This is a genomic window from Pseudoalteromonas sp. NZS71 (assembly GCF_015864715.1).
Taxonomy (GTDB): Bacteria; Pseudomonadota; Gammaproteobacteria; order Enterobacterales; family Alteromonadaceae; genus Pseudoalteromonas; species Pseudoalteromonas arctica.
Map to the genome: position 1 here is coordinate 57,672 of NZ_JADYWS010000017.1, position 54,320 is coordinate 111,991.

General features: G+C 38.6%; 45 protein-coding genes, 3 tRNA genes and 1 pseudogene (1 of these 49 only partly in view). 29 read left to right on the forward strand and 20 right to left on the reverse strand.

Annotated features, from left to right (window positions below; translation table 11 throughout):
* Both I6E85_RS12470 and I6E85_RS12475 read left to right on the forward strand, forming a co-directional pair.
* Positions 1-115, forward strand: the 3' portion of a protein-coding gene (locus I6E85_RS12470; RefSeq protein ID WP_024590762.1) for a SapC family protein. The gene continues 626 nt to the left of window position 1, outside the view; the window shows 115 of its 741 coding nt (coding positions 627-741); its start codon lies beyond the left edge, outside the window; its stop codon occupies positions 113-115.
* Positions 108-827: a DUF6445 family protein gene (locus I6E85_RS12475; RefSeq protein ID WP_024590763.1), complete on the forward strand. Its 720-nt coding sequence runs from the start codon at positions 108-110 to the stop codon at positions 825-827. Before I6E85_RS12470 ends, I6E85_RS12475 begins: the two co-directional genes overlap by 8 nt.
* Before the next feature lie 8 nt (positions 828-835).
* Here I6E85_RS12475 and I6E85_RS12480 read toward each other — a convergent pair whose 3' ends face one another.
* The gene (locus I6E85_RS12480) at positions 836-1,330 is read right to left on the reverse strand and encodes a dual specificity protein phosphatase family protein (RefSeq protein WP_197236979.1); all 495 of its coding nucleotides are present in this window, start codon (positions 1,328-1,330) and stop codon (positions 836-838) included.
* A gap of 128 nt (positions 1,331-1,458) precedes the next feature.
* Here I6E85_RS12480 and I6E85_RS12485 point away from each other — a divergent pair, with 128 nt between their 5' ends.
* The 3 genes from I6E85_RS12485 (at position 1,459) to I6E85_RS12495 (ending at position 5,639) form a co-directional block, all read left to right on the forward strand.
* The gene (locus I6E85_RS12485; RefSeq protein ID WP_231621055.1) at positions 1,459-3,621 is read left to right on the forward strand and encodes an exonuclease domain-containing protein; all 2,163 of its coding nucleotides are present in this window, start codon (positions 1,459-1,461) and stop codon (positions 3,619-3,621) included.
* Between the two features lie 136 nt (positions 3,622-3,757).
* Entirely contained in the window at positions 3,758-4,624 is an 867-nt protein-coding gene (locus I6E85_RS12490) for a hypothetical protein (RefSeq protein WP_197236980.1), read from the forward strand.
* 61 nt (positions 4,625-4,685) lie between these two features.
* Entirely contained in the window at positions 4,686-5,639 is a 954-nt protein-coding gene (locus I6E85_RS12495) for a surface lipoprotein assembly modifier (protein ID WP_197236981.1), read from the forward strand.
* Here the strand turns inward: I6E85_RS12495 and I6E85_RS12500 are convergent.
* Positions 5,623-6,969, reverse strand: coding sequence for a S8 family serine peptidase (locus tag I6E85_RS12500; protein ID WP_197236982.1), 1,347 nt, complete (start codon positions 6,967-6,969; stop codon positions 5,623-5,625). The genes I6E85_RS12495 and I6E85_RS12500 overlap by 17 nt on opposite strands.
* A gap of 131 nt (positions 6,970-7,100) precedes the next feature.
* Here I6E85_RS12500 and I6E85_RS12505 point away from each other — a divergent pair, with 131 nt between their 5' ends.
* From I6E85_RS12505 to I6E85_RS12515, 3 genes are read left to right on the forward strand one after another with little or no spacing between them, the layout of a single operon-like run.
* Positions 7,101-7,592 carry an RNA polymerase sigma factor gene (locus tag I6E85_RS12505; RefSeq protein WP_024590768.1) on the forward strand — a complete coding sequence of 164 codons (492 nt, stop codon included), beginning with the start codon at positions 7,101-7,103 and terminating at the stop codon, positions 7,590-7,592.
* Positions 7,589-8,329: a hypothetical protein gene (locus I6E85_RS12510; protein ID WP_024590769.1), complete on the forward strand. Its 741-nt coding sequence runs from the start codon at positions 7,589-7,591 to the stop codon at positions 8,327-8,329. The genes I6E85_RS12505 and I6E85_RS12510 overlap by 4 nt, the downstream gene beginning before the upstream one ends.
* A gap of 25 nt (positions 8,330-8,354) precedes the next feature.
* Positions 8,355-8,867: a hypothetical protein gene (locus tag I6E85_RS12515; protein WP_024590770.1), complete on the forward strand. Its 513-nt coding sequence runs from the start codon at positions 8,355-8,357 to the stop codon at positions 8,865-8,867.
* Positions 8,868-8,897: 30 nt separating this feature from the next.
* Here the strand turns inward: I6E85_RS12515 and I6E85_RS12520 are convergent, their stop codons facing one another.
* Complete coding sequence (locus I6E85_RS12520; protein ID WP_024590771.1) at positions 8,898-9,782, reverse strand: DMT family transporter; 885 nt, start codon at positions 9,780-9,782, stop codon at positions 8,898-8,900.
* 105 nt (positions 9,783-9,887) lie between these two features.
* On the opposite strand from I6E85_RS12520, the gene I6E85_RS12525 reads away from it, so the two are divergent.
* Complete coding sequence (locus tag I6E85_RS12525; protein WP_007584047.1) at positions 9,888-10,409, forward strand: sel1 repeat family protein; 522 nt, start codon at positions 9,888-9,890, stop codon at positions 10,407-10,409.
* A 2-nt stretch (positions 10,410-10,411) separates the two neighbouring features.
* On the opposite strand, the gene I6E85_RS12530 is transcribed toward I6E85_RS12525, so the two are convergent.
* The 6 genes from I6E85_RS12530 to dinG are packed head-to-tail and all read right to left on the reverse strand — an operon-like array spanning position 10,412 to position 15,249.
* A complete protein-coding gene (locus I6E85_RS12530) occupies positions 10,412-10,564 on the reverse strand; it encodes a DUF2496 domain-containing protein (protein ID WP_007584045.1) in 153 nt (50 codons plus the stop codon).
* Positions 10,548-10,829, reverse strand: a complete 282-nt coding sequence (locus I6E85_RS12535; RefSeq protein ID WP_024590772.1) for a late competence development ComFB family protein — start codon at positions 10,827-10,829, stop codon at positions 10,548-10,550. The genes I6E85_RS12530 and I6E85_RS12535 overlap by 17 nt, the downstream gene beginning before the upstream one ends.
* A gap of 51 nt (positions 10,830-10,880) precedes the next feature.
* Positions 10,881-11,774: a histone deacetylase gene (locus tag I6E85_RS12540; protein WP_024590773.1), complete on the reverse strand. Its 894-nt coding sequence runs from the start codon at positions 11,772-11,774 to the stop codon at positions 10,881-10,883.
* 13 nt (positions 11,775-11,787) lie between these two features.
* Positions 11,788-12,396: a primosomal replication protein gene (locus I6E85_RS12545; protein ID WP_007584039.1), complete on the reverse strand. Its 609-nt coding sequence runs from the start codon at positions 12,394-12,396 to the stop codon at positions 11,788-11,790.
* Position 12,397: 1 nt separating this feature from the next.
* A complete protein-coding gene (locus tag I6E85_RS12550; protein WP_024590774.1) occupies positions 12,398-13,174 on the reverse strand; it encodes a TSUP family transporter in 777 nt (258 codons plus the stop codon).
* A complete protein-coding gene (gene dinG, locus I6E85_RS12555; protein WP_024590775.1) occupies positions 13,174-15,249 on the reverse strand; it encodes an ATP-dependent DNA helicase DinG in 2,076 nt (691 codons plus the stop codon). Before dinG ends, I6E85_RS12550 begins: the two co-directional genes overlap by 1 nt.
* Before the next feature lie 193 nt (positions 15,250-15,442).
* On the opposite strand from dinG, the gene I6E85_RS12560 reads away from it, so the two are divergent.
* Positions 15,443-17,785 carry a DNA polymerase II gene (locus I6E85_RS12560; protein WP_197236983.1) on the forward strand — a complete coding sequence of 781 codons (2,343 nt, stop codon included), beginning with the start codon at positions 15,443-15,445 and terminating at the stop codon, positions 17,783-17,785.
* 243 nt (positions 17,786-18,028) lie between these two features.
* A complete protein-coding gene (locus I6E85_RS12565) occupies positions 18,029-20,896 on the forward strand; it encodes a TonB-dependent receptor (protein WP_024590777.1) in 2,868 nt (955 codons plus the stop codon).
* 227 nt (positions 20,897-21,123) lie between these two features.
* Here I6E85_RS12565 and I6E85_RS12570 read toward each other — a convergent pair.
* Positions 21,124-21,401, reverse strand: a pseudogene (locus I6E85_RS12570) (integrase core domain-containing protein); the annotation flags it as partial.
* Positions 21,402-23,281: 1,880 nt separating this feature from the next.
* Here I6E85_RS12570 and I6E85_RS12575 point away from each other — a divergent pair.
* The 4 genes from I6E85_RS12575 (at position 23,282) to I6E85_RS12590 (ending at position 32,691) form a co-directional block, all read left to right on the forward strand.
* Entirely contained in the window at positions 23,282-26,167 is a 2,886-nt protein-coding gene (locus tag I6E85_RS12575; protein WP_024590778.1) for a TonB-dependent siderophore receptor, read from the forward strand.
* Positions 26,168-27,351: 1,184 nt separating this feature from the next.
* A complete protein-coding gene (locus I6E85_RS12580; RefSeq protein ID WP_024590779.1) occupies positions 27,352-29,979 on the forward strand; it encodes a TonB-dependent receptor in 2,628 nt (875 codons plus the stop codon).
* 533 nt (positions 29,980-30,512) lie between these two features.
* Positions 30,513-30,815, forward strand: coding sequence for an H-NS family nucleoid-associated regulatory protein (locus I6E85_RS12585; RefSeq protein ID WP_007586043.1), 303 nt, complete (start codon positions 30,513-30,515; stop codon positions 30,813-30,815).
* Positions 30,816-30,939: 124 nt separating this feature from the next.
* Positions 30,940-32,691 carry a DEAD/DEAH box helicase gene (locus I6E85_RS12590; protein ID WP_024590780.1) on the forward strand — a complete coding sequence of 584 codons (1,752 nt, stop codon included), beginning with the start codon at positions 30,940-30,942 and terminating at the stop codon, positions 32,689-32,691.
* 35 nt (positions 32,692-32,726) lie between these two features.
* Here I6E85_RS12590 and I6E85_RS12595 read toward each other — a convergent pair whose 3' ends face one another.
* Entirely contained in the window at positions 32,727-33,062 is a 336-nt protein-coding gene (locus I6E85_RS12595; protein WP_197236984.1) for a ribonuclease E inhibitor RraB, read from the reverse strand.
* Between the two features lie 214 nt (positions 33,063-33,276).
* Between I6E85_RS12595 and I6E85_RS12600 the strand changes: the two genes are divergently transcribed.
* Genes I6E85_RS12600 through I6E85_RS12610 form a run of 3 tightly spaced genes read left to right on the forward strand, consistent with a single transcriptional unit; the run spans position 33,277 to position 39,613 of the window.
* Positions 33,277-35,004 (forward strand): autotransporter assembly complex family protein, encoded by a 1,728-nt coding sequence (locus I6E85_RS12600; protein WP_024590781.1) that lies wholly within the window; start codon positions 33,277-33,279, stop codon positions 35,002-35,004.
* Positions 35,004-38,693 carry a translocation/assembly module TamB domain-containing protein gene (locus I6E85_RS12605; RefSeq protein ID WP_197236985.1) on the forward strand — a complete coding sequence of 1,230 codons (3,690 nt, stop codon included), beginning with the start codon at positions 35,004-35,006 and terminating at the stop codon, positions 38,691-38,693. Before I6E85_RS12600 ends, I6E85_RS12605 begins: the two co-directional genes overlap by 1 nt.
* A gap of 32 nt (positions 38,694-38,725) precedes the next feature.
* Entirely contained in the window at positions 38,726-39,613 is an 888-nt protein-coding gene (locus tag I6E85_RS12610) for a peptidylprolyl isomerase (protein ID WP_197236986.1), read from the forward strand.
* Between the two features lie 325 nt (positions 39,614-39,938).
* Here the strand turns inward: I6E85_RS12610 and queF are convergent, their stop codons facing one another.
* Positions 39,939-40,784, reverse strand: a complete 846-nt coding sequence (gene queF / locus I6E85_RS12615; RefSeq protein WP_024590784.1) for an NADPH-dependent 7-cyano-7-deazaguanine reductase QueF — start codon at positions 40,782-40,784, stop codon at positions 39,939-39,941.
* Between the two features lie 59 nt (positions 40,785-40,843).
* Here queF and syd point away from each other — a divergent pair, with 59 nt between their 5' ends.
* Positions 40,844-41,383, forward strand: coding sequence for a SecY-interacting protein (gene syd, locus I6E85_RS12620; RefSeq protein ID WP_197236987.1), 540 nt, complete (start codon positions 40,844-40,846; stop codon positions 41,381-41,383).
* Between the two features lie 329 nt (positions 41,384-41,712).
* Here the strand turns inward: syd and I6E85_RS12625 are convergent, their stop codons facing one another.
* From I6E85_RS12625 to I6E85_RS12635, 3 genes are all read right to left on the reverse strand, one after another.
* Positions 41,713-42,486 carry a Zn-ribbon-containing protein gene (locus tag I6E85_RS12625; protein ID WP_002958242.1) on the reverse strand — a complete coding sequence of 258 codons (774 nt, stop codon included), beginning with the start codon at positions 42,484-42,486 and terminating at the stop codon, positions 41,713-41,715.
* A gap of 13 nt (positions 42,487-42,499) precedes the next feature.
* The gene (locus I6E85_RS12630) at positions 42,500-42,766 is read right to left on the reverse strand and encodes a hypothetical protein (protein WP_010553684.1); all 267 of its coding nucleotides are present in this window, start codon (positions 42,764-42,766) and stop codon (positions 42,500-42,502) included.
* A gap of 96 nt (positions 42,767-42,862) precedes the next feature.
* Positions 42,863-43,099: a DUF2789 domain-containing protein gene (locus I6E85_RS12635; RefSeq protein ID WP_002958240.1), complete on the reverse strand. Its 237-nt coding sequence runs from the start codon at positions 43,097-43,099 to the stop codon at positions 42,863-42,865.
* A 153-nt stretch (positions 43,100-43,252) separates the two neighbouring features.
* On the opposite strand from I6E85_RS12635, the gene I6E85_RS12640 reads away from it, so the two are divergent.
* Positions 43,253-43,906 (forward strand): GNAT family N-acetyltransferase, encoded by a 654-nt coding sequence (locus I6E85_RS12640; protein ID WP_008169301.1) that lies wholly within the window; start codon positions 43,253-43,255, stop codon positions 43,904-43,906.
* Positions 43,907-44,757: 851 nt separating this feature from the next.
* Here I6E85_RS12640 and I6E85_RS12645 read toward each other — a convergent pair.
* Both I6E85_RS12645 and I6E85_RS12650 read right to left on the reverse strand, forming a co-directional pair.
* On the reverse strand, positions 44,758-45,057 hold the full coding sequence (locus I6E85_RS12645) for a DUF3301 domain-containing protein (protein WP_007378202.1): 300 nt from the start codon (positions 45,055-45,057) through the stop codon (positions 44,758-44,760).
* Positions 45,058-46,086, reverse strand: coding sequence for a DUF3549 family protein (locus tag I6E85_RS12650; RefSeq protein ID WP_197236988.1), 1,029 nt, complete (start codon positions 46,084-46,086; stop codon positions 45,058-45,060). It abuts the gene before it with no gap.
* A 104-nt stretch (positions 46,087-46,190) separates the two neighbouring features.
* Here I6E85_RS12650 and I6E85_RS12655 point away from each other — a divergent pair, with 104 nt between their 5' ends.
* From I6E85_RS12655 to I6E85_RS12665, 3 genes are read left to right on the forward strand one after another with little or no spacing between them, the layout of a single operon-like run.
* Positions 46,191-46,511: a YqcC family protein gene (locus I6E85_RS12655; RefSeq protein WP_024590787.1), complete on the forward strand. Its 321-nt coding sequence runs from the start codon at positions 46,191-46,193 to the stop codon at positions 46,509-46,511.
* The gene (truC, locus tag I6E85_RS12660; RefSeq protein WP_002963028.1) at positions 46,504-47,268 is read left to right on the forward strand and encodes a tRNA pseudouridine(65) synthase TruC; all 765 of its coding nucleotides are present in this window, start codon (positions 46,504-46,506) and stop codon (positions 47,266-47,268) included. Before I6E85_RS12655 ends, truC begins: the two co-directional genes overlap by 8 nt.
* Complete coding sequence (locus I6E85_RS12665; protein ID WP_024590788.1) at positions 47,268-47,717, forward strand: flavodoxin; 450 nt, start codon at positions 47,268-47,270, stop codon at positions 47,715-47,717. Before truC ends, I6E85_RS12665 begins: the two co-directional genes overlap by 1 nt.
* Positions 47,718-47,794: 77 nt before the next feature.
* Here I6E85_RS12665 and I6E85_RS12670 read toward each other — a convergent pair whose 3' ends face one another.
* Positions 47,795-49,375, reverse strand: a complete 1,581-nt coding sequence (locus tag I6E85_RS12670) for a LysM peptidoglycan-binding domain-containing protein (protein WP_007586008.1) — start codon at positions 49,373-49,375, stop codon at positions 47,795-47,797.
* A 155-nt stretch (positions 49,376-49,530) separates the two neighbouring features.
* On the reverse strand, positions 49,531-50,304 hold the full coding sequence (gene gloB / locus I6E85_RS12675) for a hydroxyacylglutathione hydrolase (protein WP_024590789.1): 774 nt from the start codon (positions 50,302-50,304) through the stop codon (positions 49,531-49,533).
* Between the two features lie 53 nt (positions 50,305-50,357).
* On the opposite strand from gloB, the gene I6E85_RS12680 reads away from it, so the two are divergent.
* A complete protein-coding gene (locus I6E85_RS12680) occupies positions 50,358-51,143 on the forward strand; it encodes a class I SAM-dependent methyltransferase (RefSeq protein ID WP_024590790.1) in 786 nt (261 codons plus the stop codon).
* 154 nt (positions 51,144-51,297) lie between these two features.
* On the opposite strand, the gene rnhA is transcribed toward I6E85_RS12680, so the two are convergent.
* Positions 51,298-51,762 carry a ribonuclease HI gene (gene rnhA, locus I6E85_RS12685; RefSeq protein WP_007378210.1) on the reverse strand — a complete coding sequence of 155 codons (465 nt, stop codon included), beginning with the start codon at positions 51,760-51,762 and terminating at the stop codon, positions 51,298-51,300.
* 68 nt (positions 51,763-51,830) lie between these two features.
* Here rnhA and dnaQ point away from each other — a divergent pair, with 68 nt between their 5' ends.
* The 5 genes from dnaQ (at position 51,831) to I6E85_RS12710 (ending at position 54,320) form a co-directional block, all read left to right on the forward strand.
* Complete coding sequence (gene dnaQ / locus I6E85_RS12690; RefSeq protein WP_007586004.1) at positions 51,831-52,544, forward strand: DNA polymerase III subunit epsilon; 714 nt, start codon at positions 51,831-51,833, stop codon at positions 52,542-52,544.
* A 9-nt stretch (positions 52,545-52,553) separates the two neighbouring features.
* A complete protein-coding gene (locus I6E85_RS12695; RefSeq protein ID WP_197236989.1) occupies positions 52,554-53,924 on the forward strand; it encodes a TIGR03503 family protein in 1,371 nt (456 codons plus the stop codon).
* A 97-nt stretch (positions 53,925-54,021) separates the two neighbouring features.
* Positions 54,022-54,098, forward strand: a tRNA-Asp gene (locus I6E85_RS12700).
* Between the two features lie 27 nt (positions 54,099-54,125).
* Positions 54,126-54,202 (forward strand) — tRNA-Asp (locus I6E85_RS12705).
* A 41-nt stretch (positions 54,203-54,243) separates the two neighbouring features.
* Positions 54,244-54,320, forward strand: a tRNA-Asp gene (locus I6E85_RS12710).

Below are 54,320 nucleotides of genomic sequence, written 5' to 3' on the forward strand. Positions count from 1 at the left end.
GCTTTTACATCAAAGCGCTTTATTACCCGCTATTTATACTGTTATAACCTCACTTGGCCAAATATACCCATTGATAGAGCGTAAAAATGCAGTGCTTAATTTAGCCGATGATTGATTTTAAACTAAACGAAAATACGGCGTTACACATACATACTGTAGGGGAAGAGAAAACCCCAATTATTGTTATTGATGATTTTGTAAATAATGTAGATGCGCTTATTAATTTTGCTGTGTTTTCTCAAAGTGCTAGAGAATCGTTTTGCGCACAAGAAAGTGATTTTTACCCAGGAGTAAGAAAAGCAGCACCGCTTAGTTATATCGAGCGGTTAAAAGCGCTTGCGCCAATTATTAATTCGCACTTTGATATGGCGGATAAAAGCGAGTTTGATGTAATTCTTTCTGCTTTTTCAATTGCATGCACTGAGCCTGATAAGCTCAGGCCAATACAAATGCTCCCTCATTTTGATACACCTAATATGAATCAACTTGCTATGGTGCACTTTTTATGTGATGAAACTCATGGTGGCACTTCATTTTATAAGCATAAATCCTTAGGGTATGAACGTATAACAAAAGAGCGGCTTATGCTTTATAGGCAAGCTATTAAGCAACAAGCCATGGCGCAAAAGCTTCATAAAAATCCACAATATATAAATGGAAGTACAACTTTGTTTGAGCAAGTTTACAGAGTAGAGGCAAAGCTAAATCGCGCAGTTATATACCCAAGTAACTTATTGCATTCCGGTAATATAAACGCGTCTAATGGTTATGCCTGCGACCCAGTTAATGGGCGTTTAACTATCAGTAGCTTTGCTGTTTTACGCTAGCTTTTTTATTACCGACTAAAACTCTCAAAGTACTCTTTTTGCAATTCTATAGTAAGCGCTTTAGGGCGAATGCATTGTACTAGGCTGTATACTTCTTCTTTTGTGTAACCTGCCGAATTTAAAATAAGCGCAGCGACCAACCCTGTGCGGCCTGTACCGCCTTTGCAATGTATGGCAATGGTTTGTTTGTGTTGTATGGCCTGTAATATATCGGTTTTGTGGGTGTTCCAGCTTGATGTAAAAGGTTGCTTGGGTGCTTCGTCGTCATTTATAGGTAAATGAAACCAGGTTATATCGTGCTTATTGCACTCGCTATTAATTGTTTCTACGTTGTTTTTTTCAAGCTCCTTTTGCGGCATAAGTGAAAGCAGCATGTGAGTGCCAGCCGCCTTTAATGTAGCGATTGAATCAGCTAGGTTTTGTGTTTTTGTGCCTGGGCAGGGCGTAAAAATAATATTTGCGCCGTTATTGAGTGATAAAACATCGTGCGGATGCGCGCTCATGGTAAGTCCTTTATTTTTAATGAATTTGCTTTAATAAGCTCACTATAACGTGTTTTAGTTACAAGTTTAAGATTGAATAATAAGCATAAATACTAGATACTGTTTTTATATACAGTTATGGCGATATTATGAAAAAAGAATTACCAGCAAAATACTATTTAGCGCATTTTAGAGAGCTTATTGAGTTTGTAACTAGTAAATGTATGCATTTACTTGAGCCTAAACATAGTGAATTTATTAGTAAAATTAACCAGCTAGATGAACAAAGCCAGTGCATGTTGGCGCGTGTGTACTCGCGAAAGCCTTATTTGGTGCAGGCGCAATCGCTTAATTATGAAGAAATAACATCACCGCATCAGGCTATTTATACGCTTAAAAAAGCCGATATTTTATTTGAGCCAAACGAGCAGCATTATTCGCAGCTTTTAGCGCACTTAACCAAACCTTCTTTGGTTGAGTTGCTAAGTAATTACGACGAGCAAATAAGCTTTAAAAAGAGCGCCGGTAAAGGCGCGCTGGTGGATATTGCGCGTGAGTTTTTTAAAGCATGCCCACAAGAGCTTGCGCCACTTTATAGCCAGTATGTAATTAATAACCGCAGTGATTACTACGAGTATTTTGAGTTTTTATTTGCAGGCAAACTAAGCAGCGGCGATGTAAATCATCAAAATCGTTTTGTAATGCGAGACTTAGGCTTAACCGCTACACGCGAAGGGCACAGTGAGAGCTTGTCACGCTTTGAAACACTTGAAGAAGCGCAATCAAACTATTTACTAAACCGTTACCGGTTAGCATTTAAAAACATTACAGATGAGAGCGACTATGCTGCTTTAGCGTCGCAGGTTTTAGTGCAAGCTACACATGGTGCCATTGCCGTTGTATTAAAAAATAAATTATTAGTTAGGCTTTATAGGCAGCTAAAAACAGTTGATAGCGAACTTGCTTTTAGTTTGCTTGAAGGGTGCGTGGATGATAGCGAAGCACAAGAAATTCAAATAAGAGAGCAATACAGGCTTGGCAATAAAGAGTGGGTAAAAGCTCGATTAGAAGCCATTATCGAAAATCCACTTACTGATGATTTACTTTATTTTGCTGACGATTTTTTAATGCGTAAGTTTAATAAAAAAACACGTTCGCGTTTAAGTGCCATGCTTGCCGACACCCAATGCGTGCTAGAAATAGATGAGCTGTACCGAGGTGAAGTAGAGCAGGGCGTAAACGATTATTATACTCGCCAAGGTATGGCTGTATTTAATACCGAAAACACGCTTTGGCAAAGTTTGTTTGGTTTAGTATTTTGGCATGAGTTATTTGTGGAGTCGCCTTATCCGCCATGCAATGAGTTTGATATTTATCCGCAAGTATTAAGGCTTGGTAATTTTTATGAAGCGCAGCAAACACAGATAAATGAGCGCTTAGCACAGTGCCAAACGCCGCAAGCATTACTTAATTTGGTATGCAAAAATGCAGCGCAATACTTTGATCAGCCCAATGGCTTATTTAGATGGCGCAGCAATTTATTAGAGCCACTAGAAGCGCTTATTTTAAACAGCCCACTTGAGGCATTAATTACTCATTTAACGGCTATGAGCAAACATTATTTACAGCTAAAAGACGGCTACCCCGACTTAATGGTTATCAATAATGGCCAAGTACATTTTGAAGAGGTAAAAGCCCCGGGCGACAAACTTAGGCGCAACCAATTAACTACTATTGATAATTTAAAAAATGTGGGCTTTACAGTACACATTGCTGCGGTTAAATGGTTTGTAGATCCACACCGTATTTACAGTGTGGTCGATATAGAAACCACGGGCGGCTTAAAAGGCGGTAACCGTATTACCGAAATTGGCCTTGTAAAAGTACAGCACGGAAAAGTAATTGATACCTGGACAAGCTTAGTTAACCCCGAGCGCCATATACCCGGATTTATAACGTCACTAACTGGTATTAGCGACAGCATGGTTTATAACGCGCCCGTATTTGCAGAGGTTGTAAAGCCACTAATTGATAAACTAGCAGGCAGTATTTTTGTAGCCCATAACGTTAATTTTGACTACGGCTTTATTAAAAAAGAATGCGAGATGGCAGGGCACTTTTTTAAAATGCCAAAAATGTGCACCGTGGTTGAGTCGCGCAAAGCGTTTAAAGGCTTAAAGTCGTATTCGCTTGGTAACCTTAGTACGCATTTTAATTTAAATTTAACCAGCCATCACCGCGCATTGGCCGATGCAACTGCCACTGCCGAGCTGTTATTGCTGATCCAAAATAGTGAAACGCTAACGCCGTAGGGTATTAGCTTACCTTTAAGTATTTGAAATTTAGTTAATAAGTGGTTTTATTGTAATTTTTTAATTTATTTTTGGAATAAAGTGTTTTTGTAAATCGTCTTCTTTATGTCAATCCGACAAACTAGAGGACAAAACAATGACTAAATTAAATAAAATTGTAAGCGTAATGATGTTAAGCGGTGTGTGTACTTTTACAGGTGCAGTGCACGCCGCTGATATTGAAATATCTCAGTCAACGTCGGCGCAGCAACAAACATCTACATCTATTGCGCTTTCACAAAACGGTTTAACAGCCAGTGGTAGCAATGATACAAACGCATCTAGCAATACACAAGTAACGGCTGATGACTCGCAAAATACAGATTCAACGGCAAATAATACACAAACTCCATCGCAAGAAAGCAGCGAGGCCGCAGAGCCTGCAAATTCATTAGTGGCCTCTGGCAGCTCATCTTTAAATAACGTATTAAATGCATCGGCATCGTCTTTAAATGCCACAGGCAATACCACAGTCAATACAGCACTTGATGTAACAGCGCAGTTAACCTCATCGGCGGGTAATTTAACGACTGCAGTGAGCCAGTCGTCATTACTTGGACTTACCTCTGATCAAGCCGCTCAGCCCGATACTACCGATACACCAACAAGTGCCTCTTTACTTTCAAACGTGGGCAGCGCTACCGATTCAGTAACTCAAGCTGATGCAGCGAGTGCGCTTACAAACCAATTAGCAATTACTAATACGGCTGCAAACTCAGTGAGCTCTGCACTGCAAGTAGGTGATGCAATTAATACCAGTAATGAAGTTGTAAGCAGTGTTCAGCAATCTTTAATTGCCAGCGTGCAAGATAGTACGGTTAGCAGTTTACAAAGTACGGTACAGCAAAGTGTTAGCGGGCAGGTGAGTGCAGCGGTCACTGATCAAATTAGTAACGATGTAGCACTTAGCACTGCAAGTGAAGTAGTAACCAACATTACTAACGATTTAGACCTAGGCCTTTAATACGCGCGTGTTTGCACAAATGCCGAATAGGGAAACCTATTCGGCCTGTTGGAGAATAAATATGAAAGCAGTTATAACCGCCACATTGTGTGTTTTTAGTGCCCAAGCGGTGCTTGCACAAACCAACCACGTTAAAACACCTGAGCAAAATAAACCCTTTAAAAGTAGCTTTGAGCTAAATGCAGATGCAGAAGTTGGGGTATTAAGCAATTCAGCGCTCTCTGTTCAGGAGCTTGACGATATTTCGTCGCAAAGCGACAGCGGCATAAAAACCGCAGCCGGTGTTAATGCAAAATGGCAATTAACCAAAGGCGCTAAATTAACTTCAAGCTACCGGTTTGAACAGCAAGACTACGATGAGTTTGATCAATACGATTTAGACCTTCATCAATATGGTTTAGATGGCAGCTACAGCTTTAATAGCCATGAGGTAGGGGTTCGTTACGATGGCACAAAAGCAAATGTAGATGGCGAACCATTTTTACATTTTAATCAAGCCAGCGCTTACTATGGCCATTTTTTAAACCCGCATACGTATTTACGTATGAGCATAAAAAACAAAGCTAAACGTTTTGCTACTGCAAAAGCACGTAATGCTGATGGCGTAGATGCCGATGTAGCGCTTTATCATTTTATAAATAATGGGCAAACCATGCTAATGGCAGCGCTAAGTGCCGATAAAGAAAACGCCGACGACAACCAGTACGACTTTAACGGCTACGGCTTTACTACTAAAGTTACGCACAAATTTACGGCCTTTAATGTGGCTAACAAAGTGGGGGCTGGCTGGCGTTATCAAAATAAAGATTACGATGAGCAAACAACGGATGATTTTTTTGAGCAAATACCGTCGCGAGATGAGCACCGAAATGTAGTTAATGCGTTTTATAACGTAGCTGTGTTTGAGCACGTAACACTAATAGCCGAGGCTGAATATGGCGATTACCAATCAAAGCTTAGTAGCAATACCTATACTCAGTCGGTTTTATCGGCGTCAGTTAAAGTGCACTTTTAGGTGGGTAAATGGCGCCATAACCAAAGGTGGCGTCTTTGCCTTGCTCGCCTAAATCGACGGCCAGCGAAGTAAGCTCGTTAAGTGCTTTAGTTTTATTATTACCATGCTTTAACAATAAACAACTTAATGCCGCGCTTACATGCGGCGCCGCCATTGACGTACCCGACTCCCTACCAAATTTTCCATTACTTTGGCTTGTAACAACATTTACACCAAGGGTTGTAAAGTCTATGTAATCGCCTTTATTTGACCATCTATAAATGTGGTTTTTTGAATCAATAGCACTTACCGCTATCACGCTTTTATATGCACCTGGGTATAACGGCTGCGACGCCGGGCCTTGATTACCCGCAGCAGCTACAATTAAACCATTTTGTTTTATTGCTGCAGTAATACTTGCTTCTAAAATTGCGTTATTTGGCCCCGTTAGGCTCATATTTATTACGGGTATTTTATTGCTGACTAGCCAGTTAAGTGCTTCTACTATGGCAAATAATGTAGCCCCTTGTGCATATTCAGATTGTCTATAAAACACCTCTGCACTGTAAAGCTCGGCACTGCTTAAAAGCGGGCTGAGCGATGCTCCTTTACCTGTAATTAACCCCGCTATGGCGGTGCCGTGTAAATTTGGCGAGCTTAACCCTTTAGGTAAAAAGCTTTGCGTGGTGATATTTGCGCCTTTAAAAGCACTGTGTTTGGTATTAATGGCGCTGTCGATCATGCCAATTTTTACACTTTGTGTGCAGTAGGGGGCAATAGACTTATTTGGTGTTACTTTTGCGGTAGGTTCGCCTGTTTGCGCTTGGTAAATGTGGTTTCGGTCAAGTATTGCAGACTCATCTAAGTTAAGCGCTTTTAATAACTCACTTTTAGAATTAACACCTTGGGGTACGTTAAAGCGCACTAAGCTCATGTTAAGTGCGTTGTAATTTTTTACCGATACAATGGTTACATTTTGCTGCTTTAGGGTATTAAGTTGTTGGCTATTTGCCATTAATAACCATTGGCGCTCTATTGCTCTAAAGCCGTTTTCAAGCTCTACTTCAACAAATGCAGTGTTTTGGCTATTTATATTAATGTTAAGCACATTAGGTAAGCTGCTAATTGGCTCACTTATTTGTGCTTTTAGTTCATCAATCGATATTTGTGGTACAGGCACTGGGAGCGGCAGGCGTTGTGCTCGCTCTATAGTTTGCTCAATACGCTGCTCTATTGGGCTTAGCTGCCCAAGCACCTGATCGACTCTTACTATGTTGGCTGAACTCGTTGCGCTAAATATGCAAAGCGAGGCGGCTATTATGTGTTTAACGCGTGTGTTTTTAATATTCATAGTGGGTTACTTCTATTAAATTTATTATGCTGGTTAGTTAACGTTTAACACATAGAAATATTTCATTATTTAAATTATTTGGGAATAAATGTTTTTTTGAATCGTCTTCTTTATAAAAGGGGTAAAAATCAATGAACGAAATATTAAAAGCCTTATTGCCCATGCTTAGGCGTTTTGCCTATTCGCTAACGGGTAGTAAAGCAGATGCAGACGATGTAGTGCAAATAACAATTGAAAAACTATTAGTAAAAGGCATTCCGGATGACGTTGAGCCTGCTAAGTGGGCATTTAAAATTTGCCGTAATGTGTGGATAGACGAATACCGCTCACGCAAGGTAAGGCAAAATAAGGCTCAGGCCGATATTTTACCAGAGCCAATATCAAGTAATGAGCACCAAACACTCGAAAACAAACAAATGCTTAAAAATGTAAATACAGCACTTGGGCAATTACCCGAAGAGCAACGCGCCATAGTATCGCTGGTGGCACTGCAGGGCATGGCCTATAAAGAAGTAGCACATACGCTAGATATACCTATAGGCAGTGTAATGAGTAAATTATCGCGCGCACGCAGTACACTTTATAACTTAATAAAACCCGACTTTAAAAAGGAGCAAGTATGAACATTAACGACGAAACTCTTAGCGCCTTTTTAGACTCAGAGCTAAGCGAGGACGAAATGGAGCAAGTGCGTAAAGCCCTTGAAACCGATGATGCGCTAGTAATGCGACTTGCAGAATTTAGCGAAGTAGACATGCTAGTAAAGGAGCACGCAATAAGTATTGACGACGCACCACTTAGTGACTCGTTAGCTAAAACGGTTGCAAAGCTTGATACAACAACGACAAAAAACACGTTAAATAGCAATGTAGTAACGTTAAGGCCTTGGCAAAAGGTTAAGCAGTCGGCTAATAAAAGTTTAGCAATAGCTGCAAGCGTTGCCGTGGTATTTGGTATTGCAATGACGAGCTATTTACAACCCAATGAGTCGCAAAATTTAGTAGCCAGCAATACCGCCTCAGCCCTTAACACACAACTAAGTAGTGGTGTGTTTGAGCAAAGTGATGGCTCAGTATTTAGTGCGCAGCTTAGTTTTAAAAATCAGCAAGGTGAGCTTTGTAGGCAGTATGCACTAAGCTCAAATAATACAACGCAAACAAGCATTGCTTGTAAAACGCAAAGCGGTTGGCAAATTAAAGCGCAAACAGCCACGCAGCAAAGTAACAATGGCGCGCAATATCAAACGGCGTCTAATAACAGTGAGTTAGATGCTGTTATAGGTAGCATGATCAGCGGCGCACCACTAGATAGAGCGCAAGAACAGCAAGCAATTAGCGCAAAGTGGCAGTTAAACAAATAATAATGTGTATAAAACGTGGTGAACTATGAAAACATCTATTTTAATTATCAGTATTTTACTTATGGCGGGCTGTGCATCTAAACCGGATTACCGCGCCGCGAATAATGGATCGCAAGGTTATAGCGAGCAAAAAATTAGCGACGATCAATACCGAGTCGAGTTTAAAAGCGTATCAAACAACGTAGCCGATGCCGGTGACTATGCATTATTACGCGCGGCTGAGCTTACACAAGCGCAAGGCTACGACTGGTTTGTTGTAACTAATAAAGAAACCTTTGTTGAGTCTAAATCGCAAGCTCCTGCGTCATCTATTAGTGCATCACAAAGCCAGCAATATGAGCGAAGCTGTGGTTTATTAACTTGCGAAACACGCGCTAGCCCAACAAGCAGCGTAGGCGTACAGTTAAGCAACAATGATAAACGCAAAGAAGTGCACACCCTGATTGATATTAAAATGGGCAAAGGCATTAAACCAAGCGAAAACAGTTTTAGCGCCCAAGACTTAATTGAAAATTTAAGCAAAAAGGCGCAAAAGTAAGCGTTTGGTAAAAGCGCTTGATATAAGCACTTAGCTTGTTTTAGCTAAGTGCTTTTTTCGTGGTAAAAAACCAGTAACCAACATAGTACCCACAATGACAAATAATGCGCCGAGTAACGTATTTGGCCCAATTTGCTCATCTAAAATTAAATGTCCCCAAAATATGCCAAATAATGGAATTAAAAATGTAACCGTGAGTGCTGAGGTTGGGCCAATATCGTCGATTAATTTAAAAAATAAAATATAAGCAAGTGCAGTACACATTACTCCTAATACAAGTACACCTAGCATAACGTTGGTGCTTGGTATTTCTCGTATTGGCATAAATAAGATAAGCGGCAATACCATAAAGCTTGAAGCCCACATTGAGCCATGGGCGTTATCGAATGGGGCCAGTTTAGGCGCGTTTTTAGTGTAATGCGATGCAATGGCATAGCAAAGTGATGCGCTTAATGCCGCTACTATGGCCAAAATTGATTGGCTATTTAATACAAAATGATTTTGCCCAACGAGTATTGCAACGCCTATTAAGCCAAGTAGTAAACCAAGCACCATACTTTTATTGGGCTTTGTTTTCGTCCATAAAATTCCAACTACAACACCCCATATTGGTGTTGTAGAATTTAAAATTGAGAGTGTGGATGCGCTAATAGTTTGAGCTGCGTAAGCAAAAAATAAAAACGGAAGAGCAGAATTAAACGCGCCTATAATAAAAAAGTGTTTTTTATGTTGGATAAACGCTAAGCGGCGTTTTAAATACAAAGCAACAATAAATAAAGTAACTGCAGCAAAGCCTACTCTTAGCTCAATTAATACCGCAGGCCCCAAGCTATTTGCTGCCATTCGCATAAATAAAAAAGAAGCGCCCCAAATAGCGGCCAGAAAAAATAATCGCAGTAAGCTTGCTAAGGTCATGATAGTATTTTAATTATGCTGATTGGTTTTTAGAATAACAGGGTTTATAAAAAGAGTAAGCCATATTCGGAACTGGCATATAAAAATAATAAATTAAGGATAAGAATGAAAACGTTCTCAGTAGTTTCTATGGTATTTATCACTTTTTTGGGTGGATGTAATTCAAGCTCAATCAACCTTTACAGTGATACCACCATGAAAAAGAATGAATACAATGGTATTAAAGCGTATCGAAAAGGACAGTTTGAGGCCGCTTTCAATTATTTAAAAGAGCCTGCTGGGCTAGGCTATAAAAGCGCACAATACACGTTGGCGTTTATGTTTTTGAAAGGCCAATACTTGGAGCAATCTACTAAACTAGGGATGGGCTGGCTAGGCGTTGCAAAAGAAGCGGGGGTTGAAAATTGGTCTGCGCAATACGATGTATTTTACAGTGCAGCGACTACGCAGCAAAAACAACAAATAGACGAAACAGTTGCGTTGTATATAACGCAATTTGGCGTTAAAGCACAAAATATGACCTGTCGTCGTTCAACTTCGCCTAGACGTACATTTGGTGAAGTTAAAATTGATTGCACTAAGCACGAAGGTAGCGTTACCGAGCACGACATACAAATAATAGAATAGAGTTATGGCTTTTCTAGCTTTTTTTCAAAGTCGCTTTTTACAATATCGAGTGCTTTTAAGACCTCTTCTGGAGCAACATCGTGTTGCTCTAGTATCATAATTAAATCTACTGCAAGTTTAATATGTGTAGGGGCTTGATCAAGTGGGCTTGTCATTTAATTCTTTCTTTTTTGATATTTGGCTAATGGCGACATTTATTGCTGTTTGCACACGTTGTTCCATATGTATGCGTTCTGATTGCGGTAAATAAAACGCCATATCTACATCGTAGCGAATATATCGTGGCGGGAGCTGATTTAGTACCGTACAACAAAAGTCAGCCATTACATCTTCATCATATTTTTCATCAAGTTTAAGTTTGATGATTTCTTCAACTACAATCTTTTCGTAATAGTTGTGTATGTCTTCGTGTAATCGCATATTCCCACCGCTTTAAAATAATCCGTTTAACTGAGTCTATACTAAGGCTTACTATAAATCGATAGCGGCTTTAAATAGTTGTTTATGAACATTAATTAGTGAACTCAAATTACGCTGATAACCGCCACCTAAAGCGCACATTAGTGGGGTTTGATGTTGCTTACAGAAGTTGAGAACAAACAAGTCGCGCTCATATACGCCATTGAGCGATATATTAAACAAGCCTAACTCGTCTTTAGTGTAAATATCAGCGCCTGCATTATACAAAATAATATCAGGGTTATGTATGCGCACGCAAAAATCGAGTGCTTGCTTTAATGTAGCAAGGTACTCATCGTCGGCTGTTTTAGCGGGCAATGCAAAATCGTAAGTGGACTCTTGCTTATTACGAGGAAAATTTTGCTCACAATGAATTGAGCAGGTAATAATTTGGTTATGGTTTTGAGTGATTTGTGCTGTGCCATCGCCTTGGTGTACGTCGCAATCAAAAATTAAAACAGTGTCGGCTTGCTCTGTATTTATTAAATGTGCTGCTGCAATAGCTAAATCATTAAAAATACAAAAGCCACTGCCAAAATCACTATGAGAATGATGATAACCACCGCTTAAATTGAAGGTTAGATCGTGACTAAAAGCCGCTTCAGCAGCTTGAATACTCCCGCCAATAGATAAAAGAGTACGCTCTACAAGTTGTTGCGAATAGGGAAATCCCATCTTTTTAATTGCTTTATCGCTTAGTATTCCATTTAAAAAGTCATCTATATAACGTTGGCTATGACATAGCGAAAGTTGAGATTTAGTTGCTTTTATAGGCTCTTGAAAGTGAATAGCCGAAACACCTAGATTTTCTATTTCGCTTTTAAGTAACTTATACTTTTGAATAGGGAATCGATGACGTTCTGGGAGTATAAGGTCTGAATACAATGGATGATAATAAAGCTGCATAGTAAAGTTCGGCTTAACGCAGCTGCTGTTTTTCTACTTGTTGTATTTTGTCCTCGGTGGCAGAAATTGCTTTTCTGCAGCGGCCTAATCGAGCATGTGTGCTTAATATTTCAAGGTTAAGCTTTTGTGCTTTAGCTGGCGAGGCTTTATCCATTTGCATTTTACGCTCTTCAATCATGAGCACTAAACGGCGTTCAAACTCATGGTTTTGTTTTAATTCGTCGTAAAGCTCGTGCGATGATTGCATTATTTTTTGTACCGCTTGCTTATAAACGGTTTGCTTAGGGCGTGGTTTATAATGGCTTTTGTTTTCTTTAACCCAAATAGGCGTTGATTTAATAACGTTGAATACAGCTTGTACCTGAGCTCCTATACGTTCAAGCGCGTAGGTATAAGCATGGCGATGCTCACTTGGCGGTAACCTTGACACTTCATCTTCTATTTCTATTACGTAATCGACTAGGTTCATGCTTTTTGTACTAAAAACTGCGCGGTCAAACAAGCTAGGTTGCGCTTGCATGTAACGATTTTTAGAAAAAAGTTTAGCTTTATCAAATTGCTCAGCTTGTTGTTTTAGCGTTGCAACTTGTTGACGTAGTTTATCTAAAGCCATTGAATGCATATTAAAAGTAAGCCTCGTAAATTAGTTTTAATGCTAAAAGTATAACCATAGTATTAAATACAGGGCGAATAAATTTACTACCAAAACGTATTGCTGAATGTGCTCCAAACCATGCGCCTAGCATAATAAAAAAGCCCATTGTTATGCCAAGTAAAAAGTTTACATGTCCGAGTGCTACAAAGGTGATGAGCGATATAAAATTAGAAACAAAGTTCATTGAACGCGCTAAACCACAATTGAGTAGCAAGTTCATTTTATAAAGCATGCCATTAGAAGCGGTCCAAAATGTCCCCGTACCTGGGCCTGCTAAACCATCAAAAAAGCCTAATGCTAAACCCTGTAGCCATTGTTTTATTTTCATCGCTTTGTTTAGTTTAGGGAGTTCATCGCCTTCGGTAGTACTTAAATTACCAAATAAGCTATAAGCGGCAACTAAAATAATAATAATGGGGAGTAGTTTGTTTAAAAAATCGATACTTAAATGATCAACAATAAGAGTGCCTATCAATGCACCTATTGCAGTAGCAATAATGGAGGCAGCCCAAAACTTTGGACTAAATAAGTTCTTTTTATAGTATGTATAGCTTGCCGTTAACGAGCCAAAACTTGCTGCTAGTTTATTGGTTCCTAGTGTTAAATGCGGAGGTAAGCCAGCTGTTAGTAAAGCGGGCACAGTTAACATGCCACCGCCACCGGCGATAGCGTCTATAAAACCTGCGGCAAGTGCAACAGCACATAAAACAGCCCAAGTTGTTGGATCGAGTGCGAGTTCAAACATTAATAATCTATTTGTCTTTTAAAAGGTGGTAGAGTGTCGAGCATGGCTTTACCGTATCGCTTAGTAACTAAGCGCCTATCGAGAATAGTAATACAGCCTTCATCACTCTCTTTTCGCAGCAGTCTACCACAGCTTTGTACCAATTTCTTTGCGGCGTCTGGTACGGTAATCGTTAAAAACGGGTTACCGCCTTTGCTTTGTACAAATTCTGCTTGCGCTTCTTCTATTGGCGAAGTAGGTACAGCAAACGGAATTTTGGTAATTATTAAGTTCTCTAAATATTTACCAGGTAAATCAAGACCTTCCGAAAGGCTCTGCGTTCCAAATAAAATACTGCCTTTGCCTTCGTCTACATTTTTGGTGTGTAATTTAAGCAACGCTTCTCGCGACATCTCACCTTGTACTAATAAGTTAAAACCTTTTGTTCTAAGAAACTTTGTTACGTGGTCCATTTGCCAGTAAGAAGCGAATAGTACAAGGTTCGCTTTTTTATCATCTAGGTACTCTGGTAATGTTTTAGCTAGGTGATCACTAAAGTCTTTATCGGTTGGTTCTACTTTAGATACCGGAATACGTAAAGTGGCTTGTTTGGGGTAATCAAAAGGAGAAGGTACTTTAATAAATTTAACGCCTTCTTCTTTAGCAAGTCCTGTTTCGTAAGCAAAGTGATCGAACGAGCCGAGTGCACTTAATGTAGCAGAGCACAAAACAGCGCCCGCGCATTCTCGCCACAATTTATCTTTTAAGTAATAACCGACCTCGATAGGGCAGTCGCTTAATAAGTGGTCGTGATGGCTTTTGTATTCAAGGCGTTTTATCCACCGTGCATGAGGAGCACCTTCGCCTTTTTTTGCGTAACTAAACCATAGTTTGTTTAGTTGTTCTAACCGGTTTATGTATTGACCGCTTTCGCCTAGTATTGGGTCGGCAACGTGAGGTTTTATGTCGCCATCACTTACATCTTGGGTAAGGGTGTCGTGCATTTTGTTTAAACAGCGCAGCGCATCTTGCGTGGCTTCGCTTATGTCTTTTGCTTTACTGTGCAATGATTGTGGAATTTCACCGTGTTCAAAGCGATAAGTATCGTCTTTTGAGTATTCAAAATCGGCATTATCAAGAATGTCGCGCACTACTTTTAAATCTTTATTCGCGTCATTAATGCTGTCGCAAAGTTTAAAGTTTTGCCCAATAGCTCTTTGCCCCACTAAAACCTTCGCCATTTTCCCGCTAAACTTGGTGAGCTTATCAAGCCATTCTATCGTGCCTTTAATTGTTGCTGCGGCCGATGAAAAATCGCGTGTTATATGTGCTAAATGATGCGCTTCATCAATAACGTAAATGGTGTTGTCGGGCTCTGGTAAAATTTTACCACCGCCTAAGTCTAAATCGGCAAGTAATAAAGAGTGATTAATTACCAGTACATCCATTTGCATTAATTGATTACGCGCAAGCTGAAACGGGCACGTTTGATGGGCCTTCATTTGGCGTTGGCATGAATGTTTATCGCACGCTATTAAGTTCCACACTCTATCGGGTACGGTATCAGCCCAGCTGTCTCTATCGCCTTGCCATTTTTTATTCACATAGGCGTTATATAGCTCATTCAAACACTTGGTTTCCATTGCGCTCAATGGTGAAGTAAGCGTTGGCATAAAGTCCATTTGTGTTTGGCTATCGCCGTTTACAGCATTATGTAATTTGTGGGCACAAATATAACGATGGCGACCTTTTACTAAATCAAATTTAAAGTCGAGGCCTGAATGCTTTTTAAAAAATGGGAGTTCTTTTGCTATTAATTGTTCTTGCAGTGCAACGGTTGCGGTAGAAATAACTAGCTTCTTTTTTTGCGCTAAGGCAAGCGGTAATGCGCCTAAACAATAGGCAAGAGACTTACCGGTACCGGTGCCTGCTTCAATTACGCAAATGCGCTGCTTTTTATGGTATTCGCCAGCAAGCGTTTTTGCTATTTCGGCTACAAGGTAGTTTTGACTGCTACGAGGGCGATAATCGTTTAGGTTGCTAGCCACATGCTGGTGTACTTGCCTAATTGTTTTTTTTAGTGAGTCAGAAAGCATGGGATGATTTACCTAAAGTATGTATATAATTACAGTGCTATGGATTTTAGAGTTATAAGAGTGTAACTACAAGAAGTGATGAGATTAATTTAGCAAATAAAGTATCTGAGTGTTTATTTAGGTTGAATGTATGGCTTTAAAGCATTTTGAATTAAGTAAAAACTTACATATATATGAATAAGGTTTAGTAATAATGTACTTAACAGCCGGTTTTATTGTTTCTTCTCATGCTTATGATACTGCTAACGGCATCTGCTACGAAGCGTGGTTTTGCAGTGATAAAGGGCCTATAAAAACTATATCAGTTAACGAAAATGCGCTGTTTTTTATCAAAAGTAAAGATGCTGAAATAGCGCATGAAATATTAGCAGCTGAGTCACTTATCTTTAATATTAAAAGTCTTGGGTTAAAAAACTTTCAGCAAGAAGATATGTCGGCCTGCTACTTCAAATCACTTAAACATTTTTATTCTGCTGCTAAAGCTTTAAAGCAACGTGGAGTTGTATTATTTGAAGAAGATATTCGACCAATAGAGCGCTACCTAATGGAGCGCTTTATAAAAGGAGGTGCTTGGATAACGGGTAATGTTTTTTATCAAAATTGTTATACATTAGTAACAGAGGCAAAATTAAAAGCAAATGATGAGTATTCCCCAGCTCTTAATAAACTCTCGTTAGACATTGAATGTAACGAAAGTGGCGTTTTGTTTTCTGTTGGACTTGTGGGCTGTAATTTAGACTGTGTTTTAATGATTGGCGAGCCAGATAGAGAAGCTGAAAACCTAGAGTTCGATATTATTTGGTGTGTAGATGAGGCTGAGCTGTTAAGGGGGGTCGAGCATTTTATTAAGCTTAGCGATCCTGATGTCATAATTGGCTGGAATGTAATTGAGTTCGATTTTTCGGTTATTCATGAAAGAGCGGAAGCACTAGGCATTAAGTTATTACTGGGTAGGGGAGATCAACCTTTATATGTTCGTAAAGGACACTTTACTCGAGTATCGATCCCTGGGCGATGTGTGGTTGATGGAATAGACACTTTAAAAAATGGTACATATAGTTTTGAGAGCTTTTCTTTAGCTAATGTTTCAAATCAAGTGTTGGGTGAGTCCAAATTAATAGACACGGCTAATAGTCTGCAGGAAATTATTAGGCAATTTAATGAAGATAAGCTTTCTTTAGCAAAATATAATCGACAAGATTGTATTTTGGTAAATAAAATTTTTGATAAATTAAAGCTACTCGATTTTTCTATTATAAGAACAAAGCTCACAGGATTAGAGCTTGAAAAAAAGGGCGGCTCTGTCGCTGCTTTTATTAATATGTATTTACCATTACTGCATCGCAGCGGTTATGTTGCCCCTAATATGGGCGATCATGGACTTACATTTGAAAGCCCAGGCGGTTATGTAATGGAGTCTATTCCTGGGCTTTATAAAAATGTCATTGTTTTAGATTTTAAAAGCTTGTACCCCAGTATTATGCAAACTTTCTACATTGATCCACTTGGACTGATAGAAGGTTTAAAAAATCCAAACCAAAGTGTGCAGGGTTTTAATGAAGCCCTATTCTCGCGAGACAAGCATCACTTACCTTTACTTGTTAAAAGCTTAGCGTCCCAAAGGCAGCTCGCCAAAGACAATCAAGATCAAATACTTTCTCAAGCAATTAAAATAATAATGAATAGCTTATATGGTGTTTTAGGCTCAAAAGGGTGCAGGTTTTACGATCCTAGGTTATCTAGCTCTATTACGTTAAGAGGGCACGAAATAATGCTACAAACTAAAAGGTGGATAGAAGAGCTTGGTTATAGCGTTATTTATGGTGATACCGATTCTACATTTATTAAGTTGGATGATGATTTAACCCACGACGAGTGTAATGAAATTGGCGTGTTTTTAGCTAAAAAGATAACTACAGATTGGATTAACGAGATTAAACAAACGCACAACTTAACAAGTCATTTAGAAATAGAATTTGAATCTCTTTATAGCCCTTTCTTTTTGCCAACCATAAGGGGGAAGCTAGTTGGCTCTAAAAAGCGCTATGTCGGTAAATTAATTAAACCAAACGAATCAAAACTAGTATTTAAAGGATTAGAAACAGTAAGAAGTGATTGGACTAAACTTGCTCAACAATTCCAGTTCGACCTATTTACTAGTCTTTTTGATGGAAATTTAAATATAAATGACCTTGTTAAAGACTATACAACAAAGTTATACCAAGGTGATTTTGATCATTTACTCATTTTTAAAAAGAGATTAGGTCAAAACTTAATCGATTATAAAAAAAATATCCCCCCTCATGTTCAAGCAGTTAAAAAACACCAGAAAAAAAATAGCGAATTTACGGTCAATAGGGGGGAATTTGTTACATTCGTTTACACAACTGCTGGAGTTGAACTGTATCAAGGCTTTCATAGCTATGACTATGCAATTTATGTAGAAAAACAGATTGTACCGTTAATTGAAATGATTGGTCTTATAGTGAACTCAAATGTTGCTTTAGGGTTAGGTTTTCAAGGGGGGCTATTTTGACTGTACCCAAAATGGCAATTATCTTGGGTTTTTAACCTGCATATTTGTAATTAATTCTAATTTAGCTCGTTATTTATTCTTTATATCGTTTTAATCTTCTTTTTTGCAAAATCCCATTAACTTTTATTGGCTTTTTAGTGGTTTTTGTTTATTATTTGTTTTAGTTACTGTTAACTAACTGTAACTATAAAAATAAATAAATAATGATTGCTACGATTAAGTAGTGACACCAGGGAGAATCAAATGTTAAATAATCAAGTAGCTAAAGCGGTGCGTATTGCACTTGCTTTTGGCGCAGCTTCAACAGCTGTTTTTTCAGCAAATTCTTTTGCAGCTGAAGATGAAATAGAGAAAGTAGAGCGTATTCAAGTTACTGGTTCTAGAATTAAAAGAACTGACTTAGAAACATCTAGCCCTGTAACAGTAATGACTGCTGAAGAGATTAAGTTAAGTGGTTTTACTCGTGTTGAAGATGTTTTAAATCAACTTCCACAAATAGAAGCTGCTCAAAGTTCATTTTTAGCTAATGGCGCAACAGGTACTGCAACTGTTGATTTACGTGGCTTAGGCTCAAACAGAACCCTAGTGTTAATTAATGGTCGTAGAATGCAGGCCGGTAGCATAACGTCTCAAGTTGCTGATATTAACCAAATCCCAGCCTCTTTAATTAAACGCGTTGATGTGCTAACAGGTGGCGCAGCTGCAGTATACGGTGCAGATGCCGTAGCTGGTGTTGTTAACTTTGTTATGGATGATGAGTTTGATGGTATTTCACTAAATGTGGGTACATCTGGCTTCCAGCACAACAATGATAATAAATACATGCAAGGCTTGATGGATGATAAAGGCTATGACTACGATACAGGTAATACTGGAATCGATGGTAAAGCTTACAGCATCGACTTTACTGTTGGTGGTGGATTTGATGGCGGAAAAGGTCATGCCGTAGGTTATGTTACTTATAACCGTCAGAACGAATTAGTACAAGGTACTCGCGACTACTCATCGTGTGCTTTGGGTGGTAATGGTCAATCATGTAGTGGTTCTGCTACAACACCAAATCCTCATTTTGATATTTATCCGGTTGTAGATGGTGAAGTTGATTACGATCAGAATCTTTTTGGTTATTTGAATCCAAATGGCCAAGGTTTTATGGAAGATGATGGCTACCGTTATAACTTTGCACCGGTAAACCACTTCTTACGTCCAAATGAGCGCTTTACGTTTGGTACATTTATTGATTACGAAATAAATGAGCACTTTAGACCGTATTTAGAATTCTCATTTATGCACAACAGAACAGCTGGCCAAATTGCTGAATCTGGTACTTTTTATAACGAAGAAATCTTATTCGATTATAACAACCCATTGTTATCTGATCTTCAAAAAGAACAGCTACAAACTTTATTTAGCCAAGACGGCGATGATCAATTTGTTGCTTATATTGGTAAGCGTAACGTTGAAGGTGGTCCACGAGAAGATAACCTTGAGCATACGTCATACAGAATCTTAACCGGTATGGAAGGTGAGATTAACGATAGCTGGTCTTACGATATTAGCTATAACTACTCTGCAACAACATCAAGCTCAGTTTATAAAAATGATTTACTTTCGCCGAAAATTGCTCCACGCGTTGGTGCTGTAGGTACAGAGTGTGATACTGCAGATGGTTGTTTATTATACAACGTATTTGAACTAGATGGTGTTACCGCAGAGCAGGCAGCACAATTAGCTGGTGTTGGAACACAAACAGGCTTAGTAACGCAAATTATTTATAGCGGTTATGTTACTGGTGAATTTGATTGGACATTACCAACAGCATCAACTCCTATCGCTGCAGTGTTCGGTTTTGAGCGTCGTGAGCAAGATTACGAACGTGTTTCAGATACTGTTTATGAAGAAGGTCAACTGCTAGGTCAAGGTGGTCCTTCTCCGAGCTTGTATGGTGCTATTGATGTAAATGAAGTTTATGGTGAATTACAAATTCCTGTACTTGATGAATTAAATGTATCTGCTGCTGCTCGCTGGTCTGATTATTCAACAACAGGTTCAGATACTACATACTCAATTGGTACAGATTACACGATTGCAGATGCATACAAATTAAGAGCAAGTTATGCAAAAGTTGTGCGTGCACCAAATGTTGGTGAGTTATTTTCTGCACAAAGCATTAGCTTGTGGAGTGGTGATGACCCTTGTGCTGGTGATCCAAATGCTGCTGCTGTAGGTGACCGTCCAACTTATTCTGCTAGCCAATGTGCTAATACAGGTGTAAGTGCTTCACAGTACGGCGGTATTGGTGAGTCTCCAGCTGGTCAATATAATCAGTTCGCTGGTGGTAATCAGTTACTTGAGCCAGAAGAAGGCGATACAATCACAATCGGTTTAGTTGCAAATCCATTAGATGGATTTAACTTCTCAATTGATTATTTCAAAATTGAAATTGAAAAAGTAATTGGTGTTGTAGGTGCAGAAAGAATTATTAACAACTGTGCTGAAACAGGCGATGCATTCTTCTGTGACAATGTTACTCGTAGCCCATCTGGCAGCTTATGGTTAGGCCAAGCTGGTTTCGTTACAAACTTGAGCGATAACATTGGTGGTCAAACATGGGAAGGTGTTGACTTTACAGCAGCTTACAAAATGGACCTAGAAGAAGGTGCGTTAAACTTTGATATTAATGGTTACTACAGCATTCAAAAAGAAGTTGAACCTATTTTAGGTGATGCGGAATTAGCTTACGATTGTTCAGGCACTATTAGTACAGACTGTTTTGCATCTCCAAAATGGCGTCACACGGCTAATGTAAATTACCTACGCGATGATTGGCGTGTTGGTGTTAAATGGCGTTATTACGGATCTGTAGATTATGAAGGAACTGCAGATACGTTATTAATTGATGATGGCGGTATTGAAGCATATAACTTTATTGATGTTTCAGGTAGCTACTCATATAACGAGCATTTAACCTTTACTGGCGGTATGAATAATATCTTCGATAAAGAGCCACCGTTAGTTGGTAATACTGTAGCTTCTAATGCAAACACAGTTGCAGGTTTTTATGACACGCTAGGTCGCTTTGTTCATGTAAGCTTTAATCTGAAGTTCTAACTTTAAGTTACAGCTAAATAAAACCCATAGTGAATTTCACTATGGGTTTTTTAATTTAAAGCTATTAACTGTATTAGTGTGATTAATAAGAAATCAATCACCCATCGAATTTGCTCTAAATGAGATACTCGCCAGTTATTAAATGTACTAGATCAGACTCGATCTGACAGTTACCCGTTTATTAATCGGTGACTGTCAGTTTAGATTTGAGCTAAACTTTTCTCAGCCTAAATCGATTTTCCGTCTAATAATTTTTCTAATGTTGTTCTACACAGCACATTTTCCCCTGATGAGTTCAGTCATTATTTTAGTAAACCATCCATTCGTCTAGATCCTTCTGTAATTCATCCAGTGAACTATATAGTTTTTTACGGAATGTCACCTGATAAAACTCTTGCAATATCGTTTTATGGAAGCGTTCGCAGATACCGTTCGTCTGCGGTGATATGGCTTTAGTTTTCGTATGGTCGATATCGTTGATAGCTAAATAGAGCTGATAATCATTTTAAATTTACTATTTCTATCTGGTTGTAGTTCACTGAGTGAAGACTCTCTAAGCAGTAATGAAAATATGGCATGCGAAAAAATAGCGGTGACAGGTAGTAATATTAAAAAGCGTACATGCATGTCAAAAGAGTTGGCAGAAGAAAGACGCAAAAAAACCAAGAGGCAATGAGAGAAATTAACAAAAGAGGGAATATTTACCAAGATAGGAACTAATTTTACTACTAAGTTTAATTGCAATACTTTAACTTATGTTTGAAATCTTAATGTGTTTGTACTAATAATAATACAGATAGGTTATCTATGTTAAGTAAACTATTTGCTATTAAACTTACCCCTCCTCCAAGCTACACTATTTCATTGATTTTCGACTATCTGCCAAACCTTGTTAACGTGGTAACTTTGTATTTAGTTGGTGCTTTCTCGTATTTCAATAACGTATGTTTTACAAAATTATTATATATTATTTTTCTATTTGCTCGATTAAGTGGTTGATTTTGATGGTAATAAGTTTTTTAAGTGATTTGTAATTTATAGCTTATTTATTCTGAGTAATTATAAATTTTAGTTGTTCTATTTATAGCGATAATTATTTTAGAGGCTCCCGCCAAAAGTATCTGTAAATATGAATATAGAGGATATCCCGCATTACACTTAAGAGGGGGCAACTCTTCTTAAGTACATTAAATATTACCAGTTAAGGCCGTATCAAATACATGCAGCTTATCTGATAATTTTGCATATTTTAACTTTGATTTTACGGTCGATGTGATACTCAAGTGAATATTATCAAATTAGTAAATAAAGAGATGGTTTCAATATTATTAGAACAAGTATTAAGGAATAATATTGGCCAGTTAATAACCAAATGTTCAAGCACTACCTTCACAATTGAGTTGATAATTTCCTGTCATTAAACAAACACTCATCAGTCGATGCTCTTTTCGAGTATAAAAATGATAATGAACATTTTTACGACATATCAAAGAAAGTTTATTTATGATTTGCAGCTGGCTAGATCAATAAATCAGGTTAAACGCGATGTAGGCGAAATTACAAAATAATATAACCAAACTTGTAATCTGACAAGTGTACCTAATAGTTCTAAATTGAATTTTCAAACAAATTAAATGCGGGCAGTAGTAGGTATTTACATAAAATCCACACAGGAAGCTTGGTTATAATCTACCTACCCTGAAAAGATCAGGATAAAATTTAAGTGACTACTTCAAAAGGTTTTTTCACATATCTAAGCATAAAATTAACAACTCAGATTGCAAAATAAGGAAGGAGTAAGTAATTATGTATGTTTATACATTAATTGGGTCAATTCCTATAATAAATTTTACAAGCATACTATAAGTCATATACTCGAAAAGACTAAAGTAATCGCATATACATCTTATTGTTAAGGTATAGAAGTGAGGCTATCTAGTTGATAGTAAAGTTATTTTTATTCAACCTTAAATAAAAGAGACACTTTTTTAAACCTGCAGCTTTAGATAAGTCTACTAAATATGAATGTTTTTATATATTTTAGCGATGCTTTGTTACAAATCTTTACAAACATTCAAGTTATTGTTATTAAAGTATTTTATTTTAAGGTGATATAAGCTTTAAATATACACATATTACTTTTTCAATAAAATCAGCTGCTTACTGTTGATTTTAATGTAATGGTGAAAGATACATTTGTTATTTTTGCTGGTTTAAAGTTAATAATGTGTTGACCTCTTTGTTTCTCTAGTACTATCATCCGTCACACAATAAAGTCCTACTGTACCTTCATATAGGCATTTTTAGTCTTATTAAGTGGCTTTATTGCGCATTAATTTTAAAAATTAAGCATAAATAATAAAATAGTATTCTAGGGAGAATCAAATGTTAAACAATAAAATTTCAAAGGCAGTTCGCTTAGCGATTGCTTTTGGTACAGCATCAACGGCTGTTTTCGCTGCAAATTCAATTGCGGCAGAAGAAGGCGTTGAAAAAGTAGAACGTATAGAGGTTACAGGCTCGCGTATTAAGCGTTTTTCAGAGGTTTCACCTACTCCTGTAACTACAATTACTGGCGAAGAGCTATCTAATGCCGGCATCACAAACATCTCAGACTTGTTACAAAAGCTGCCTTCATCTGGCGTAGGCTCTGCACCTACAACAACTACTAACACTATTTTTGGTGCGGGTATAAATACTACAGATCTTCGTCAGCTTGGAGAAGGTCGTACTTTAGTACTTGTAAACGGTCGTCGATACGTAGGTGCTTCTGTAGATAATCCTGCGGTAGATTTAAACGGCATTCCGACTGAAATGATTGAACGTATGGATATTGTTCATGGCGGCGCGTCAGCAGTTTACGGTTCAGATGCAATTGCGGGTGTAGTTAATATTATTTTGAAAAAGTCTCAAGATACTATGGACTTCAACTACAAAAAATCTATTACAGAACAAAGTGGTGGTGAAGAAGAGTCTTTTTCATTCACGTTTGGTGGTGAAAGCGATAAAATAAGTTTTATTACGAGCTTATCTTACTCAGAAACAGAACAGCTTGAAGCTCAAGACCGTGACTTTCTTCGTAACCCAGTTTCTGGGATGTTAAACCCTGATAACGTTTCTGACACGGATGGAATTCCACAGAATATTTTAGCTACAGGTGAGTTTGCCGGTTTGCAAACACTAGGCTATTACGATCGCGCAGGTGATGCTTTCTTACCTGATGGCCATGTTGTATTTGGTGATAATGGTGAGTTTAGTCCCGTTATAGTTGGTGGTGTAACAAGACCTGCGCCGAATAATCAACTTAGATATTTTGGTGACGGCTTCTCTAATGGTTACAAATTTATTGAACATCAAGATCTTGCAACACCACTTAATCGTTTCAATGTTTTTACAAACATAGTAAATAATTATGCTGATGATCATTCAATGAATTTTGAAGTTTCTTTCTCAAAAGCTAGTGCTTATGCAGAAAGTAGCCCAATTTTCCTTGCTGAATCGATTCGTTCAGATAATGCATTTTTAGACCCAGCTGCTAAAGCACAATTAGATGAAGCTGGTAGAGATTCAGTTACAATTTATAAGCTTGCTTCGGGTTTTGGTAATCGTACCTATGAAGATGATCGTACAACACTTAATACAACTCTTTCTTTCCAAGGGTTACTACTAGAAGAGTTCGATTACGAAGTATATTTTAGTTACGGTCGTAATAAAAACGACACTACATGGAACGGTGAATTCCTTACTGAGAACTTTAACAAGGCTATTGACGCGGTAGAAATTGACGGAGCAATTCGTTGTGCTGACCGTGATTCAGATGGTTCTTTAGTTGGTGCGTTAGATGGTTGTCAGGCATTAAGCCTGTTCGGTCTTAATGGTGCATCTCAAGAAGCTTTAGATTACGTTACTACCTCAGCATCAATTTCTAAAGTTAAACAGCAGCAAGTTATTGGTGGTGTTATTTCAGGTTATGCTTTTGATATGCCTGCCGGTGGTGTTTCTTTTGCTTTAAGTGCTGAGCATCGTAAAGAAACTGGTTCTAATGAACCTGGTGCAGCAATGCAGAATAATCTAGTGTTTGGTAACTTTGTAAAAGCATGGGATGGTGAATTTACAGTTGATGAAATTGGTGTTGAAATGTCAGTTCCATTATTAGTGGATGCACCATTTGTTGATTCATTAAGCCTTGAGTTAGCCGCTCGTTACATGGATTACTCTTCAGTGGGCGATAATGTAGCTTGGAAGGTAGGCTTTAACTATGCAATGAACGATGAACTTCGTTTCCGTGGTACAAAGTCTAAGTCGGTTCGTGCTCCATCATTATCTCAACTTTATTCTGCTGGTACTCAGTCATTCGCGTCTTATGGCGATCCATGTGACCAAACTAATATATCTACAGCGAGTGATAGCAAAAAAGCAAACTTAATTGCTAACTGTCAAGCTGCAGGTATTCCAAACCCAGGTACTACAGTTGGAGATTGGAGACCATCTGATGATTGGCGTAGTGTTACTCCACCAAGTGTGAATTCAGGTAATGCAAACCTTCAAGAAGAAACGTCTGACGATACATTATTTGGTGTAATTTATACCCCAACTGAAAATATCACGTTAATTGCAGATTATTGGAGTTTTGACGTTGAAGATGCAATTAACTCTTTAGGTGCACAGCGTGTTATTGATGATTGTTACGAAGCGTCTAGTTTAGATAATAGTGCTTGTGACTTAGTTGACCGTGATCCTACGACTCTTGATATTTCTGAGGTTCGTAATGGACCATATAACTTAGCATCTTACTCTCTTAAAGGTGTTGATTTAGAAGGTACATACAAGTATGAAACGAGCTACGGTTCATTTAACTTCCGTTTACTAGCAAGTTACCTTGAGCATAGAGAGTTTAATACAGATGTTTCTAGCGAAGGCTATGAACCAACACCTACAGTTGGTGAAGTAAGATACCCTCGTTGGCAGGGTAACCTAACGGTAGGCTATACTTACGATGATTTATACGTAGGTATGATTGGTAAATACCGTCATTCAACAGTATTAGACAGAGAGTGGACTGCTGAAAATAACAACTATAATGATGTTCCTTCTTATACAGAATGGTCAATAAATGGTCGTTATACTGTTAGCGAAATGCTTGAAGTAAGATTAGGTGTTTCAAACTTATTTGATATTACACCTCCTAGAAATCCTGGCACATACGATGAAGGTGAGTATTACGACGTATACGGCAGACGTTTCAACTTAGGACTAAACTTACGTTTCTAATATCTTTAGTAAATAAGTTTATAAACGAAAGTGTTTAATATTAAAGCCTACTGAAATTTCAGTAGGCTTTTTTTATATTTTACTTGCCCTAATATGTGTTTATACCAACCGGCTTATATATGGGGTTTATTTAACGATAAGTAAATTTCGCTATAACTAGGCAAAAATTTTTTATATCTAGTTGATATTACGTTTCTTTAGACTGGAAATTGTTGGATTTACTTAGCGGTTCTTCAGAAGTTTAAAAACATAATGGATATCAACAAAAGATTATCTTTCATTACTTAAGCTGAAAATGTGGTGGTTGGATATATTATTTGGTAGTACAGCCCTCAACCTTGATCATATCTGATATGCCAATTACTGTATTGATAGAGTGATTACGTGCTTCAAAGCTACGTTAACAACGTCTTCGTATCCTTTAAAAGCCTATTCTAAATTTATTATATTCTAATCTAATGAATAGGGTGGTGCTTTAATATCTTTGAGTATTAAAGCTATCAGCAGCATCACATTACATTACGCATAACAGCTGCAACTCTTTCATTTCTTCGTTTAAGTATTAAGCTTGCGTCACTTGCCTAGCGTCTTTATCTATACAAGGAGTTATTAGCACTCCTAGCTCGCTGACTTACTGATATAGACTAAGCATTTATACATATTTAATAGTAATTACTACAAAAAGTGACTCAGATATCTTAGTTAGCCTGCTTTCTGTGCACGATTTTGGAAATCAATGAAAATATAGCTTTATGGATTTTTTCTTTTTTAGAAAGGCCAAGTAGTACTTTTTCAGATAGTTGAATAGCTATAGTTGTCTCAATCATTTTTGTTAATTTTATGTAGGTAATTTATTTTTTGCATGCTTTTACACCTACATAATTCGCCACAATAAGGAAGTAAGTAACTTGTTTGAGGCGAGACTTAGATATGATTTCTTCAGTAAATAGCACTTATTCTAAATCAAGTTTTTGCAATAATGCAATAATGCAATAATGCAAAAAGAGCATTGTGTTTGTTTTTTGTTACTTTAAGGTTTTGTAAATAAAGGGTTTTATTTGGTTAGCCAAGTGTTGACCTTTTGCATAACTTGGGACTACTATTCAAATCGAAACAGGTACTGTGATTAATTACAGACCGTTTTGAAAACAAAATAATTAAAATAGTATTCTAGGGAGAATCAAATGTTAAATAATAAAGTTTCAAAGGCAGTTCGCTTAGCGATTGCTTTTAGTGCGGTATCCACCGCTGCTTTTTCTGCAAGCTCTATGGCAGCAGAAAAAGAAAAAGTTGAGCGTATAGAAGTAACTGGGTCTCGCATTAAGCAAGTTGATATGGAAACATCATCACCAGTAACTGTTATTACCGCTGCAGATCTACAATTATCAGGTGAAGCATCAGTTGCTGATGTTTTAAATAATACTTCTGTAAATAGCTTTGGTTCATGGCGTGGTATGTCTGGCTACGGTAACGGCGCAGCAGCAACAAGTAATATTAACATGCGTGGCCTTGGGGCTGAGTACACATTAGTGCTACTTGACGGTCGCCGTATGCCTGGTACAAGTTCGTCTTCAGGCGCTGCCGCAGATACTTCTCGTATTCCAATGGCAATAGTAGAAAGAATTGAGATTCTTCGTGAAGGTGCTTCTGCTGTATATGGCTCAGATGCTGTTGCAGGTGTTATTAACATTATTACAAAAAAAGACTTTAACGGTTTAAGTTTTTCATATGATACTGAGCTACCTAGTGCCGAAGGTGGTGATACAAATCGTTTTAACGTAAGTACAGGTTACTCTGGTGAGAAAGGTAATATTACATTAACTTATGAATATTATGATGCTGAATCAGTATACGATAGAGATATTTGGAAATTAAATGATGAGACTTATGCTGATTATTCGTCATTTAGCTCAGTTCCAAATGGTAATGGTGCTAGTGGTTGGGTTACAAGCCCTACTATGTGTGCAGAATCAAATAACACGGTTGATGGTGGCACTCGCTGTTTATATAACTATGGTGCAGTAACTAAGTTATTTGGTGATACTACTCAGAACTCAATGCTTTCAAATTTCAATTATGAATTCACTGATAACTTAAAGTTCCGTGGCCGCGCAAGTGCATCACTTTCTGAAACTGATTCTCGCTATGCAGGTACACCTGTATCTACAAACCAACCAACTATGTTGGCTGATAATCCTTTAAACCCTGTAGGCGAAGATTTAACTCTATACATGCGCTCAGCTAACATTGGTGAGCGAGATACTCGTACTGAAATTAATAGTATTGATTTCTTAGGTGGTTTAGTCGGCTTTGTAGATGTTGCAAATGGTATTGACTGGGAATTTAATGTACAACACAGCCGTTCTACAACTAACTCATTCAATACAAACCTGATAAATGATGATGTTGTTCAGAAATTAATTGATAGCGGCGAATATGATATCTTTAATACATCAGGAATGAGCTTTGCTAACTGGGATAGCAGCATGAAAGACTTGTATGGGCAAGCTGCTCACACAGGTGTGTATCAAGCTCGTTTTACAAGTACTCAATTTGATACGGTAGCATCTACATTATTGTTTGATAATGGTGATGTTTCGATTGCTGGCGTAGTTGGTGCTGAATTTGAGCAAGTAGAATTTGAACAAATGAGTGACCCTCAATCGGCTTCAGGTCGTGTGTCAGGTGGCTCAGGTGGTGACGATGTTAATGCAGAACGTGATAGAACATCTGTATATTCAGAGCTTCAAGTAAACCTACCATACAATGTTGATATTAAAGCAGCTGTTCGATACGACAAGTACGAGCAAGAAGGTGACGTTGGTTCACAATTTGTATCAGGAACATTCGATAATGTTGCCCCTCAAATTGGTGTTGCATGGCGTCCTTCTGATGCGCTATTAGTGCGAGCTAGCTGGGGTGAATCGTTCCGTGCACCTAACATGGGCGAAATGTTCTCTAGTCAGGCACTAAGCTTCGAAAAAGCTTACGATACAATTTGGTGTGATACGCAAGGCAATGCAGGTTCTGATGCTATTTACTGTAACCCAAATGCTTCACAGCAACATAAAACTTGGTTTGGTGGCAATCCAGATCTTGAGCCAGAAGAAGGTGAATCATTTACAACAGGTTTTGTTTGGAATGTAACAGATGACTTATCTGTAGAGCTTTCTTACTATAATATTAAGTTAGAAAACAGAATTGCAGCAGTAAGTGTTGAACGTCTATTAAAAGACGAGCAAGACAATGGTTCTAACCCTGCAGTAGTTCGCGATCCAAATACAGGTCGTATTGATGTAATGTACAGCTTTGACCAAAATATGGCGAGTTTAGAAACATCAGGTTTTGATTTTAAAACAGCTTACATGTTTGAATCTAGCATTGGTAACTTCGCTCTTAAAGGTGAGTTAAGTTATGTAAGTGACTTTGAAGAAGTAACAGAAGAGGGTGCTGACGCATTCGATTACGCTGGTTTACAAGAGTACCCAGAGCTTCGTGGTAATGTTACTTTTGATTGGACTAATGATGCATTTGGTGCAGCATGGACTACATACTACATAGGCGACCAAGACTCAGGTAATGAAGAGTATGGTGTAACATATTTAGCTGATATTCCAAGCTATATTAAACACAATATCCAAGTATCATATAACCATGAGTGGAATGGTAAGTTTGTACTAGGTGTGAACAATGTGTTTGATAAAGAAGCACCACAGCTAAACGATGGCACTAGAGGTTATCGCGATGCTTCAACATCATTATATGATGTTTTAGGCCGAGCTGTATTTTTAAAAGTTGAACAAAACTTCTAAAAATCGTTTATAGATTATGTTTCGTCTTCAATACGTTGACGATTATAAAAAAAGGTCAGTTGCTTATGCTTCTGACCTTTTTACATTTGGTTTGCAATTTTATCTTTAAAATTTTAATTATGGTTTGTATGTACTTACTGGCCCACTTTATTTTTAAGTTTGTTACCTTGTGATTTTCCGATTATATTCACCTGACACGAAAAATAGATAATGTGGTTTTTAATTGAGTCGAAGTAATGATATTTGCAAATTACATATAAGTTTTTAGCTGCTTTATTGTACTGAAAGCTGGCATTTATTATTCAACGGATTAGTAGTGTTTTTTATCGACTATATATTTTATAAAATGAAGTTCCCTTATACATCGACAATTTATATTAAATTACTCCTAATTTAATAAGGTAGGACTAATAGCGTATATTTAACAGAGGGATTATTTAGTTTATATCTTGTAATAGTCATTCCTGAAAAATACCCTTATACTAAAAAAGAATAATTAAATAAATCCAATCACACAATTTAGCGAGATATAAATGAAAGAAGTCCGATCTTTTATTAAAACAGCATCATTAACGGATCTTGAAAAAGCCCAACAGCTTATCAATGATGCAATTTCAAAATATACCCAGCAGCAAAAAGCGAAACAGGAAGTTTTGGATCTTTTAAAAGAAAAAGGACTTACGCTAGAAGATTTACAAGATGGAGCATCAGACAAACGTACTAAAGTTAAGCCTAAGTACCGCATGGAACTTAATGGTGAGACTATTGAATGGACAGGCCGTGGCCGTCGTCCTAAAGCGTTTGAAGGTGTTGAGCTTGAGAAATTTTTAGCCTAAAGCTAAATATAAGAGAAGCTTCGGCTTCTCTTTTTTGTTTCCCCCTCAATAAAATATAATTAAAGTTTAAAACTCCCAGCTATTATTTGCTAAAATCTCTTCACTCAAACCTATTTGTTTTCCCATGAGCTATAAACTAAGACCTTACCAGCAAGAAGCCGTAGAACGAACCGTTTTACACTTTAGAAAGAGTAATGATCCTGCCGTTATTGTACTACCAACCGGCGCAGGTAAAAGCCTTGTTATTGCTGAACTTGCGCGTATAGCTAAGCAAAAAATATTAGTGCTTGCTCATGTAAAAGAGCTGGTAGAGCAAAATTCGCAAAAATATAAAAGTTTTGGTTTAGAGGCGAGTATATTTTCAGCAGGTTTAAAAGAAAAGTCATTAAACCATCAAGTAACCTTTGCCAGTGTGCAATCACTTTCTCGTAATTTAAATAAATTAAATGAGCATTATTCGTTACTTATTATTGATGAATGCCACAGGGTAAATGGGGATAAAAAAAGCCAGTACGGAAAAGTAATAAGTAGTTTAAAAGAATATAACCCTCAGTTAAAAGTATTGGGTTTAACAGCAACACCTTATCGGCTAGGAACGGGGTGGATATACCATCATCATTATCATGGCTTTGTTAAAGGGACTAATGAAAGCCCGTTTAAAAGTTGTATTTTTGAATTGCCGCTCAGGTATATGATCAAACATAATTATTTAACGCCGCCAAACGAAGTTGATGCAGCGATTAGCCATTATGATTTTTCGTCTCTAGATAGTAATGCATTTGGGCAATATACGACTGATGATATGAATGCGCTTTTAAAAAACAGTGAGCGCGCAACGAAAGCTATATTACAGCAAGTAATTCAATACAGTGAAGAGCGTGAAGGTGTTATGGTTTTTGCCGCCACGGTAATGCATGCTCAGGAAATATTAAGCTACCTACCAGCTCATCAAAGTGCACTTATAACAGGTGATACGCCAAACACTGAGCGCGATAAAATTATTAAGCAATTTAAAGCTAAGCAATTAAAGTATCTAGTTAATATATCGGTACTAACAACCGGCTTTGATGCGCCACATGTCGACTTTATAGCTATTTTAAGACCTACAGAATCAGTTAGTTTATATCAACAAATTGTGGGGCGAGGCTTGAGGCTATCTGAATCAAAAACGGATTGCTTAGTAATAGATTATGCCGGCAATGGTTTTAATTTATTTCACCCAGAAGTAGGCGATAAAAAAGGCGATAGTGATAATGAACCTGTGCAGATACTTTGTCCTGGCTGTGGTTTTGCGAATATATTTTGGGGTAAAACTGATTCCGCAGGAAAAGTAATAGAGCACTTTGGCAGGCGCTGTAAAGGGCTGTTAGAAGATGATGATGGGCATAAAGAGCAGTGCGATTATCGTTTTAGGTTTAAAGAGTGTGAGCAGTGCGGTGCCCAAAATGATATTGCTGCACGTAAATGCCATGATTGCGGCGCGGTAATGGCCGACCCTGATGATAAGTTACGTAATGCATTAAACTTAAAAGACGCACTTGTGCTTCGATGTAGTGGGTTGTCGGTAACTCAAATTAAAGATGAACTTATTAAAATAACGTATTTTGATGAAGATGGTGCAAGTTGCGATGAAGTATATAACCTCGCAAATAAAGGCGGGCAATTTATATTTAATAAGCAATTTGGTCTACGAGTAGGACTTGGACAAACACCTATTAATTTTAAAACTGCAGAGCAAGTAGTAAAAGCACAATTTGAATTAGTACCACCGGATTTTGTTATTGCACGAAAAAGCAAAAAGTATGGTTGGAAAGTGGCTGATAAACTATTTGACTATAAAGGGGGTTTTAGAAAGGCAAATCAGTTAAGCCGCTAAGCTTAACTGATAGAGTACATTGAACTAAAAGGCGATTAAGCCTCGTCACCGTCCATTAATCCCCAGCCATCACCGTATCCATTAAAGCTATTAGCAATACTTTCAATGTATTGCTCTGCTTGTCCTAGAAGGGTGTGCTCTGGCACCATTTGTACTTGAGTGATTACTTCCCAAACGCCAGTGTCTTTACATTTTTCAAGCTCAGCATTTTGAACTAATGCATCAGAAACTATTTCTTTAGCAAATTTTTCAGCATCGGCTTCTTGTTCAAATAAAATAAAAAAATCGACTTGGTGCATTTTATTTAAATCAATGCCATCAGCGGCTATTTCGGCTAAAAGTTGGCCGTTATCATCATCAGGGAATTGCATTAAAAACTCATTTAAAATTAATTTTTTATTCGTAGGCACTATTGTAACTAAAATATTGTCTTAACGCGTACTAATTTTAATTATGCTGATATTTATTCAAAGTTAAATTTACGCGTTAGATTGTTATTAAGTTAATGTGTTGCTCATTATGGCTATGCTAATATGCGGGTAATTAACCAGTTTTTTGTAAGATATTAAAAGTAAGGATATTTACTTGTTTATTAAGTTTTTACGTTGCATGTGTGTTGTGAGCGCTTTAATTGCGACAAATAGCTATGCGGCAGAAAAAGTCATAGAAGATTACGAAATTGAAGGGTTAAGTGGCGATTTAGAAAATAACGTAGCCCTTTATCTCAAGCAATTAATTGGTGAAAAGCCAACCCGTACACTTCGTCGTTATGCTCAAAAACAAGTACAAAATAGCATCAAAGCACTTGGCTATTATAGCCCGACCGTCGAGGTTATTTATGATAAAAACGACAGCGAGCTAATAGTTAAAGTTGAACGGGGTCCTGCAACTCGCATAGAAGCAATTAATATTACGCTAAACGGTGATGGTCAAAGCGATACCCAATTACAGGCATTGATTAAAAGCACCAACTTAAAACAAGGTGATGTTTTAAATCATGGTAAATATGACTCTGCTCATAAAAAAATAGAATCTATGTTGCTAGAGCTTGGTTATTTTGATGCTAAGTGGCCAGCGCGCAAATTAGAAGTGTCGCTTAAAAAAAATAGTGCTGTTATTACTTTTATAATTGATACCGGAGTCAGGTATCAGTTTGGCGATATACAAATTGCCAGTAGTACACCCGCTGAAAAATACATACGCTCTATAGCGCCTTTCTCTCAGGGCCAACCTTATAAATCAACACATATTGCTGACTATAACTTGGATTTATCAAGTACCCCTTATTTTGCCAGTGTGCGTGTTTATGCTGACATAGCAGCGCGCAAAAATAGCCAAGTACCGATTAAAGTTGAAGTATTACCCAAGCCAGCTAACAGCTATGAAATTGGCGGTGGTTTTAGTACTGACTTAGGACCCAAGGTGCGTTTTAAATGGAGTAAACCGTGGATCACAGAAGACGGCCACTACCTCGAAACTAATTTAAATGTGGCGCAAAAGCAGCAAGATATTTCCATGGCTTATACAATTCCGGTTGATGATCCTAATGATGATTTATGGCGATTCTCTGTCGGTTATAAATTAGAAGATGAGCTCACAAACGACACTTACAGTGAAATATTAACAGGGCAGGTTCAGCGCCAATGGTTGACTGAAAATAAGTGGGTGCGTACTGCATTTTTACGCCGCGACCAAGAAACCTACCGTATTGGTGATGAAGACGAAGAAAGTACCGAAATGTTAATGCCTGGCATTAGCTACGCGCGCAAAAAATCAAAAGGCGGCACGACTCCCTATTGGGGAGAGCAGTGGCTTATATCTGCTGAGTTTGGCTTAGATGATGTGCTTTCAAGTACTAATCTGATTAGGGTGCAAATGCAACATGCTTGGCTACGCACTTATTTTGACCGCCACTTGGTGTTTTTAAAAGCGAATGTGGGAGCAATGCTTGTTGATGATATTAACAACGTGCCATTTTCACTTCGGTTTTACGCAGGTGGCGATCAAAGCGTTCGTGGTTTTGCGTACCAATCAATTTCGCCCGAGAACGATGATGGCGAGCTAATAGGTGGTAAGTATTTACTATCGGGCACGATGGAATATAACTACCAGTTTGCTAAAAATTGGCGAGCAGCTTTATTTGTTGATGGTGGTACTGCGACTAATGATTTTTCTGATGATTTTGAAGTAGGTGCTGGTTTTGGTTTTCGCTATTTAACACCCGTTGGCCCCGTGCGTATAGACCACGCTTGGGGATTAACAAAAGAAAGTAAAAGCACACGTTTAAGTATTACCATAGGGCCAGAAATTTAATGTCAGTATTAAAAAAGATAACAGCCGCCGTAAGTGCTATTTTTGTCACGTTAGTTGTTGCACTATTTTGTTTGTTATTTACCGCACCCGGTAATCAATTTATTGCTTATAGTGCAAATAAAGCGGTAGATGGACTGCATATTGAAATTAAAGATGGCCGTTTTATTTATAATGATGCCTTTAATGTACGCTTTGCTAGCAACGGATTGGACTTTAATGCACAACAATTGAAAATTGATTTGTTTTGGTGGCAGTGCGATGGAATTTGTATAGATAACTTAAGTGCTAAATCTATAAATTTAACATTACCAAAAACTGCAGATTCACAAGAAGAAGCCGCGGCAGAGCCGCTTGAAAAAATCAGCTTACCTTTTAATATTGCTGTAAAAAACATTGCGATCAATAAATTTACTCTAGAGCATCCAAGTGCAAACGTAAGCGTTAATAACTTTAAACTCTCAGCAAAAGCAGAGGGTTCAAAGCTGACGGTTAAAAGCCTGAATATTCCCACCATACTTGTTGCTTTAAAAGAGCAAGAACAAGATGCGAAAACACAAACGGCGCAAAATACTCAAGCGCCTTTAACGCACCTACCCGCATTACCTAATATAGAATTTACTTCACCACTTGATTTAGTTGTTGAAGACTTTGAAATAGCTAAAATTACGATTGAGCAAAACGAAGCCCAACATGTTATTGAAAACATCTCGCTGCAATTAAGTGTGGAAGATGCGGTTATTAATTTAGAGTCATTCTCAGCAAAGTATGAACAGTGGCAGCTTAATACGCATCTTAACGCTGAGCTTGCAGGGAATTTGCCCGTGAAAGGGGATGTTGTTTTACAAAGTGACGAGCACCAAGCCAATTTGCAGTTGAATGGCGACTTATCAAATCTAAACTTAAATTTAGAAACACAGGGGCAATATCCGCTTAGTTTAACGGCAACGGCAAATTTAAAGCAAAAAAACTATCCATTTGAGTTAAATGGAAAAATTAAGCAGTGGCTTATTGATGCACAAAGTAATGAACTTAAAGTACGAAATGTTAGCCTTAACGCACAAGGTAATGCTGACGACTATCAGCTTAGCCTACAGGCGAATAGTCAACTAGGCGCGTACCCAGCTGTTGACTTAAATACCCAATTAAAAGGCAGTCTCACCAAAGCAACTTTACAAGCGCTAAGCATTAAAGCGAACGAAAGCAGTGCAACTATAGAAGCCAATGTTGATTGGCAAAAAGGCATACAGGCTAACTTTAATGGCACGCTTGCTAACTTAAAAGCGCAGTACTTAACTGATGCCGCTACCAGTGATATTTCAGGGCAGTTTAAAGGCTCGTTTAATGCAGCTGACGATAAGTGGCAGCTACAAATGAATAATACAAAGTTAAGCGGATTACTTAACGACGTGCCACTAGAATTTGCCTCAAACTTTAAGCTCGACAACACGTTAAAAGCTAATATTGATAGCTTTTATTTAAGTAGCGGCACCAATAAATTAGCACTAAGCGGTCAAGTTGATGACACTTGGCAGGTTGATGGCAAAGTAACGCTAAAAAGTGATGAAAAAGCTAATATTCCATTTACTGCCGACGGCAACGCAAATTTAAAAGTGAGAGGGGAAAGGTTAACGCCCTCTGTTGATTTAGCACTAATACTAGATCGCTTTATTTTTGATGAAATAAACATTAACAAATTATCAGTAAAAGGGCAGTTAGATACCGCAGCCGATTGGCAAACTGATGTTTCGGTAAGTGTTGGTTCGGCGCTTGTGGCCGAACAGCAAATTAATAGCGTTAAAATTGATATTAGCGGCGACAAAACAGATCACCAACTTACGGCATCTGTAGATGCCGAGCAAGGCAGTGTAGAACTTGAAGTTAATGGCAAAATTAATAATACCACTTGGAATGGCGAGCTTAGTAATGTAACGCTTAGCGATAAAAAGCTTAGTTTTAGTAATACTAAAAATATTGCCATTATGGTTAATACGCAAAGTGGCGACTTTGATGTAAGTGCACATTGTTGGGCATCTGATCAAAGTGAATTATGCATAGACACCTTAGCGCAGTCAAAAAATCTCGGTCAGTTAAATGCTAAACTAAGCAACTTAGCACTTGAGGAGCTTAAGCACTTTTTACCTAATAGCATTCGTACTCGCGGTAATATAGCTGGCGATGTAGCACTTAATTGGCAAAGCGGTGCGCTTAAAACATTACGCGCAAATATCGATTCTAGCGACTTAGAAGCAGTGCTTACCTCGGAAGAAGATCGTTTTAAATTACCAATCGAAACTTTAACTATTAGTGCGTTTTCGGACTCTCAAATTGGCAAGCTTGAAGCTAATCTAGAATCAAGTGTATTAGGCAAAATTAATACACAAATTAATATCGACGATATACAAAATTCGCAAGCGCTTAATGGCACCATTAATATCGATAAAATACTCCTTTCAGACTTACAACCTTTTCTTGAAACCCTCGAGCAGTTAAAAGGAGATATTAGCGGAAAAGTGGCGTTAGCAGGTACGTTAAAAGATCCTTTATTAAATGGCGAACTTAATGTTAGCGATATTAGTTTAGAGGGCGAGCAACTACCTATAGCGCTGCAAAAATCAAACATAAACGTATTGTTTGATAAAACAACAGCCACAATAAAAGGCAACTTAAACGACAATCAGGGCGGTAAAATAAATCTAACCGGTGACGTTGATTGGCAAGGTGCGCAACCTGCTGTAAATGTTATGGTAGTTGGCGAGCAGTTTTATGTACGCGCGCAGCAAGGGGTTACTTTTAAAGTATCGCCGGATTTAAAAATAGGCTTGGCTAATAATGCACTCAAGCTTGCTGGTGAGGTAGTTGTGCCTTACGGTCGTATAATGATTGAAGAGCTTCCTGAGGGCGCGGTGCAAGTTAGCGATGATGAAATTATTGTTGATCAAAAAACCGAGGCCACCGAAACAGTTCCGTTTGATTACGACATAGATTTAAAAGTGATTGTTAAAAACGATGTAAAAGTAGAGTCGTTTGGCTTGGAATCAAAAGTTGCGGGTGATTTAGCGATAAAAATGAGTCAAGGTGCGCCAATTATAGCCACAGGTGAGCTTAACTTAATTGAAGGTACTTACTTAGCCTTTGGGCAAGATTTAATAATCAGCACCGGGCAAGTCGGTTTTAGCGGTTCAATTGAACAACCATTTTTAAATATTAAAGCAATACGTAACCCCGATACGACTGCAAATGGTGTCATTGCAGGGGTTACGCTCACGGGTAATGTTGAACAACCAACGCTTAAAATATTTTCTGAGCCTGCGATGGATCAAGCTCAAGCACTCGCATATTTACTTAATGGCCAACCTTTAGGTGATGGGGAAAGTTCGTCAAGCGATGCTATGCTCACACAGTTATTACTCTCTCAAGGTGTTAGTCGCAGCGAAGGGGTTGTTTCTAAGGTAGGTGAAACCTTTGGGTTGTCAGATGTAAGTTTAAGCTCATCAGGTAGTGGTGATAGCACCAAAGTAGAAATATCAGGTTACGTAGCACCTAGCTTACAAGTTAAATATAGCGTGGGTGTATTTGATTCGCTCAGTGAAGTGGCTGTGCGTTATCAGTTACTTTCACAGTTATACATAGAAATAACGAGCGGCCTATACCAAAATGTTGATGTGCTATATAAGTTTGATTGGGAATAAACAAAACTATAATAATTATAAGGATATAAGCGATGAAAAAAATTATATTGCCAGCTCTGCTTAGTGTTATGTTGAGCGGTTGTGCTCAACAACTCGGTGATGATGTTGCTAAACAAGAGCTACCTTTATTTAGCGCGAGTGAAGTAATTGCTAGTGCAACAGATAATGACTGGCGAGTAGTGAACGCTCAAAATATTTTAAAGATAACGCTGCCAACGGGCGATGCGTATGTTGAGCTTAATGAACGGCTTGCCCCAAAGCACACTCAAAACATTAAAAAGTTAGCGCGAGAAGGGTTTTATAAAAATACTAGCGTTTATCGGTTTGTTGAAGGTTTTGTTGCTCAGGGCGGGGACAGCTCGGGTAAAAAGTTAATTAAAACGGCAGATAAAACAGTCCCTGCTGAGTTTTATTTAACAACAAACAAACCACTTTTAATTACTGAGCTAAATGGCGACGGATATGCACTAGTTACTGGCTTTTTAAACGGCTTTGCAGTAGCTCAAAACTCAGCACATACGCAAACATGGCAAGTGCATTGTAGTGGTGTGTTTGCAATGGCGCGCGATAACGATATAAATAGTGCGAGTACGGAGTTTTTTGTAACGATAGGGCAAGGCCCGCGCTACCTTGATAAAAACATTACGGTGTTTGGCCGAGTGATCGAAGGTATAGAGCATTTTAATCGTTTAGCGCGTACACCAACTGAAGGTAAAGTATTTAACCCAATTACCAATATACAAGTACTTGGCGATGTACAAAGCGATAAAAGTATATTTAAAGTGATGAAAACAAACTCATCTGTGTTTAAAAACTTAATCAGTGCTCGTAAAAACCGTATTGAACCATGGTTTGTTAAAGCACATAGCTACATTGATGTGTGTGGTATGCCTATACCCACTAAGCGCGAAGTTAATTAAAAAATGTAAAAAGGAGCCTAGGCTCTTTTTTTAATACGAGGGTCTGTTGATCTTTGCGGATTAAAATTTGTTCAATCTAGGGGCTATTTAATCGCGGCGCGAGGTTTGTAACCTAGTGGGCTAAGTAAAAACCGAGCAACAAAGAGTGAATAGCCCCTAGGCAGAACCCTTTGGGCAACTCCTGTTTGGCATTAATGCTACGTTATCGCCTATTTATGGGGAACAACCACACTACTTAGGCTCTGCCTTGCCTAAATACCAAACAGACTGCTGCAAATTTAACCTTGAAAGGTCAACAGACCCTAATATTCCAATTTAAAATAAACTACTGACGATTAATTTTAACTGCAAATGGCGTGTCGTTATAATGCGTAGAGCGATACGGGTTTATATCAAGCCCACCGCGACGAGTATAACGCGCGTAAACCTCTAACTCTTTAATATTAAGTTGTGTTGTTAAATCGCTATAAATACGCTCAACACACTGCTCATGAAATTCGTTATGTGTTCTGAACGAAATTAAATAACGCAGTAACGATTCGCGACATATTTGCTCGCCTGTGTATCGTATGATCACACTTGCCCAGTCAGGCTGGGAGGTAATTAAACAGTTTGATTTAAGTAAATGGCTATAGAGCGTTTCTGTTACTACGTTATCACTTTTTGCTTTAAGTGAATTAGCATCAATATCGTAATTATTAATCTCAATATCTAAGTCATCAATACATTCACCTGGCAGCGCTGTACACGGTAAGCAATTGTAATCATCAGGATTATATAAAGTCACTTTGACAGGGCTGTTAACCGCGTTTGATAAGTCATCAATTAAGTGCTGTTTTACTACATCAATGCTTTCAAATCGGGTTTGGTTAAAGCTATTTAAATAAAGTTTAAACGACTTTGACTCAATAATATGGCTGCTTTGGCATTCAAAGGTAAATAAGGCTACGGCAACTTGCGGTTTACCTTTATTGTTTAGCCATGAAAGCTCGTAACCTGTCCAAATGTCTTGGCCTTTAAATGGAAGCTCTGCTTCGTCAATATTTAAAGCATCACGATTTAGTTTGCGCGCAATAGGGAAAAGCAAGCTTGGCGTGTACACATCTACATACTCAGTAGATTGGCCTAATACGCTACCTTTAAGGTCTGGAGAATTGCTGTAATCTGTCATGTTTGCTCTTAAATAGTTACAATAGGGACATTATATCTAATTTAAATGAGTTTCACAGTATGTCTGTTGCATTGCTTATAGAACAACTTCATCAAAAATTTAGCGAAAATACCCTTAAAAACACTACAAAGTACCCACTTATTGCGCATGACGAGCAATGGCCAAGCCCATGTGAAGTTGGTGAGTTTGACGAGCAAGGAAACATTCAATGGCAGGGCGCGCGTCAGCAACCTGCAGGTTCGCTTAATGATTTAGCCAGTGCACTTGAGCTTGATTTCCCAAAAGAGCTTAGCGAGCTATATGGGCATATGTACGGTGGAAGCATTTCAGCAGTTATTGATGGGCATCAGGTTGAATTACTACAAGCATGGAACGAAGAAGACTTTAATTTGTTACAGCAAAATATAACGGGTCACATTTTAATGAAACGCAAGCTCAAGCAGCCAGAAACAGTATTTATTGGTTTAACAGATCAAGATGATTTACTAGTGAGTGTTTTGGTGCACACTGGTGAAGTATGTTTAGAGCACGTAGGCAAAAACACACACCATGTACTTGCACCTAACATTAATGCTTTTTTAAAGGCATTAGAGGTTTAAAACGTGTTTAATAAATCAGCTTAGCGTCATCACTAAGCTGATTTTTAGAGCCATTACTAGGGCGTGTTGACCTTTCGTGGTTGATTTTGCAGCTGTATGTTTGGTTTTTAGGCAAGGCAGAGCCTATGTAGTGTGGTTACTCCCCATAAATAGGCGATAACGAAGCATAAATGCCAAACATGCGCTGCCCTTTGGGTTCTTTCTAGGGACGATTAACTCTTTGTTGCTCGGTTTTTACTTAGCCCACTAGGTTACAAACCTCGCGCCGCGATTAAATCGTCCCTAGATTGAACAAATTTCAATCCACAAAGGTCAACACGCCCTAATGGTTACTGAAAATCCCACGATATATTAGACACTAAGCCACATGGCTCACACCTAAAGTCGAATAACCCAAACCACGATTCAGGTAATTTCCAATCGCCATTGCAGCTAGGGCATTTTCGTTCAAGTTCAGACGCTTTATCTACGCCGCCTACACGGTATAAATAATAATAGGTTGGCTTTTTAGTTAAAAAACTAATTCGCTTTGTTATGTCTTTTCCGCGTCTGTATAAGTCGCTTTGGATACTCGATATTTCTTCAAGTGCCGGAAACTCACAACGGGTTGCGCCATTAATTTGAATTTGATCGCAGGCTTGCCAATCTTCTTGCCATTTTATAAGCGTTTTATAGTCACCATTAGCAATTGCCGGAATACGAAATAACGGCACAGGCAAAAAGTCATCACCACAATAAAGCGGGCTACACGTATGCACATAGGTTGTGTATAAAATATAACTTGATGGTTCTTTACAGCAGTCAGCACCATTGGAGTGAATATCTTGTCCAATCACTTTTACTTTTGGCGCAAGTAGCCCCGCACTATGTAACTTTTCGATACTGTGCTTAACAAACGGGCTGTTATTTAGCGGGTGCATTGCATCTTCAGTAGGGCACATTACACGGGTAATAAAAAATCCATCTTTTAAAACGGTTGGAAATTCTTCCCCCATTATTTGACCATTAAAACGCAGTGCATTTACTAAGCGATTTATTGCTTGTTCGGCTTGTTCTAGGGTGGTGTCTTGGTAGCAATCAAAAGTTAAATCAACAACGAACATTTATAGTCTCAAATTATTTTTGTTCTAGCAGTGCAAGAAGTTTATCGAGTTTTTGCTCAATTCTATCTAATTGACTTGTTTTAAGCTCAGTACTATCTGACTGCTGTGGGTTTCTCATGAAGTTATTTATTGAATCAGGATTGTTTTTATATTGGCTTACTGCTGCAATAATCATCGGCATAGGAACCGGTTGCGCCAAACGGCTTTTAGTTAGTGCTACAGTAGGGGTTTTGCCTTCATCAAGAAGGGCTTTAATTGCATCAAATACAACTGAATTCATTAGATATATAACTCTTTAATAAAATAAATACGCAGCATATAAATGCTGCGCAGATGCTATGTTAGCAATAAATAAGGGAGGGTACATTAAATAAAATTACTTACTTTGACGAATGCGTACATCTAACTCGTCAATTACTTCACTCCAATCACCGTCTTGTGCAAGCGATTCAGCTAAAAAGTGCTGTTGTGCCTCATCCCAAAAAGAAGCTTCTTGGAGTAGCGTTGTGTCTTCTAATTCATGTGAGGCAATAAATGCATCTATTTGTTCATCAGAATTAGGTAATCCAAGTTGTGCAAATAGTGTATTGATGTCGTGTTTAGTCGTATCCATGATATTGCTCCTTTAAACGAATGAAAACTTATTCTAAGGATTAACTCTACTCCTAGCTAGTTAAACTCTCGCTGAATTTACGGTTAATAATTTTAGGTATATAGTTAGGTATAAAGTTAAACAGTCTACAGCTAAAATAATAAAGGAAATACAATGAGTGTAACCACGCCAGCTGATACGTTCAGCGTACAGTATTTAGCCGCAGAAGATATTAGCACTGCAGCAAGCCTAATTTATCAGGCTTATCATGACGATCCTGTATTACAAAACATGCTTAGCTACAATGACGAAAATAAATCAGTATACGAAAAAAAATTACGATCATTAATTCGCGAAGAGCTCAGTAGTTTTTGGCAAGAAAAGCAGCCATTAATTGGTTTATACCGCAACGATAAATTAAAAGCAGTAGCGTGTGTATTTGAATCTAATAGCCAATTACAAGCGCAGCGTTATTGGCACTGGCGTTTAAAATTAATGCTGAGTGCGGGCTACTTACAAACAAATCAATTAATAGATAAAGAACAAACAATTAGAGATGCCCTTAAAGAGAAAGGCAATTACTACTTTTTAGCTTTTATTGCCGTAGATCCACATTTTCATGGGCAAGGGTTTGGTCGTTACTTACTACGAGGGCTTGATGATTTAGTTAAATGTAACGCTGAGTCAACGGGGATGGCTGTATTTGTAACGCGTAAAGAGCACACTGAATTTTTTAAAACCGAAAAGTTTGAAGCATTTAAACACCTTACTTTTAACCAAGTAGAGGGCGAGTTACTGTTTAAATCAATAATTGAGCCAACTATTTAAAATTATGATGTAAGCCAATGCGCCCAAACGGACATAAGGCCGTGAGATATATCTCACATTATCGTGAGCATTGTCAGTTAAAGGCTATTAATAAGTAGCCTTTTTCCATTCAAGCTATTGTTATTTAAAGTTTATTTTTATTTTTCATTTTTGTGACGTTTATTTATTTAATGTTAAGTCCTATTTCTCCCCCCTGATTGCTTTAAACTTCTCTTCGTCAAGACGACATAGCTCAATGATTGAGTTACTGCCAAGGATACGGAATAGGCAACATAGCGGACGCTAGCAGGAAGCATAAAGGACAAGCTAAAACGGATACAAGGAAGAATAAGGAAGTGCATGAAGCACTTAGTAGCTAGGAGTTACTTTAGGATAATCACGGATGACGCTACAGGAAGTAGCAGGAGCGTTAGTTTACGCAGGACGGCCAAGATGGCAAGTGGACATTGCAGGATGCAAAAGTGGCAGGAGATACTTTAAAGGATTACCAGGGATGATGCTACGGGATGCAGCTAAACGATAGATTTCGTGGGTTTGCCAAGATGGCTATGGATATTGCAGGATACAAAAAGTGGCAGGAGCTACTTAAAAGGATTACCAGGGATGATGCTACAGTATGTAGCCAAACGATAGATTTCGTGGGTTTGCCAAGGTGGCTATGGATATTGCAGGATGCAATGTGAGGGTAAACAAGGTTGTTTACTCGTTCAGGGGATGATAATACGGATTTAAGATAATGGATATCTAGCAGGATGCAGTCCAATTGGGGCGTAACTTTAGTTACGCCTTAGTTTTTTGTGTTGAATTAAATTTATTAATTTAAGACAAATACTCCTAAAGTATATTAAGTTTTATATTTTATGCGGTGGAACAACCACACTTTTCAAAAACTCATTTTCCATAATTAACACACCTTGATAAGCATTTTCACCATCGCTTGAAAACTCAAATATAAATTCACTTTTGATGCCTGGCTTGCCGCTCTTTAAAAAACCAAAGCGGCGTTTTGTGCATGCAACACTCATCAACTGCACCTGCAATTGCTCACTTTGACGTTTAGCATGAACGTTCGCCGCTTCAGCAACCTTTCGGTTAAGCCAAAATAAGTAAATTACACTACCAATAAGTATGAACGTCCATAAACTTGCCATTTAAGAGAATAACCTTCCAATTGCACGCGCGAGGGTTTCGCTACGATTTTCTTTACGTAATAAGCCTAATAAATGCGGGCGAATAGTCGGTATTGCAACTAAGTCAGCAAAAATACTAGGAAACAACTCATCAATTTTTTGATGATGTGCGCAATTATCCATAAATACATGTAAGCGTTCAGGGTTTTCTAATTGCTTAAAACACCGCCCAGCTATTGTTAGTAACACGTCAGAGTCGTGTCTTACCTGTGAGCTTAGTACAGTATCAACTAATTGAGCGCATAACCCTTGAGCTTGACCTTTTGAAACCGATCTTAGTGCTGCGGTTATAGCTAATGCATCGTTACTACTAATTGCGGCCTGCGTGTAATCAACAAGTAACTCACTCATTGATGTTGGTATTTCAACGTGTTCAAGCATGGCACTGAGTGGTTGCAGTACTTCAATAGGTAAATGCGCCCATGCTTTTTGCAAATTACTTAAGTTTGTATCGCTGTCTAAGCGTAGTGCAAAATCGGCAATACCCTGCAGTGCAACACCTTGCCAATTATCAAAACCAATTTTACCGCTAAAGTATAACTGTGCATGCTCGTAATACTGCGACGCAGGCTGTTTTAATAGTACTTTTACTTGGGCGTTAAATGCCGCTAATTTATTTGCGTTTGGTGTAAAAACATAAGGGTTATTATCAAGTTTTCCATCGGCTTGCTCACCTGTAATTTCAGTGCCTAGCGCTTGAATAACCATATCAGCAAAGTGATCGCGGCTAGCACTTACAAGCATACTTTGCTCATCAAGTGAAAACTTTAAAAACCATACATAAGGTTCTTTACTGGCTTTAGTATCCCAAAATTGGATAGCGAGCCAAGCATGACCAGCAAGAGGATAAGGGTAAGGCACTTGAGCTTGTTCAATAGCTAAAAATTGTTTTTTATCAAGCTTAGTAATGTGCCTGCCAATATCAAAAGCACGCCACTGAGTACCCGCACCATCTAAAAGCTGACCTAATGTAGCTATTTGATCACTCATTGTTTTCTCAACTGTTTTTACTGCAAAATTACATTAATTATACGTCATAGCCGCCTATGAGGGAACAGGGTATAATTGCATTACATATATAAAAGAGGGTGGTTATGTACCAGCAAACCCAAACTTATTTAGTGCAGCTAACGGCACTTTTACAAATACACGCGCTTTGGCAAAGTGAGCCAATAGACGCTGATGCACTGCTTTCAAATACTCCTTTTTGTCACGATACAATGGCGTTTGAGCAGTGGTTACAATTTGTATTTATTGATAAAATACAGCAATTAATAACGCACAAGCAACCACTGCCACGTAACTTTGCTATTGCCCCTATGGCGCAAATGACACTTGTGAATAAAGCAGGGAGCGATGAAATAATTGAATTACTAACAGCCCTTGATACCTTTTTAGGAGAACCAAATGAGTGAGCGTCCAGCGCCTATTGAATATGGCGAGCTGACTATTTTGTATCAAGATGAAAACTATGTGGCTATAAATAAGCCTTCAGGTTTATTAGTGCATCGCTCGTTTTTAGATAAACACGAAACCCAGTTTGCTATGCAAATGTTGCGCGACCAGCTAGGGCAACATGTATTTCCAGTACATAGGCTCGATAGACCTACGTCCGGCGTATTACTGTTTGCATTGAGCTCTGAAGCTGCTCGCGATATGAACCAGCTATTTATTGAGGGCACCATTGCTAAGCGCTATTTGGCCTTAGTGCGCGGTTTTGCACCAGAGTCGGTATTTTTAGATAAACCGCTTAAAGAAGAACTTGATAAAATAGCCGATAAGTTTGCAGATCAAGATAAAGCACCGCAAGAAGCGCAAACCCAGTTTAATTGCTTGCACCAAGCTGCATTGCCTATTCCTATAGGTAAGTATCCAACAGTGCGTTACTCGTTAGTTGAGTGTTTTCCAAAAACCGGGCGCAAGCATCAAATTCGCAGACACTTAAAGCACTTATCACTGCCTATCATTGGTGATGTAAATCACGGTGATAACCAGCATAATCAATTTTTTAGGGAGCATTTTGAGCTAAGACGCCTAATGTTATTTGCAACAGAGCTTAGTTTTGTGCACCCTTATAGTAATGAATCAATAACAATTAAAGCGCCACTAGGTGAAGACATGCTTGAAATATGTAAGCAGCTAGGTTGGCCAGAGCAAGAAAAGGATTATTAATGGCACATATTAGTATTTTTGTAGGCAGCGTTAATGGCGGTGCAGAGCGTTTAAGCGATGAAGTTGCAACCACAATAGAGCAAGCAGGTCATACTGCAATAGTAATTACTGAAGCATCACTTGATGATATAAAAAATGCATCGCATATTTTAATTGTTACCTCCACAACAGGGCAAGGTGATGTACCGAGTAATTTGGCAGGATTGTACTTTGCAATGAATAGCACTTTCCCAATGCTTACCGATAAACCGTTTGGTGTAATTGCAATGGGTGACAGATGTTACGGCGATACATTTTGTGGCGCAGGTCGTAGCTTTGACGAGCTACTTCGCGATTTACAAGCAAAGCCTGTGGGCAATCGCCTAGAAATAGATGCATGTGAAGATTTTGAACCGTGGCCAGTAACCGAGCCTTGGTTAAAAGCATGGCTGGAGAAACTACCTGCTTAATACTTTAATTTTAAAGTATTAAAAAAGGAGCGCATGCGCTCCTTTTTACTTTTGTAATTTTAATATAGTTTTATAAATTAACTACTTCTGACATCTACCTTAAGTTTTAGCTTTTGGCCAGGTTGTAAGTATTTTTGACCGGCTAAATTATTCCACTTAATAATTTCGTTAACGCTTAGATTAAACTTAGACGCAATACGTGCAAGTGAGTCACCACGGCGTACTTTGTATGTAATAGTACGGTTAGTGCTTGCCGTTGCTTGTGGTTTATTAGCTGACTTATACACAGTTAGTTTTTGATTTAGGCGCAGTACAGAGTTTTTCTTTAGCTTATTCCATTTAGCCAGCTCATCCATAGTTACGTCATATTCGCGGCTAATGTCCCATAACGTGTCGCCACTTTTAACTGTGTGCGAAAGCTTTGTGCGAGTTGCTTTATTAGCAGCTAAACGCATCTGCTTTGGTAAATGCTCGCTATTTATAGCGCCATCAGTAAGCGGGACTAATAATTCTTGGCCTACTTTAATCGTATTTGATTTGAGTTTATTAAGCGATCGGATTGCACTTGAGCTTGTTGTAAACTTTTTGGCAATTACCGATAAGCTGTCGCCTCGAGCCACAATATAACGCTGCCAGCGTAATCTATTTTTAACATCAGTGTTTGCTAGTTTTTGGCTAAATTCCTCTGCTTTATCAACAGGTAATAATAAAGAATGAGGGCCATTAGGATCAGTTGCCCAGCGGTTAAAACCGGGGTTTAATCTGTATAGCTCAGTAAGCGTCATATCGGCCATATCAGCAGCAAGTGCTAAATCTATTTGCGAGCCAACATCAACCACTTCAACCACTTGTGCATTAATTACTGGTTGCCATGTAACGTTAAAATCATCTGAGCGTTTTAATAAATCGGCAAGTGCTAATAACTTTGGTACATAGGCAGTTGTTTCGCTTGGTAAATCAAGAGACCAAAAATCGGTAGGTAAATGCTTTTTACGATTCTTTTTAATCGCGCGCATTAAACGCCCTTCACCTGAGTTGTAAGCAGCAATTGCATTTAGCCAATCGCCTTCAAGTGTTTTATGTAAATACGATAAGTAGTCAAGTGCTGCGCGAGTCGACTGCACTATGTCGCGACGACCGTCGTACCACCAGTTTTGTTTTAAATCGAATCGCTCACCGGTTGCAGGCATAAACTGCCAAATGCCCGATGCGCTGCGATTAGAATAACCAAACGGGTCAAATGCACTTTCTACAATAGGCAGTAGTGCAATTTCGATTGGCATTTCGCGCTTTTCTACTTCTTCAACTATAAAGTGTAAGTAAGGTTCTGCACGTTTAGAAATACGATCTAAATAGGCTTGGTGGCGAGCGTAATAATTACGTTCAGTAACAACAGGGCGGTTTTGCGGTATTTCGATAGAAAGTTGGTAGCGAATTCGCTCCCACACATCATCAAACACGGGAGCTTCTTGCTCATCAGGGTCAACTTGCTGATATTGTGCGTTTACCATCAATGCATTGTTAATGTCGTTAGGACTTGCGCCTTCGAGTTGTTGGTTTGCTTGCGTGGCGACTTGAGAGTCTGAGTCTAGAGTTGTCACAGTTTGACAACCACTTAGCGCTAACGCCAAGGCTACTAATAGGGGAGATTTATTCATAAATACCAATACATCGGGTAAAAAACTCGGCGAATACTACCTGTTATGAGTTAACATTGCCACTTAATGACTTTTTAAAACGCAGAAATAGAATCATCACTATATCTTAAGTTAATGATTCTAATAAAATAAATATTAAAGTATTAGTTTGTGCATTAAAAATTGTCTTTGAACTGTCTCAGACTAGCAAAGTTTCCCCAAGGTTCATTGTTTTTTGTAACCGAGATGAATTTTTCTGGCACTAACTCTGTAATGGTTGGCAAATCGCTACGCATAAATGGATTTATTTTTAGCTCCTGTCCAATAGAAGTGGGTAGGGAGATTTGGTTATTACTACGTAATTCATCTACTTTTTTACTGTACGCGAGTAGTTCTGGGTTACGTGGTTCAACCGCTTTGGCAAAGGCAAGATTAGCTTGCGTGTATTCGTGCGTGCAATACACACTGCAGCTTGCAGGCAGCTCTCTTAGTTTATTAAACGATTCCCACATTTGCTTTGGCGTGCCTTCAAATAAGCGCCCACATCCACCGCTAAACAATGTATCGCCTGTAAAAGCAAGTTCATCATTTGTATAGCAAATATGATCAAGCGTGTGCCCAGGAGTTGCCAAAATATTAAAGTTAATATTAAGCACACTGATGCTTTGACCATCAGTGAGTGCGTGAGTGATGCCTTTAAATGGACTATTTGCGGGGCCATAAACCGGTATATTCGGATAGGCGTCAACTAATGCAGCTACGCCATCAGTGTGGTCGTAGTGATGATGCGTAATTAAAATACCACCAAGCGTTAGTTTGTGCTCAGCTAGATACGCTAATACGCTCTGTGCTTGGCCTGGATCGACTACCCATGCTTGGTTACTATTATCGGTAGTTAAACACCAAATGTAATTATCAGAAAAGGCTTTAATTGCTTTGACTTGCACCATGGTAAATTGCTCTATAAAGTGACACTTACCGCATAGTATAACGAGCTCAAAAAATGAAACCAGCCCTTAGTTTTCAAGAAGGACCCAAACCACTGTCGTGGCAACAGTTTCCTCATGGGGATTATTTGCGCAAAGATATTGAACGCAAAATGGAGCAATGGCTGCCGCGTATGTTTGGCTATCATATGCTTAAGCTAGGTAATTTAAGTGGCGAATTAAATACAAGTATAAGTACGATTAAACACCAGGTGTGTGTTGCAGAGCCTGGGCCTTACACTGGGGTAGTTGCTGACATAGATGAACTGCCATTTTACGAGCACAGTATTGATGCATGCATACTAAGTCACTGCTTAGAGTATCATTCAGACCCACATCACATTTTACGAGAAGCACATCGCACACTTATTCCGGGCGGCTATATAGTAATTACGGGATTTAACCCGTTTAGTTTGTGCGGACTTGCACAAATGCTGCCTTTTAGTGGTCAGAAATTACCATGGACGGGGCGCTTTTTTACACCCGCACGGGTTAAAGATTGGCTAAACTTACTTGGTTTTGAAATTGTAAGTGACGAACGTTTTATTTATTCATCACTGGCAAGAGGTAATAGGCTATCAAGGTTTGAGTTTTGGCGGACTTTTGCAAAACAGTATTTAAAACCGATGGGCAGTGTTTATATGCTGGTGGCACGAAAAAGAGTTGCGCCACTTACGCCAATAAAACCTAAGTGGCATGCAAGGCCGCAGTTTGCGCCAGTAAAAGGGGCAGGGCTTAGACAAACGTCAAAGCAGCATTACAAAACGTGCGACCAAGAAAATAATACCAATTGCATTAAATAAGTGATCTATTATAGCGCTAAGAAAATAGCACATTAACAAGGCGAAAATTGTGACATATAGTTGTTCTATATGAATCATTTTTAACGCAGTTAGTGAGTTATTTAATGCGATAGAATGAACATGTTTTTAATAAAGTTGGTGTAACAACAGCTAATTAAGGCTGGTAGCCTACATCTTCTAGTAAATCTTTGCTGCCAGCTGCATCGCGCGCCAAATCGTCAACTATTTCGTTGTACTTATGGCCGCTATGCCCTTTAACCCATTTCCAGGTTACATTGTGCTCGCTACAGGCTTTATCTAGGCGTTTCCATAAATCGACGTTTTTAACCGGCTTTTTAGCTGATGTTAACCAGCCACGTTTTTTCCAGTTAGTGATCCACGATTCAATACCTTGCTTAACATATTGGCTATCGGTTGTTAGATTTACTTCGCATTCTCGAGTGAGTGATTCTAGGGCTACAATAGCCGCGAGCATTTCCATTCGGTTATTCGTTGTGAGTTTATAACCTTGGCTCATTTCTTTTTCGTGGCCGTTATAAATCATAAAAATACCATAACCGCCGGGGCCTGGATTACCTAAACATGAGCCATCGGTGTAAATCTCTACGGTTTTTTGCACTGTTTTACCTTGATCTTATGTACAATAAAGTGATTATAGAAAGATACCAGAATCAGGCAAAATTCGATATGGCACGTAGACAAATAGTTTTAGATACAGAAACCACCGGCATAGACCCTAAACAAGGGCATCGTATTATAGAAATTGGGTGTGTAGAGTTAGTAAATCGCCGTTTAACAGGCAATAACTTTCACGTTTATATAAACCCACAACGCCCAAGTGAAGAAGAAGCAATCGACGTTCACGGTATCACTAACGAATTTTTACGTGATAAACCGTTATTTCATCAAATTGCCCAAGAGTTTTTCGACTATATTGAAGGGGCAGAGTTAGTTATTCATAACGCACCGTTCGATGTTGGTCATATGGATAACGAATTTGCGCTGCTTAATCAGGGTTATCCTAAAACAGATACTTTTTGTCAAGTTCTCGACACGCTTAAAATGGCGCGTGACTTGCATCCAGGTCAAAAGAACAACCTTGATGCATTATGTCGTCGTTACGATGTAGATAACGGTAAACGAACGCTTCACGGCGCGCTACTGGATTCTGAGATTTTAGCCGATGTGTACCTTGCCATGACGGGCGGTCAAACAAAGCTGAATTTGAATCAAAACAAAGATGACGGCAGCGAGCAACAGAAGGGCGGTATAAAGCGTTTAAATAGTGATAGAGCCCCATTAGTTGTTCTGCGGGCAAGCGACGCTGAGCAAAGCGCACACGAAGCACGATTAGATCTTGTAAACAAAGAAGGCGGCCAATGTATATGGCGCGCTGAATAAGGCGATTTAATGAAAACGATGTATTTTGTAACAGCGTTATGTGCAGCTAGTTTATTTACTGGCAATGCATATGGCGTAAAACAAGTAGAAGTGCTCAAGCGCGATGGGCATCAAAATGAGATCCCTTTACTTGATAATCGTTTTCGCATAGATAGCAAAATAGATGAAATAACACTGCTTTTTTTTAGAAAATCAGGTGCACCTGCTGTTATTTTAGTGAGGCCCGATGGCAGTAAGTACTTTGCTACTGACTCAGTTAAAAACCCTAACTTAGATTGGTTTGATGAACTCAGCTACGATTTAGTAACCATAAAAAAACCTATGGCAGGTCCTTGGCAAGTAATAGGCAGTATTTTACCCGACAGCAGAATAGTTGTATTAGGCGAGATATCTCTTGAAGCAGAGCCTCTTCCTTCAATGTTGTTTAGGGGGGAGACAATAAAAATCACCGGAAAAATACTAAATGACGGTGAGCCAATTAATACAAACCTATTTAGAGATGTTGTTAGCCTTAATGTTGACTTTGTAAGTACCAACAATGAAAACTTTGCTAACTTTGGCGCAGGCATTCAAGAAGTAGCTGAATTTAAAGACGATGGACGTGGATTTGATGAACGCCCTAAAGATGGTGTATTTACCGGCGAGTTTACTTTAGATTTCCCTGCGGGTGAATGGACACCAGAGCTTTACGTTGCGACACCTTTGCTGCAGCGTCGCATTGTGCAAAATACAATAGAAGTGCACGAACCGCCTTTTGTAACCGAAGTCGCGTTAGCAGAGCAAGACACAGACGAGCATCTGTTAACTATAAATATAGACCCAAGTATTGTTAAGCCAGAAACAGTCATCATCCAGGGAAAAATCTACTATCCCAATAACGAAGAGCAAATGTTTACCATAGATGCTGTTGCTAAAGACTCACGACAACTTAGTGTTAAAAATTATGATTGGGGTAGATATAGTGTTGAACTGTCCGTTTTTGGCACTAATATTAATGGTCGTGAATTTATGGCAACGCTACCAACGTATAAATTTGAGATAGAACGACCCATAGAAGCGGTGCCCGAAATTGATCCGGCAACGATTATTACGCCAGATAAAATGATTGAGAGTGAGCCTGTTGAAGAAAAAATGGCCACATCTACAATTATTAGTTTAATTGTAGGCTGCAATACGCTCATTTTATTACTCGGTTGGTTGTTAATTCGTATATTTGTTCAGAAAAAACCGATTAAATTTAAAGTGAAGCTGCCTTTTTTAAAGAAAAAGAAAACAAGTGAAGGTGATGTTGCCGACACAGAAAAAAATCAAGTCGGTAAAAATGGCTCAAAAAATGACAGATCAGGTGAAATTTTAAACCTTTCGATGACAGATGACTAAAAAACCTATAAAAAAACAAAAAAGCCCTTGACGAAATAGGGGTTGGTTCGTATTATTCACGCCGCTGTCAGGGAGACCTAAACAGCAACGGAAATATGGAGTGGTAGTTCAGTTGGTTAGAATACCGGCCTGTCACGCCGGGGGTCGCGGGTTCGAGTCCCGTCCACTCCGCCATTTTCGTAAAAATTGTAAGTAAAAGCTGGAGTGGTAGTTCAGTTGGTTAGAATACCGGCCTGTCACGCCGGGGGTCGCGGGTTCGAGTCCCGTCCACTCCGCCAACACTTACACAACGTATGGTTGTAAAACATATTCTTATTATGGAGTGGTAGTTCAGTTGGTTAGAATACCGGCCTGTCACGCCGGGGGTCGCGGGTTCGAGTCCCGTCCACTCCGCCA

Coding starts and splice junctions, on each gene's coding strand:
- I6E85_RS12475 (WP_024590763.1), top strand. CDS start 108: ATGATTGATTTTAAACTAAACGAAAATACGGCGTTACACATACATACT.
- I6E85_RS12480 (WP_197236979.1), bottom strand. CDS start 1,330: ATGAGCGCGCATCCGCACGATGTTTTATCACTCAATAACGGCGCAAAT.
- I6E85_RS12485 (WP_231621055.1), top strand. CDS start 1,459: ATGAAAAAAGAATTACCAGCAAAATACTATTTAGCGCATTTTAGAGAG.
- I6E85_RS12490 (WP_197236980.1), top strand. CDS start 3,758: ATGACTAAATTAAATAAAATTGTAAGCGTAATGATGTTAAGCGGTGTG.
- I6E85_RS12495 (WP_197236981.1), top strand. CDS start 4,686: ATGAAAGCAGTTATAACCGCCACATTGTGTGTTTTTAGTGCCCAAGCG.
- I6E85_RS12500 (WP_197236982.1), bottom strand. CDS start 6,969: ATGAATATTAAAAACACACGCGTTAAACACATAATAGCCGCCTCGCTT.
- I6E85_RS12505 (WP_024590768.1), top strand. CDS start 7,101: ATGAACGAAATATTAAAAGCCTTATTGCCCATGCTTAGGCGTTTTGCC.
- I6E85_RS12510 (WP_024590769.1), top strand. CDS start 7,589: ATGAACATTAACGACGAAACTCTTAGCGCCTTTTTAGACTCAGAGCTA.
- I6E85_RS12515 (WP_024590770.1), top strand. CDS start 8,355: ATGAAAACATCTATTTTAATTATCAGTATTTTACTTATGGCGGGCTGT.
- I6E85_RS12520 (WP_024590771.1), bottom strand. CDS start 9,782: ATGACCTTAGCAAGCTTACTGCGATTATTTTTTCTGGCCGCTATTTGG.
- I6E85_RS12525 (WP_007584047.1), top strand. CDS start 9,888: ATGAAAACGTTCTCAGTAGTTTCTATGGTATTTATCACTTTTTTGGGT.
- I6E85_RS12530 (WP_007584045.1), bottom strand. CDS start 10,564: ATGACAAGCCCACTTGATCAAGCCCCTACACATATTAAACTTGCAGTA.
- I6E85_RS12535 (WP_024590772.1), bottom strand. CDS start 10,829: ATGCGATTACACGAAGACATACACAACTATTACGAAAAGATTGTAGTT.
- I6E85_RS12540 (WP_024590773.1), bottom strand. CDS start 11,774: ATGCAGCTTTATTATCATCCATTGTATTCAGACCTTATACTCCCAGAA.
- I6E85_RS12545 (WP_007584039.1), bottom strand. CDS start 12,396: ATGCATTCAATGGCTTTAGATAAACTACGTCAACAAGTTGCAACGCTA.
- I6E85_RS12550 (WP_024590774.1), bottom strand. CDS start 13,174: ATGTTTGAACTCGCACTCGATCCAACAACTTGGGCTGTTTTATGTGCT.
- dinG (WP_024590775.1), bottom strand. CDS start 15,249: ATGCTTTCTGACTCACTAAAAAAAACAATTAGGCAAGTACACCAGCAT.
- I6E85_RS12560 (WP_197236983.1), top strand. CDS start 15,443: ATGTACTTAACAGCCGGTTTTATTGTTTCTTCTCATGCTTATGATACT.
- I6E85_RS12565 (WP_024590777.1), top strand. CDS start 18,029: ATGTTAAATAATCAAGTAGCTAAAGCGGTGCGTATTGCACTTGCTTTT.
- I6E85_RS12575 (WP_024590778.1), top strand. CDS start 23,282: ATGTTAAACAATAAAATTTCAAAGGCAGTTCGCTTAGCGATTGCTTTT.
- I6E85_RS12580 (WP_024590779.1), top strand. CDS start 27,352: ATGTTAAATAATAAAGTTTCAAAGGCAGTTCGCTTAGCGATTGCTTTT.
- I6E85_RS12585 (WP_007586043.1), top strand. CDS start 30,513: ATGAAAGAAGTCCGATCTTTTATTAAAACAGCATCATTAACGGATCTT.
- I6E85_RS12590 (WP_024590780.1), top strand. CDS start 30,940: ATGAGCTATAAACTAAGACCTTACCAGCAAGAAGCCGTAGAACGAACC.
- I6E85_RS12595 (WP_197236984.1), bottom strand. CDS start 33,062: ATGCAATTCCCTGATGATGATAACGGCCAACTTTTAGCCGAAATAGCC.
- I6E85_RS12605 (WP_197236985.1), top strand. CDS start 35,004: ATGTCAGTATTAAAAAAGATAACAGCCGCCGTAAGTGCTATTTTTGTC.
- I6E85_RS12610 (WP_197236986.1), top strand. CDS start 38,726: ATGAAAAAAATTATATTGCCAGCTCTGCTTAGTGTTATGTTGAGCGGT.
- queF (WP_024590784.1), bottom strand. CDS start 40,784: ATGACAGATTACAGCAATTCTCCAGACCTTAAAGGTAGCGTATTAGGC.
- syd (WP_197236987.1), top strand. CDS start 40,844: ATGTCTGTTGCATTGCTTATAGAACAACTTCATCAAAAATTTAGCGAA.
- I6E85_RS12625 (WP_002958242.1), bottom strand. CDS start 42,486: ATGTTCGTTGTTGATTTAACTTTTGATTGCTACCAAGACACCACCCTA.
- I6E85_RS12630 (WP_010553684.1), bottom strand. CDS start 42,766: ATGAATTCAGTTGTATTTGATGCAATTAAAGCCCTTCTTGATGAAGGC.
- I6E85_RS12635 (WP_002958240.1), bottom strand. CDS start 43,099: ATGGATACGACTAAACACGACATCAATACACTATTTGCACAACTTGGA.
- I6E85_RS12640 (WP_008169301.1), top strand. CDS start 43,253: ATGAGTGTAACCACGCCAGCTGATACGTTCAGCGTACAGTATTTAGCC.
- I6E85_RS12645 (WP_007378202.1), bottom strand. CDS start 45,057: ATGGCAAGTTTATGGACGTTCATACTTATTGGTAGTGTAATTTACTTA.
- I6E85_RS12650 (WP_197236988.1), bottom strand. CDS start 46,086: ATGAGTGATCAAATAGCTACATTAGGTCAGCTTTTAGATGGTGCGGGT.
- I6E85_RS12655 (WP_024590787.1), top strand. CDS start 46,191: ATGTACCAGCAAACCCAAACTTATTTAGTGCAGCTAACGGCACTTTTA.
- truC (WP_002963028.1), top strand. CDS start 46,504: ATGAGTGAGCGTCCAGCGCCTATTGAATATGGCGAGCTGACTATTTTG.
- I6E85_RS12665 (WP_024590788.1), top strand. CDS start 47,268: ATGGCACATATTAGTATTTTTGTAGGCAGCGTTAATGGCGGTGCAGAG.
- I6E85_RS12670 (WP_007586008.1), bottom strand. CDS start 49,375: ATGAATAAATCTCCCCTATTAGTAGCCTTGGCGTTAGCGCTAAGTGGT.
- gloB (WP_024590789.1), bottom strand. CDS start 50,304: ATGGTGCAAGTCAAAGCAATTAAAGCCTTTTCTGATAATTACATTTGG.
- I6E85_RS12680 (WP_024590790.1), top strand. CDS start 50,358: ATGAAACCAGCCCTTAGTTTTCAAGAAGGACCCAAACCACTGTCGTGG.
- dnaQ (WP_007586004.1), top strand. CDS start 51,831: ATGGCACGTAGACAAATAGTTTTAGATACAGAAACCACCGGCATAGAC.
- I6E85_RS12695 (WP_197236989.1), top strand. CDS start 52,554: ATGAAAACGATGTATTTTGTAACAGCGTTATGTGCAGCTAGTTTATTT.